Origin of the sequence: Paenibacillus lentus, assembly GCF_042714055.1 — a bacterium.
GTDB classification, from domain to species: Bacteria; Bacillota; Bacilli; order Paenibacillales; family Paenibacillaceae; genus Fontibacillus; species Fontibacillus lentus_A.
Window position 1 is genome coordinate 1 of the sequence record NZ_JBHGVC010000012.1, and the last position, 57,671, is coordinate 57,671.

Here is a 57,671-nt window from a genome sequence, read left to right on the forward strand (position 1 = left end):
TTAAGGTATTTAAAATCATTGCTGAGCGTTAAATTCTGTATTTAAATGAATTTCTAGTATTTAAAAAGAGACCGCACAGATAGAGAGCTGAATAGGCATGAAATAGATACATAAATTCCATTTATTTCACTCGAAATCACTGAACTAACAAAAATAAGTACCTGAAATCCATCTAGTATGTTGTTGAGGAAGTCCAACTTATCTGTTGGCAGCGACTCCCAATCCGCCTGAAATCCACCTAGTATGATGTTGAGGGCATCATTCAGACACATTGACACATTGTGAGACTAAAAATCGACCTCGTCCTGGTGCCATGGCTAATTTGATGTTGGTATGGCTTAGGATGTGTTGGTGGCTAAGGATGCCTTCAAAGGAAAAATTAATTTTTAAAAAAGACCCTTATGCCAAAATGGATCTAGTATTACGAAGAACTTGCCTCATGAAGCTGGAGTCAGCCGGAATGTGATCGATCACTTTAATTTTACGCTTTTTCACGTCTAGACTTTTTAATTGATCCGTAAGCACGACACCCGAGATTTGCAATCCCTCTGGCAATGGAACTTCAAAAGCATAATTTTTGGCTTGACTTGTAATCGGGCAGACAAACGCGAAGCCGGTAATTTCATTAAATTCTACCTCAGATAATACGATGGCAGGACGCCGGCCTTCTTGTTCTCGTCCAGCTTGTGGATCAAAATCCAGCCAAACGAGATCTCCGCGCTTGACTATATTCAAATCAACTCGTCTCCTTCGATGCCAAAATCAACTTCCTCGTGGCGTGGTGATTCGGGTTTGATTGTAGAGAGAAGAGCTTGTAAATGAGCACGTAAATCTTCGTTGGTCTCTTCGGGTTTGGATAAAGGACGGAGTAAAATGTCATTGTCTGCGGTCAGCATAATCTGCATTTCGGCTCCTTCTTCGAGATTAAGCTGCTTAATAAGTTGGTTAGGAATTCGTATAGCGTTACTATTTCCCCATTTACTAAGCGATACAGTTGTCATTGGCATCCGTTCCTTTCGTTCATGATACTTCAATAATACCTAATCCTTTCAGTAGTGTATATACATATAATATACATATAATATACATATGCAAGGGATTTGATACGGAAGAAATCCACAGCGAATTATCGTAAAATATAACATGATAGAGTGCAGAGGGTTAAGAAGGGGCGGATACATGCATGCAAATTGATCTGACAGGTAAAATAGCGCTAATTACTGGCGCGACGGGACAGCTCGGCCGAGTCATGACCCGCACGCTTGCCGAGTGCGGCGCAAGGGTCGCGATTCATTACATGAATAATGAAGCTAAAGCGAAGGAATTACAACAAGAAGTCATTTCGGCTGGCGGATCGGCAATGATTGTACAAGGGGATATTACGAAAGAAAACTCCATCCTCAAGATGAAGGAGCAGGTTTGTGCGGAATTGGGAGACCCTGATATTGTCGTTGCGAATGCGGTTGTCCAGTATGCCTGGGCATCCGTTCTGGAGCAGTCGCCGGAGGATTATGTGAGTCAGTTCGAGTCCTGTGTCATGCAGAGCGTTTTTTTGGCAAAAGCATTCATTCCTGCCATGGTCGCCAAGCGAACGGGACGATTCATCGGGATTAACACGGAATGTGCGATGCAGAACTTCCCAGGGCAGTCCGCTTATACGGCAGGCAAAAGAGGCATGGACGGCGTATACCGCGTATTGGCTAAAGAAGTAGGAGAGCACCAAATTACGGTCAATCAGGTGGCCCCCGGCTGGACGATCAGCGAGAAGGATCGCAGTGAAAACAACCTAAATGATGCGGCTTACGTGGAGCAGGTACCGTTGAAGCGCAGAGGCGAAGATCAGGATATTGCCAATGCCGTCGCTTTTCTGGCTTCGGACTTGGCTGGCTTCATTACCGGAGCATATATCCCGGTCAGCGGCGGAAATGTAATGCCTTCCATCTAAGAAAAGAGAGGCGAGTAACATGCAAAGGTTACATCAGCTAAACGAAATCAAACAAGCAATACAGGAGCATGCCTTGGTGCTGCTGTTGATCAAAACAAGCCAATGCGGCGTATGCGAATCGATCCAAGCGAAGGCAGCCAGCTTGCTGGAATCCCATGCAGCGGTACGGGGGATCTATGTATTTATGGAGGATGCCCCGGACACGGCAGCGGAGTATTTGGCGTTGGCCGCGCCGACATTGCTGCTCTTTTTTCAGGGCAAGGAAGTGTATCGGGAGTCCCGCTTTGTCCGTTTTGAGGAATTGGAGCAGGTGCTGTATAGGTACGAGGAGGCTTCGGAGGAGATTTGAATTCGGTTTGTCTATGCGGTATGGTGTACCATGGCTTGGCATGGCTTATCAAAAGATGACCTGACATGCATACCATGGCGGTGGTCGATCTCGAATTAACTGAACCTTGACGGGCGTGGGCCCTTCAAGGTTTTTTTAACATATTAGCAAATATAAAATTTCTGGCCTATCAGGCTCATATAGTTTATGCATCCAATGAATACGGGGGCGCATTCAGGATGTCCGGATGGGATACGCCGAAATAAGCGAGTAAATCTCAAAAAGCGGTCTGTTGAATGTGACGGGGGATGAAATATACGCCGGATCGGTTAACGGTGCTTTTACTCAGCTAAGTGTACAGGAGCTAGAACGCAGATTAAAGGGGCTTGAGAAGCAGGCAACTCTAAAATGATGAGTTGGAAGCGAGTGATCGTTGAAAGTTCCTGAATTATCAGCGATGCCTCCTGGTAATTGGGAATTTTGATACTTTAAGAAAAATGTAGAATGTTGTATGATTATGTAGAAAAAAAGTACATAAAAAATGTGAGAAAGGAAGTTGACTTTTGAAATTTAAATCTAAAAAGACGGCAATGATCGGAACGGCGCTTATTTTATTATTGACCTTTTCTGCTGGGGTATCTGCGGCTTCGACTTTGGAGCGCATTCAGGCAAACCTGAATCATGGCATTTCTTTTTTGCTTAACGGTCAAGCATGGACGGCAAAGGATGCTAATGGAGCGAAGGCTGTGCCAATCAGTTATAAAGGAACTACCTATGTGCCGCTTCGCGCCGTAGCCGAAGCGACTGGAGCGGATGTTCGCTACGATGCGGCCAAACAGCAAATTTCAATTACGGCAGGAACGGTTGCCGAAACGCCGAGCAAGGGAGAACGAACTCCTTTTAACGTAAATAATGTATCTCATTTTAAGTGGAGTTATTATACGAGCGGCATTACTCGAAATAAAGAGGACCTGCAGTTTGGGGAGACCCAATATGAGGCTGCATTCATGGTTACCGGCGTGAACAGTGCGGGCCAAGGCGTTGCTTTTAAAGTGAAGGAAGGCACGAAAAAAGTTGGCGTGCTGGTTGGATTTAAAGCGCCTAAAACCGATAAAGTTTACTCCGGAACGTATACGATTGCCGATAAGGACGGACAGGCTTTTGCTACGGGGAAAATCGAGAGCGGAACTGTAGTCGAGAACGTCATGGTGCTTCCTAACAATACCACGGAGCTGTATGTCAAATTTGAAGGGCCGGCAGGGGATGATTCCACGGGTTATGTGATCTGGGATGAAAGCTGGCTGGAGAATTAATTTATAGGTTTCACTATATGTTTGCTTGCCATTAAGCCGAAAGACGGTCACCTGTGCGTGGCCGTCTTTCGTTTTTTTATTCCTAAAAGCCCGATATATTATTTAAAATTAGTGACACAGTGACATTAATCACGTATAATCATGAGGAGATCAAGAGTATAACAGGTGTTTGATATTAGTAGTACAATTTGCAGGCTGCTAAAAGGGGGAGAGCCTGATGATTTCACTTCATGAAGTAAGCAAGAGCTATGAACAGCAGCGAAACGAGAGGCTGGCTGCGGTTGAAGCGGTGACTCTCAGAATTGAGGAAGGCTCCATTCACGGAATCATCGGGCCTAGCGGTGCAGGGAAGTCCACACTTCTGCGGCTGATGAATATGCTGGAATCTCCAGATACAGGAAGAGTCGTAGTGGAAGGCAAAGATTTAACGGCGATGAACGAGCCGAAGCTGCGGGAGGCGCGAAGATCGATCGGCATGATTTTTCAGCAATTTAATTTGCTCCAGAATCGTACGGTGGGCGGCAATGTCTCGGTTCCGCTAGAGTTAGCCGGGGTGCCGAAGAAGAAGCGGGCTGAACGGGTTCGCGAATGCTTGCAATTTGTCGGCTTATTGGACAAGGCAGAGGAGTATCCTGCGACGCTCAGCGGGGGACAGAAACAGCGAGTGGCCATAGCCCGCGCCCTGGCGAACAGCCCAAAGGTGCTGCTCTGCGATGAGCCGACCTCATCCCTGGATCCCAAGACGACGAACGATATTCTTACGGTCCTGCAGCATGTAAATAAGACCCTGGGGGTCACGATTGTTATGGTTACCCATGAAATGAATGTTGTGGCACGGATTTGCAATCATGTCTCCGTCATGGAGGATGGGCGGTTAACGGACAGCTTTGCATTGGCTGCAAGAGTTGCTGCTGCCAAGAGCCCTCCTCCGAAAACGTACAGGGAACAATTGCTGGGTACGGAGGAGCTTTGCGATGTTTGATGTTTCTATGATCCTGGACAGCATGGTGCAATATGAAGCCGAGATCAGAAAGGCGATCGGCGAGACCTTCCTCATGGTGGGCATATCCGTGGCAGCTGCCATCCTCTGCGGTCTTCCGGCAGGAACGCTGCTCTTTCTATGCCGCAAAGGTCAATTGTATGAAAATCGCTCGTTATCCTGGGTGCTGAATGGACTCGTGAATATCATTCGCTCTTTCCCGTTTTTACTGCTGGTCGTCTTTATGATTCCGCTCACACGCATGATCGTCGGGACGGCGATCGGGACGCTGGCGGCTTCCATTCCTTTATCAATCGTTGCCATCGCGCTGTATTCCAGGCAGGTGGAGCAAGCCTTATTGGATGTGCCCCGCGGGGTGATGGAAGCGGCTCGCTCGATGGGAGCGTCCAAGCTGGAGATGATTGTGAAGTTTTTGTACGTGGAGGCACGCTCAGGCTTGGTGCTGGGTTTAACGACCTCAACTATTAGCTTTATATCTTACTCGACCGTCATGGGCATTGTCGGAGGCGGCGGGATTGGCGACTTTGCCATTCGTTACGGCTATCAGCGCTTTGAGACGGAACTGATGACCGGGGTCATCATCCTGATGATTGTGTTGGTACAGGGCATACAGTTTGCAGGCACAACGATCTCAAGGATACTGGATAAACGATCATAGCGAGAATTTAGATTTTATTTACTACTTAAAGATATATTTGGAGGGAAACATACGATGAAAAAATGGATACTTATGCTCTCATTACTTATGGTTTTCGTAACAGGCTGCGGCAATCAGGCAGCGAACAGCCCTGCTGACAATTCGTCTTCGCAAAATCAACCGGAGGCTCAAACGGAGTCCCAGGAGCAGGAAGCAGTTACTTTAAAAGTAGCTACCTTGATTCCACCGATGACTGAAATTTTAGAGCTCGTCCAGCCGCTGCTGAAGGAGGAAGGGGTTAATCTGGAACTCGTTGTATTATCAGACAACATCCAGCCGAATGATGCACTCGCGAACAAGGAAGTAGACGTTAACTTCTTTCAGCATGTGCCTTATATGGAGCAATACAACGAGAATAAAAATGCCAGCCTGGTAGCCGTTCAGCCAATCTACCATGCCGTATATGGAGCCTACTCGAAGCGCTACAAATCGATGGAGGAGCTGCCGGAAGGTGCGGTAATTGCCATCGCTAACGACCCGTCTAATATTGGCCGCTCGCTGGATATGCTGGATAAGGCTGGAATCATCAAGCTGAAGGAGGGCGTGGGCATTAACGCGACGCAGGCAGATATTATCGAAAACGAGAAGAACTATAAGTTCGAGGAAGTAGACCTGCTCATGCTGGCGCGGATGCTGGACGATGCAGACCTGGTGCTTATGACGCCAGCTTATGCAAGCCCGCTCGGTTTAACGCCGAAGAAGGATGCGCTGCTGACCGAGACGGCGGAATCCGACTTTGCGATTACGCTAGTAGCGCGTGAGGATAACCGGGACTCCGAAGCCGTTCAGAAGCTGGCCAAGGCGATGTCCGGCCCTGAGGTGAAGCAGTTCCTGCAAGAAAATTATGATGAAATCGCAATACCGGCTTTTGAATAAAAATAGTTGCAAAAAGAATCCGGGTCTTCTCCATACAGGAGGAGTCCCGGATTCTTTGCTAAACTCCGCTACTCGATTTGACGCAGGCGCAAATCCTTGGTGAACCACTGACGGTAGCTGAGCGTGCTCAGCAGGATGCTGGTGATGGCGGCGGAGCTGGTGAAGGCAAACACGATAAGGATTTGATACCGCACCGCTTCGACGGGGTTGGCTCCGGCAATGATCATGCCGGTCATCATGCCGGGAAGCTGAACGAGCCCTACGGTCTTCATTCCGTCAATGGTCGGGATCATACTTGATTTCACGGAACGCTTCATCACCTCCTGAACCGATCTTCGAGCGGTCGATCCGAGAGACAGCAGCGTCTCGATTTCTCCGCGCGAGGCATGAATATCGCGCTTGAATTGGTTCAGGAACAAGCCGGCCACGACCATGGCATTGCCGATCGTCATCCCGCTAATCGGAATAATATACTGGGGGGTAGGGTCGATGATGTTCAGCCCGAGCAGCAGGCCCATCATTAATATTTCCGTCGTCGAAATGGCCACGGCGACCCTCCACCAGATGCCCTTCAGACCTTTCCCCCGTTTAGCTGCATTTCTTGAAGCAACGATAATCATGAACAGGATAATGGCTATAATGAACACGGGATGATTGCTGTTAAACACAAACTGAAGGACATATCCGACCAGCAGCAGCTGCGCAGCGGCACGGATTGTGCCGATCGCGATATCTTTTTCCAGATCAAGCTTCTGCCATACGGAGACCAGCATCGTGACCATGACAAATATTATCGTGAAGCTGAGTGCTAGGAGAGACATAATTCCCCCCTGACCAGCGGCTGATCCAGGAACTGACGGGCGAGTTCTGTTTCGGGCTGCTTAAAAAATTGTCCCGCTGCCGTCTTCTCGAGCAACGTGTTGTTCCCCATAAACCACACATAATCGCTGATCCGGGCGGCCTGCTCTAACTGATGCGTCACCCATATCATGCTAGTGCCTTCCTGGCGATGCCAATCCTGGAGCATCTCTTCAACCCGCTTTGCGTTGCTTAGATCCAGTGAAGCCGTAATTTCGTCCAGCAAAAGTATTTTTGGACGCAATAGCAAGGAACGGATCAGGGCGATGCGCTGCTTCTCTCCGCCGGATAAATCGGCTGCATTCTTATGTAAATCCATAGTGTCCAATCCTAGCTGGGTCAACAGCTTGCTCACAAGCTGAGCGTCATAAGGAATATGGTGAAGATGATGGACGGTCTGCAAATTATCCTGAACGCTGCCGGGCAGCATGACTGCTTGTTGGGCCACATAACAGACGTTCTTGCGCCACGCGATAGGGTCGGTTTGCGTCGAAGATACGCCTTCCAAGCGGATATCTCCCTCATCGGCAACGTCCAGCAGGGATAAAATTCGCAGCAAGGTGCTTTTCCCTTGTCCGGAAATACCGAGCAGCGCGACTCGGTCGTGATGATCTAACGCTGCGCTTACATGGCTAAAGAGAAGAGCCTCGGAAGAATTGGCGTGACTCTTCTTCAATTGTTCGAATTCAAGCAGCTTAGGCAAGATGGAAGGGCACCTCTTTTTTGTAGGTTTTTATACAGTTTATTTTAGCAAACCCTTCGGGTTATTAGAACCGGCGATTATTTGGTTATCCACACAATTCTGGGCTTATGGGCATAGAAAGTAAGGAAGGAATAAAAAAATGGATTACGCATGTTGTGAAAAAATGCTATAATGGATGAAAGTGAAATGAAATTACATGAAACAACTCAATCAAATGTGACTTCCTTCACAGGAACAAACATCAATTTGTAGTATTCTAAATTCAAAGCAATAACACTTTTTCATAAAATACAAAAAATTTGAATATGGATCTTCGGGGTAAGGTGAAATTCCTGACCGGCGGTGATAGTCCGTTCCTTGAACGGTCTTCAGCCCGCGACTCGCTGCCTGAACTAGGCTGCGACTGATCTGGTGCAATTCCAGGGCCGACGGTAAAGTCCGGATGGGAGAAGATCAATAATAAGCATGCCATGGATTTATTGTGTCCAGGCAAGCTTATTTGATCAGCCCCCGTCTGCTCGTCGACGGGGGCTTTCTGCGTGCAAGACTCCGTATTCAAGGTAAGGAGACGCATCATGGAAAATGTATCTGTAGGAGTCAAGATCAAACCTTCGCGGCCGCTGCAAGCCACTCGCTCCAAAAGTGGATTCTGGCTGGTCGTTCTGGGCGCTGCCCTATGGGGCGCCGATCCGTTATTTCGCATCATTCTGCTTAAGTCGCTCACATCCGCACAAATCGTGCTGCTGGAGCATATCATTATCGCGCTAATCGCTATTCCCGTCATGTGGAAGAATCGCCAGGAGCTGCGCGGCTTGGGCTGGAAGCAGGCCGGAGCCCTTCTATTCATATCCTGGGGCGGATCGGCCATCGCTACTATTCTGTTCACGATGGGACTCGTCAACGGCAATCCGAATGCCGTACTTTTGCTGCAGAAGCTCCAGCCGCTGTTTGCCATCGTGCTGGCGAGAATGCTGCTCAAGGAACGGCTGCCGCGTCACTTCTCTTGGCTCGTTATTATAGCCGTGGCAGGTACTTATCTGCTAACCTTTGGCTTTACGCTGCCGCTCGGGCATTGGAGCGAAATTGTGCAAGTCGGCAGCTTGCTGTCGCTGGGCGCTGCTGCCCTGTGGGGCGGTTCTACCGTAATGGGCCGCCTGATGGTAGGTCAAATGAAATACGAAACGGTAACCTCGCTGCGTTTCTTGCTGGCGCTGCCGCTGCTATTCGCGATTACCTGGAACGAAGGCGCGGCTTGGAACATACCTACCGAATCCGGCGCATTCGCGGCCGTATCCTTGAATTTGCTCGGTCAAGCGCTGCTGCCAGGCTTGCTTAGCCTGCTCGTTTACTATAAAGGTCTGACAACGACCAAGGCATCCGTAGCCACACTTGCCGAGCTGAGCTTCCCGATGGTCGGTGTGCTCATTAACTGGATTGCCCTCCAGGAGATGGTTACGCTGGCGCAGGCTTTTGGGTTCATCCTGATTTGGACGACATTGTTCATTATTTCCCGACAATCTCAGGAATCGCCTGATGTGGCGATTAAGTCCTCATAATTATTGAGTGAATCGATCATCATAAGTGTCTAATATGGCAATAAAGATTACAGGGCCAGCGGTTTCATCTTCCTTAAGAGAAGAAGCCTGCTGGCTTTTTTGTCTCTATGTAAGGGAATTTACATAAAGCGTAAAATTTGAAGCGATAGCGTTAACACTTGTTCTATATGATGGGGGCGATAATAATTCGGGGAGGTACTTTATTTTGAGAAATAAAAGCAGCAGGGCTCTATTTTTACTGCTGGCGGTTCAGCTTGCTGCCGGCTCACTATGGACTGGAACTACGGCTTTCGCCAAGGCAAATAGCGTACCTCTTGATATAACGGAGCAGATTCTGCCCCAAACTTATGTTACCGGAGCCGTTGGAGAAGGGACTCCAGTTGACGAAATGCTTGCTCCACAATTACCAGCGGATAAATTACTAAGGAATGAATTAAGTACAGATGAATTAGGAACTGTTGATTTGCAGGAAGATGGATTACAGACAGATGAAATTCAAGATACTTACGATCATGCGGATGAGACATTTGCGGTAACACAAAGCGTTTACGCCGCCGCGTTTGCTTCTACCTTTGTGGACAAGCTCTATATCCGCAAAATAGGTTCATACCGGGTCGGTGCGGCGAATAAAGACGGCGGCGTGGCCGAGATCGTCAAATATAATAAACGGAACGGAAAGTTCTACCTGGTGAACGGATCCTCTAATCCGCCGAGCATTGACATTGTGAAGCTTGATGCAAACGAAGTATTAATGAAGGAGAAGACAATTCAAGTCAAGGAGCTGGCTGAGACGGAGGGCTTTGTATACGGCGATCTAACGAGTGTCGATGTTCATGCGGAAACAAGACGAGTGGCCGTATCGGTTCAGGAAGCGGATGCTGCAAAGTCAGGCAAGATTCTCATCTTGGATGAGGACGGAAGTTTATTAACGTCCTACCAAGCTGGCGTGCAGCCGGACATGGTGCTATTTACGCCGGACGGACGCTACATTTTGACCGCAGATGAAGGAGAGCCCCGTGTATCGGGCATAGATCCGGAAGGCAGCGTTACGATTGTGGATACGCTGACCGAAGATGTGGTGCATGTCAAATTTAATGATCCTTCGGTCATTGATGATTTAGTGCATATTCGCGGAGCTTCTGGTGCAGACGGCAGCATAACGGGCCGTGGATCAAAGACGGACACTGTATTCGATCTGGAGCCCGAGTATATCGCCTTGTCAGCAGATGGGGCGACAGCATATGTGTCGCTTCAGGAGAATAACGCGATCGCTGAGGTGGATATCGGCTCCAAAACGGCAACGTCCGTAAGAGGACTTGGCGCTAAGGACTTCAATGATCCGCCCAATGCTCTGGATTTGCTGAAGGATGGCACGATTAAGCTGGAGAATGTTCCTTTTTACGGCTTGTACCTGCCGGATGGGATAGCCGCTTATGACTTCGGTGGGCAAACCTATCTATTTACGGCCAATGAAGGAGATGTGACCGAGTGGCCGGGCAGGGAAAACGGAACGACGCTGGGGAAGCTGCGAACCCGGCTGAGCCCTGACTCGCCAGCGGCACAGTTTCTTGCTGATAAAGGAACGGCTTACGATAAAGTGGAAGTCGCCGGAGACCTGGGAAGTGACGATGTTTACTTGTACGGAGGGCGTTCTTTTGCCGTCTGGAATGCTTCAGATATGAAGCTTGTCTATGATAGCGGCAGTGATTTCGAGCAAATCACCGCTCAGCGGCTGCCGGATTACTTTAATACGAGCAACAGCAAAACAGAGCCGGATGACCGCAGCAGCAAAAAAGGGCCTGAGCCCGAATACGTCACACTCGGCCAGGTCGGCGACAAGGTGTTCGCTTTCGTCGGGCTGGAGCGGATCGGCGGCGTCATGACCTATGACGTAACGAATCCGGCTGCGCCCGAATTCGTTAATTATACAAATACGCGCGATTTTGGCGCCGGCCTGGAGACCGATACCGGACCGGAAGGATTAGAGTTTATTTCAGCACCGGATAGTCCGACAGGTCGCCCGCTATTGCTCGTGGCTAATGAAGTCGGCGGGACGGTTGCCGTGCTTGAGCTGGAGGTTAGCAAAGTTACCTTAAATAAAACCGAGCTGCAGCTCAGCTTAGGCGGGGACGGGGAAAAGCTGGTTGCAACGGTAGATGCGGTCGGCGTAGGCCAGCCTGGTGTCAGGTGGAGCTCCTCAGATCCAAGTGTGGCTTCCGTAAATGCTGTCGGCCTGGTCACACCCGTTTCTGCCGGAATTGCCCAAATTACAGCAGTGAGCGAGGACGGCTACGGGATGGCCTTGGCAAAGATTACGGTCAGCGAGGCTTCCACTGCAGATTGGAAGCTGACCGTCATGCATACGAACGATACGCATGCTCACTTGGCCGATATCGCAAGACGCGGAACGCTCGTCAGGGAAATACGCGAGGAGACGGCGGGCAATAGCTTGCTGGTGGATGCGGGAGATGTATTTTCAGGGGATCTTTATTTTACGAAATGGCTGGGACTGGCGGATCTAGCGTTTATGAATAGGCTGAATTATGATGCGATGACATTTGGCAATCATGAATTTGATCGAGGGACGGCGGTGCTTGCTGATTTTGTAGGTCAGGCGCAATTTCCGCTCGTGAGCTCGAATATTGATTTTAGCAAGGATAGAAGCATGAGCCCATGGATCAGAGCACCGAAGACGATTGATGCTGGAGCTCTCAAGACGACCGGGGACGCTGGTGTGTATCCATATGTCGTGTTAGATGTGAACGGCAAGCGTGTTGGGATCATGGGCCTGACGACGGAAGATACGAAGGAAACATCGAGTCCGGGCAAGGACGTTGTTTTTCGTCAAGCCACGGAAGCTGCTGCAGAGACGGTAAAGGCTATGGAGCAGGAAGGAATCAACATTATTATCGTATTGTCTCATCTGGGCTATAGCCGGGATAAGCAGTTGGCTAGCGTGGTAGAAGGAATCGACCTTATCGTTGGCGGACATACGCATACCAAGCTGGAAAGGCCTGAAATTGTTGTGAACTCCAGCGGCAGTGAGCCGACCGTGATTGTCCAGGCCAACGAGTGGGGGAAATATTTGGGCCGGGTGGATCTTTATTTCGACCGTAACGGGGTTGTGTTAACGGGATCAGGCCAAACGTCCGGACAGCTGATTGCGGTAGACAGCGAAGTGGAGGAAAACAGCGTACTGTTAGCCATGCTGAAACCATTCAATGCAGCGCTGGATGTGCTCAAAAAACAAGTGATCGGAATTGCCGACGCTGCTCTTGACGGCGAACGTAACCATGTCCGCTCCAGAGAGACGAATCTCGGCAATCTTATCGCTGACGGTATGCTGGCGAAGGGGAAATCATTAAAAAATGCCGACGTGGCTCTGACGAACGGCGGCGGGATTCGTGCCTCTATCGATGAAGGCGAAATTACGATGGGCGAGCTGCGCACGGTAATGCCGTTCGGGAATACCCTTGTTATGCTGGACGTGACGGGGAAGCAGCTTAAGGACGGCCTGGAGAACGGAATCAGCGGAGCCAAGCTCGCCGACCTGCCGGGCAAATTCCCGCAGGTTGCCGGGATGAAATTCAAGTGGGATCCGCATGGTTCTGTGGGCAATAAAGTATATGATGTTCAGATCAAGAGCGGGGATCGATACATTGCGTTAAATGAATCTGCTACGTATCGTTTGGCGACAAACAGCTTTGTGGCGAACGGGGGAGACGGATATGTTTCTTTTGCCGAGGCCATTGCGAGTGGAGCGTATTATGAGGATCTTGGATACCCGGATTATGAGATTTTCATGGACTATGTAGAGCAGCTTGGCGGTAAAGTCTCTCCTAAGGTAGAAGGCCGGATTGTGGAGCAGGCCAAACCCGGGGGGAATCCAGGAGATGGCAACGGCAGCGTTGGCGGGGGGACTGGTAATGGGGGCAGCAGTAGCAGCCCTGATGATGGAGGAAGCCACAGTGACAGTCCTGACTTAAAGCAGGAAAATGGGGTTGGCGCTAATGATGCCAGCGCGAGCCATGGCACAGGAGCCTACATGCTGGCGGGGGAAAAATTGCAAATGACGGAAGCAACCGCTGCAGACGGAACGGAGATGATTCGAATTACAGCTCGATTGTCCGATGTGGAGGCGGCTTTGGCAGCCGCTGAGAAGGGGCAGCGCGAGGTGATTATTCAGACGGGGACACCGATTGCGGCAGGATCGGGTTCATCTCTGCGGCCAATCATAGTTTCGCTTCCGGCAAAGGTACTGGCCTCAGCCTCAGGAAGAGATAAAAACCTAATCTTGGTCATACGCACCGCTTCGGCTAGTTACCATCTCCCTCTGCATGTACTCGGGTTGCAGCCATTGGCGAGCGGAAGCCATCCGCCGGATCTGGATGCGGCATGGGTCAATGTGACCTTAGCGCCGATCTCAGGCAAGAGATTAGAGCAAATTAACGATGAAGCTGTCGCTCTGGGCGCAAGGCTCGTCCCTCAAACAGCGATTGATTTTAAGGTCACTTTATCAGTGAATGATTCGGAGCGTGAAATCGGCTATTTTGGATTGACCTATATCAGTCGAATGATTCGTATCCCTGCAAGGGACGCTGATAAACCATTAACGGCAGTCCAATACGTTGAGGCTGCCCAGGAGCTGCAATTCGTGCCTGCTGTAAAAAAAGTCACCGAAGAAGGAGCCGCGCTGGAAATCAAACGGCCGGGCAACAGCATTTATGCTGTGCTGGAATACAGCAAAACATTTACGGATATTCAAGGACACTGGGCGGAGCAGCAGATCGAAGCATTGGCCTCGCGAATGATCGCTAAGGGCATTGATGAGTCAAGCTTTGCCCCTGGACAAGTCATGAGCAAAGCGGAATTTACAGCTTTGCTGATTAGGAGCTTGGGATTGCTTCCAGCCATGACTCCTGGCAATGACCCATTTGCGGATGTCGGGCCGAATACGCCATTTGCGGCGGAAATCGCCGCTGCAGCGCAATATGGTATCGTTAGCGGCGATGAATCCGGCCGCTTTGCACCGGAGAAAGAGCTGACCCGCGCTGAAATGGCCGTGATGGCAGCACATGCGATTCGGCTTGTCAAAGGGAACGAGAAGCATACGGCAGTGGATTCGGCAGCGCAGGCTAATTCAGCGAATGCCGCCGGAGGGGTTCATTCCTTGTTGAAATTTAAAGATCGGGATACCCTGCCTGCTTGGGCGGCGACGAACGTCGAATTGCTGGCCGATTACGGAATTATCCAAGGAAATAACCTCGGTGAATTCGACTATGGAGGCAAGGTCACGCGCGCCCAGGCTGCGGTAATATTGCTAAAAATGCTGCAGCTGCTGAGGTTTATAGATTAAACCGCTGCGGCTGGTGCCGAATATCAGAAAAATGACTCCTAAACAAACAGCCGTTCTCCAGAGAGAACGGCTGTTACTAATTGCAGCGGTTTGGGCATCAATTATTTGCTGCAGTATGGTCATCCGATGTAATGATTACAATTTCGGCATTCGTGATGCCTGGTAATGAGCGGGTCATAATAGGGGAATGGTAAGCGACAATTTTCATGCCTGCTTTTAATTCGGTTTCCCCGCCAATTAATGGAATCACTGTGGTATCTTCGAGCACATTCAAGATCACGTCGTTGCCTGTAGATTGATCGGAATTCACATCAACGTACACTTGGCCTTTCGCTGTACGATTCGTTTCGACGATGGTGCCCTCGACTTTAATAGCTTCCTCGGTCTTAACAACGATTTTATCTGCATGCGTCTGAGCAGGGTAGATCATCGTCATTACTTCTCCGTAATAAGCATCAACACTTGTATCGGCTTTTAAGGCATCCAATTTTAACGTGTTGCCGTCTTGATCCAAGACTTGGGTATTCTCATCCACGGTTAGAATGACATAATTTACTCCGCCCTGCTCCATCGCTTTTCCGATTACCGTAATCTTGTCCTCGGCTGCATTCGTAATAATTCCACTTGTGCCCGGAGCCTCTTCTTGATCTGTTTCTCCGGATGCCGTGACCAAGACATAATTTGTAGTCGATTGAGGCGGAAGACTCGCCGTAACAGCAGGGCCGTAGAACGCTCTGATGCTCATGCCGGATTGGAGCTCGCTTGCATTGATGGCTTTGCCGTCTTGGCCTAATATTTGGGCATTGTCGGCAAAGTGCAGGACAATCGTATCCTCATACCCGGAGTAGATGTTTGTACCATTTACAACAATACCGTTTTCCTTTACCTCGGAAATGGTACCATTGATTCCGGTAAAGCTCTGATCCTGAACAACCAACGTCAAAGCTGTTCCGCGCGCAGGAAGGCTTTTCGTAATATTAGGGCTATAGAATGCTTTAACAACCATATTTTTATCGATGATCGTTTTTAAGGGAACCGTTTTTCCCCGGGCATCTATGATCTTGGTATCTTTGGTGATAGCTAAAATAATTTCGCTTTGATCTGTCGGAGCAAGCCCGCGACCGGTAACGGTAATGAACTTGCCTGTTTTATCATTCACGAAATCTGTGATCTGGCCCATTGTGCCAGGTATGGTCTTCACTTGATTGACAATCAACCCTTGTCCGTTATGGATCGTTGGAAGCGGAATATCCTGTGCGCTTACTGCTAGCGGCACTGCCGCCACCGCAAGAATAGCCGTAGTTACTAACGCTTTATGCATTTTTCTCATTTTGTCATACCTCCACTTTTTCCATGATGTATTTGTACTGTGCGGTTGTCTACAATTTCATAGACGAAGCATATCTTGGAATGTTGCAATTTTTTTATTAGACCTTTTCCTAACGGAACTTTGTCTACAGGCTGTGAGGGTGTTGGGGGGGCGTCCTTTTTCGTCAGTTGACAAGAATTAGGTAAATGGATACCTTATTATAGAATTGAATATTAAGAATGAAAATGCTTTTGTCATAGGGGGATATCTAACTTGAATAAATGGATGGCGGTTTTATTGGCGGGTCTCATGGCGGCGATTGTCGTTTCAGGCTGCAAAGCCAATTCAACTCCGCATTCAAACCTGCCGGAGGCCGCAGAGCTTATCGAGCGAATTAGCGAGGCCGGAAAGGAATTAAAGAGCTTCTCGATTGAAGAGGATGTATATCAGATTATTGTAGACAGGGTTTCGAATACTGCTTCCACGGAGCAAATCGTCGATACGTTGACGATAAGCGATATTATTAAGGAGCCGTTTCAGATGCATGTGAGCTCTGATACGAAGCTGCCCACCGAGGATATGTCCATGGAAATGGAACAGTACGTAACGAAAGATGCCATATACATGAAGTTAGGCAGTGAATGGATGAAGATGAATGAAGAGTTGAGAGTAAAAGTGATGCCAAGCATGGAGGAAGAAGGCTATCCCTGGCGACAGCTTGAGCCCTATCAATCCGTTCAGGACGTACTGGAAGTCAGCGAAGAAGGGGAACATTATGTAATTAGAGCGAAGCTGAATGAGAGTCAACTGATAAAGTTCACCGAAAGCTATAGAAACCAGACCAATTTTCGAGGCGAGCCGCTGACGGATAATTATTCCGATCTAAAGATCAGAAAGGCCAACATAGTGTACACCGTCCACAAAGACACTTATTACCCCGTTGAAATCAGTCTATCCACGGATATGGATGTGACGCTGGCGTCAGGCAGCACGTTTTCTATAGAAAGCGAATCGAGAAGCAAATATTCCAATTATAATGGAATCAAGGAAATCAGTATACCGAAGGAAGCGCTGGCCGCCAAATAAATACAGGACGCAAAACTCGGAACGCCCCCCGGCAAGGGGGGGCGTTCATTTGCGATTGGGAAGCAGAGGAGGCTTCATCAATGATGCGAAATTTCGCGGGCTGCTTCATAAACGGGCTGGCTGGCTGCGGAAAGGCCCGGCTCGGTTGGGAAAACCCATTTACGCACAACGAAATATATGATCTCAACCAGCACAATTGCTCCCGCAATATCCAGGACAACATGCTGCTTTACGAATACCGTGGAAGCCGTAATCGTCCAGGATGCGATGATAATCGTCCATTTGGCCAAGGCCGACCATTTGCATTCAGACAATCCTTTGAGCATCAAATAACTGGTAAGGACATGAATGCTCGGAAAACAGTTATAAGGGCCATCCGTCTGGTAAATGAAATTGACCAGCCAGTAGGTTAGCCCCGTCTCTGTAATCACCGGACGACCTACGGTCGTCTGGTAGAAAAAGAAGGTGATATAGCTGGCGACGAGTCCCAGGCATAGCGTAAGCAGCGTGCGGTAGTACGTTGTTTTATTTTTTATAAAATAAGCAACGAGCATGGTCAGAATAAAAGGATACCATAGGATATACGGGATAATAAAAGCAGGTATAAAGGGGATGTAGTCATCCCAGGAGATCATCAGGCTTCTGACGGTTGTATTCCCGTGATTCAATACGCCATAAAAAATGTTTAGCACAGGAATGGCTAAAATCCATAACAATGGCTTGTAATCTGCATGCGTCCTCTTCAAACAGTTCTACCCCTTACTTCTTCAAATTCTGTATATATGCTACTCCATAGGTATAGCAGATGTGCAGAAAAATCACCACCTATTTAATGTAAGAACTTTCTTACAGAGTTTTAATATTATAACTTTGATATTGATCTGAACTATGAGTTTAGTTGAATCTAAGTTTGAAGGTGATATATTGTTGTTTACAAAAAACAGGTGTCCGGTTATACTTGAAGAAAATAACTAATATTATTTTCGAATATGGAGATTATATCCACACAAATTCATATTCAGGCATATGAGAATATTTTTTTAAGCTTTTTAGGAGATTATATCCGCTTTATATTAAATAATAAAATAATTTTTTCTTTTTAATGGAGGCTTTCACGATGTTGCATTCAATGATTCAAACGCTTAAAGGCGGACTTATTGTTTCCTGTCAGGCTCTTGAGGATGCTGAATGATTTCGTAGATAGATATTTACGGGAAACTATAGCCCCGGACATTGGTGTTCGCAATGTATCGTTGCCTTGGGAGCGAATGTTTGAAGTGGCCTTTGCTCTTGAAACGGGGAATGGCTAAGGACGGATATACCCCAGTTCGTGATGAACTGTCGCGCCAACTGCTTCCTGTTTTTGAGGAGAGAGCACGGGAAATCGATGTAGCTGCGGCTTCCTTAAAATCATTTGGGGAGTAGTTGGGGCTGTGGCAGGCTTTTTTGTATAAAAATTAATTTTCCCGTAATGCAGCTTGTTGGGACATACAGATTGCCTTTTACAGGAATTTATGTATAACTTAATATAGGTGAGTCTACAGTACCGCTATTGTAGGGCTGCCTGAAAGGGGAATTGATTTGTCCATCGAGCAGGGAATGGGAAAGACATTGTTATCCATAAGAAGTCATTTTAATGGATTGACCAAAACAGAACAGAAAGTAGCAAACTTTATATTAAAGAATGCTCAAGATATTATTTATCATTCGGTAACCGAGCTTGCGGAGAGAGCTGACGTCGGTGAGACGACGGTGATCCGCTTTTGCCGAAAGCTGAAATTCCATGGTTTCCAGGATTTTAAATTAGCTCTGGCGCAAGATTTGGTCAAGCCATCCGATCGACTGTATAACGAGGTGTCTGAAGAGGATGATGCCGAAACTTTAAATCGCAAGGTAATCTCCATGCATATTGAGACGCTGGAACAAACTTCGGAGCTGATTAGTTCGGATCAGCTGGAGAAGACCATTGATTTATTGACTGGAGCTAATCATATTCACTTTTTTGGTGTAGGCTCCTCAGGATTAACGGCATTGCAGGCCGCGCACAGCTTCTCCAGGATCGGCAAGCAAAGCTTCGCAAAGACGGATACGCACTTTCAGGCCATGACAGCTTCGTTAATGCGTCCGGGAGATGTAGCTGTCGGGATATCCATCTCGGGAAGCACTAAGGATACATTAGAGAACTTGAGCCTGGCCAAGAAGGCGGGCGCCAAAATAGTGGTTATTACAAGCAATGCCCGCTCTCCAATCACCAAACTCGCGGATATCGAACTGTTGATGGTTGCCAGAGAAAATCCATTTCAAGGCAGCTCTATGGCCGCAAAGATATCCCAGCTTGCTATTATTGATATCCTGAATGTTGGGGTTTCTTTGAAAATAAAAGATGAAGCTCTGAAGTACCGCAAGATAACGGCAAAAGCAATCTCGGAGAAACTGTACTAACGAGAACACCAATAATCTCAATTATTGTTCATTTCATACAACGTAATCCTATCTGCCAAGAAGCTGTGCAAATTTGGACGCCATGATTTGAGACGGATAGACTGCCCGAATGAGTTGAAACGAAAAGCTCTCCATCGCTTGGAGAGCTTTTTCTGATCCTATGACTTGATTTTTCTTATTTAAAAGCAATTGAAAAAGCACTATATACTATTAAAACAGCCATAATGATATTGAAGGGTTGTCTGCTGCCTGACACTAAGGTCGTATTGAGAAATGAAATACAGGTATTGTCTGAAGACAATGGAAGGTATCGAGTATATCCCTATTTTCCTTATCAAGAGGATCGACGCTTTGAAGTATATACTGTTGAAATTGAGCAAGGAGGGATACTGCGATCTGAGGGTCATAGAGAGGGGACGGAGGAGTATATTACTGTTTTTGATGGGGAGCTCCTGATCGTTGTAAATGAATGCGAATATAAATTAAAGCGTGGAGACTCCATCAGGGTTAGGGCGGACAGGCCCCAACCTACTCTAACCCAGGGGAAGTACTAGCCCGGCTAAGCATGACGATATACTATGCAACCCTAGTTCATGAACTCCCCAGCAAGCCAGGCATTTCCTTCAGGCACAAAAAAGACCCGGTGCAGGTCACGTCATTTTGACTTACACCGGGTCTTCACGTGTCTCAGGCGATATTTTCACACGTTCTCATAAACCTGTTTCAAAAATGCAACGCTCTCCGCCAAATGCGGCTCGGTTGTACTCTCCATGATGCCTTGAATATGAGGGCGCTCATATTTCATGTAGCGTAAAATGGGTTCGAATTTGAGCCAGCCCTGGCCAACGGGCACCATCTGGATTTTTCCGTCCTGCACAATGAAATCCTTCAAATGAATGACAGCTATTCGATTCCCCAATAGCTCAAACGCTTCATCGACGACTTCATCCTGCCGCAAATAATTGTCCGGCGACATTAAATTCGCGCAGTCGAGAATGATTTGCAGGTTATTCGAAGGAATCGCGTCGAGCAGGCGCCGAGCTAAAGGCGCTGTATGGAGGGGATGATTCAAACCCGCCTCAATCCCCACCGTAACGCCAAAGCGCTCAGCTTCGGCGACCATCTTGCTTACAGCAGCAATAACTCTTTGGAAAGCTTCTTCTGTAAAGTTATCGGTCGTGTACCCTTGGCCAACGCTGCCCGTCTCCGTGCCTACGAGGCTGGCGCCGAAATCTCTGGCCAAGCGGAGATGGGTCTTGAAGTCAGCCAGCGCTTGGGCCTCCGTCTGCGGGTCGGGCGCTACGATGTTGACGTAGCAGCCAAGCACAGCAATTTGAATGCCTGCGCGCCGGAAGGCGTTGCCGTAGTATGTCGCCGTGCCCGGACTCAATGCGGACAGGCTCGAAGCGCTTTGCGGGAAAGACTTTTTAATTGCAAATTGAATATGGGAAAACTCGTATTGCTGCAGCTTCCGGGTAAGATCCGCCAATGGAATTTGTCCGAAATCATGGGCGCGAACCCCGAGATGAAGTGGAACAGTCATGTGATCTCTCCTTTTAAATGCTGCTTCAAAGCAGATAGTTCAGCGGATTGCTGGATGGCTTCCGCCACGAGTCTGGCAATTTGCCTTGCTCCTTCGTCCGAGAAATGCGTGTCGTCGACGATGCCTGCCGGATAATTCGGATGTGCATGCTCCGGCAAGTGCATAAATAGCCGTTTCGATCGGTCAGACCCAAGTGCTTCGTAAAGCTGCTGCGAAGCCGCATAAATATCTAGCAGCGGCGTCTCTGTTTCATCCGCAACCTCCCTCATTGCAGCAGGATACTGCCCTAATGCAAGAGGATCTAGCGAGCCGTCTTCAAAAAAACGGCGGCGGCTTACCGAGGTCAGCAGTACAGGAAACCCGCCGCGCTCGCGAGCAGATTCTATGAATCGCAATAAATTCTGGTGGTATTCTAGCTTGGGATCGGCATAGCGGTTCGGGTCTTCCACTTTTCCGTCATTGTGCCCAAACTGGATGAACAGGTAATCGCCCGCTCCAAAATCCTGTTCAATCGCAGCAAGCCGTCCTTCCGCGAGGAACGACTTCGTGCTGCGGCCATTCATCGCACGGTTGTCCACACGCATGGATGGCTGGAAATAGTCCTGCAAATATTCGCCCCAGCCTGTCATCGGCTTCTCGGCAGCTCCTTTTAGAGCCGCAGTGGAGTCGCCGGCGATAAACAAGGTATAGCTCATAATTATCCCTTCTTTATATAGTGATGTTGGCCTAGCCATTTCTCGGCGAGGGTGAGCCATTGCCGGGCATGAGCATGGTCATTCGCGAGCCCGAGCCCGTGGCGTCCCTCCTCGAACACATGCAGCTCAAAAGGGATTTTGTTTCGGGAGAGCGCGGCTGCAAATAGCAGGCTATTCTCTACGGGCACAACGGTATCATCAGCTGTCGTCCAGATGAAAGTGGGAGGCGTCTCGGCGGTAACGCGCTGATCGGATGACCAGGAATCTAACGTTTCCCGCGCAGGGTTTGCCCCCAGAAATTGTCGACGGCTGCCTTCATGGGTGTGTGGTTCATGCAGTGAGACAACAGGGTAGCTGAGCAGCAGAAGATTCGGCTTCTCCGCTCCCGTAGTTGCGGCGATAGAAGCGAGATGACCTCCCGCTGAGAAGCCGATCATCCCGACCTGCTCGGGGATGACCATCCAATCCTTGGGTGCCTCCCGGATCCAGCGAAGGGCGTCCTCTACGTCCTTGATCAGGTCAGCGAACTCGAAATCGCCAATCTGATAATGCAGCACGCCCGCGTGAATGCCCAGGCTGTTCAGCCAGCGGGCGATCGGCTCGCCTTCATGTTGAGCGAGATGGGTGTAACCGCCGCCGGGCAGCACGAGGACGAAGGGACGAGCCTCGCCGTTGTGGCTCATTTCATCCGCCTGAACAGGATAGAGAAAGAGGAGGGAGGTTTCCGCTGGAAACTTCCCTTCCTCTTTCGTCGGCTGCTCATTGTTCGTATTAACTAATAGCATGAGTGCCGTCTCCTTTACTCGGCAGAGCCGAAGCCGAAATAATTCGCCGCGTTGTTATAGGAAATGTCCTCGACCAGTTTCCCGAGCAGCACAGCATCATTCGGCGCTTCTCCGCGCTCCACCCATTCGCCGATCAGCTCGCATAAGACGCGGCGGAAATATTCGTGGCGCGTGTAGGAGAGGAAGCTCCGCGAATCCGTCAGCATCCCGACGAAATTGGCCAGCACGCTGTTGTCGGCAAACATGGTGAGCTGATGGCGCATACCGCTGCGGGTATCGTTATACCACCAGCCCGATCCAAGCTGCAGCTTGCCTGGGGTATCCTTTTGATAGCAGCCCATTAAGGCCAGGATGGCCGGGTAGTCGTTCGGATTCAAGGAATACAGAATCGTCTTCGGCAAACCCTGAGTGCTTTCCGCACGATCCAGCAATTGCGAGAGCGATACGGTCAGCGACAGGTCATTGATTCCGTCATAGCCGGTATCAGGCCCCAGCTTGTTGAACATTGGCGTGTTGTTGTTTCTATAAGCGTGAATGTGGAGCTGCATGGTCCAGTTCATCTCATGGTACATGCCGATCAACGCGGACAGAAGCTCTGTGCGGTACATCGTAATCTCTTCCTGGGAAAGATCGTCCCCGGCCATTTTTTTGGCAAAAATCCGCTCTACCTCAGTCTCATCTCCCGCTTGGTAACGAAGCACATCAAGAGCATGATCCGACAGGCGGCAGCCCTGCTCATGGAAGAACTGCACGCGATTCTTAAGCGCAGCTACCAGCTCGGCATAGGAGGTCACGGAGCTGCCAACGACCTGCTCCAAACGTCCAATCCAGTCTTTGAAGCCCGGAGCGTCAATGTTAAGCGCCTTATCGGGCCGGAAGGTCGGGAATACGTGGAAGTCTTGCTCTTCTTTACGCAGAGCCTGATGATACTCCAGGGAGTCTACAGGATCATCGGTCGTGCAAATGATTTTAACCTTGGACTTCTTGATGAGGCTGCGCCGCCGGAAATCCGGGGAAGCGAGCTTCTCGTTCGCTTTCTCCCAAATACGCGGTGCGGACTCTTCATTCAACAGCTCATCAATGCCGAAGAAACGGCGGAGCTCCAAATGAGTCCAGCTGAACAGCGGGTTGCCGATCGTTTTAGGCACTGTTCTTGCCCAGGCCAGAAATTTATCGTAATCGGACGCATCTCCGGTAATGTGGGATTCGGGCACGCCGTTAGCACGCATCAAGCGCCATTTGTAGTGATCCCCGTAGAGCCAGGCTTCGGTAATATTCTTAAAATTCTTATTCTCGTAAATTTCTTTCGGGTCAAGATGGCAATGATAGTCGATAATAGGCATATTGTCGGCGTAGTCATGGAACAAGGACTCGGCCATATCTGTCGTTAACAGGAAGTTGTCGTTTAGAAACATGCTGCTCAGCTCCTTTATAATTATTCGATATCCTACAGAGTAACCCCGGTCTTAAAGATCGCCAGCTCGCGTACTTCGTTCTGCTCATTGCGGGTTTGCTGGCCACTGGCTACGGAAATAATGTAATCAATAAATTCTTCAAGAACCTGCTCCATCGGCGTATCGAGTAGAGGGCCGGCGTTGAAATCCATCCAATGCTTTTTATTGTTATAAATATCATTGTTTGTAGCTATTTTTACTGTCGGTACGAAGCTGCCGAATGGCGTTCCCCGTCCTGTCGTAAACAGTACAAGCTGGCAATCGGATGCAGCTAACGCAGAGGAAGCTACAAGATCGTTCCCAGGTGCCTGCAGAAGGCTAAGCCCCTTCTTGCGAAGCTTCTCGCCGTATTGCAATACATCGACGACGGGTGAGGTCCCGGCTTTTTGGGTACAGCCTAGCGATTTGTCCTCCAAGGTGCTGATGCCGCCGGCTTTGTTGCCCGGAGAAGGATTCTCATAGACGGATTCCCCGTGGGACAGGAAGTACTGTTTGAAATCGTTGATCAAGTGTACGATGTCCTCGAATACTTCTCGGCTTTCCGCACGAGCCATAAGCATTTTCTCTGCGCCAAACATTTCAGGAACTTCCGTTAGCACGGAGGTTCCGCCTTGAGAGATCAAGAAGTCGGAGAAGGCTCCAAGAAGCGGGTTCGCTGTAATACCCGAGAAGCCGTCAGAGCCGCCGCATTTCAGGCCAACATTAAGCTCAGCAATCGGAATAGGTTCACGACGGTCATTTTCCGCTGCAATGTAGAGTTCTTCCAGCAAGGCCAATCCTGCTTCGACTTCGTTTCCAACTTCCTGTGCTACGAGAAATTTCACGCGATCTTCGTCGTAGTCCCCCAGCATGCTGCGGAATTCAGCGACGATATTGTTCTCGCAGCCCAAACCGAAGACAAGCACGCCACCTGCGTTTGGATGATTGACGGCGTCCATCAGAATACTGCGCGTCATGCGGTGATCGTCCCCGAGCTGTGAACAGCCGTAGGGATGCTTCAGCACGGTAATATTGTCAAAGGTACCGAGATCAGGGTGGATCGCCTTGAATTCCTTAATCATCAGCTCAGCAACCCCATTGACGCATCCTACAGTTGGAACGATGAACAGATCGTTGCGGATGCCGACTTTGCCATTTTTGCGACGGTAGCCCTGAAAGGTCAAATCGCGTTTAGGATACGTGACTGGATGCAGATCCGGCGTGTATTCGTATTGCTCTTCGCCCTCCAGATTCGTCGCCAAATTATGCGTATGCACCCATCCGCCTCTTTGAATGGCGGAAATGGCGTGTCCGATCGGATAGCCGTATTTGGTAACTACATCGTTAGGCTCGAAGTTCGTTAAAGCAATTTTGTGGCCTTGCGGAATATCCTCAAGCGCCTTCAGGATCTGATTATCGAAATTAAGCTCTTCCCCTGCGCTAACGGGCCTTAAGGCCACAGCTACAGTATCGCGGGGATTCATTTTCATTAGTCTTTGCATAGGGATCATCTCTCCTAAATCAATTGTTGTAGAGCAGCGCGGCTGCCCGATGCTTCCAGTTGCTGCAAATATCCTTCAAGGGCTTGAACCAGATTCGGCACCTGGGTCAAATCTTGGCCCCATAAGCTCTCATCCTTCAGGATTGTAGCAATAAAGGAGTTAGGCTGGCTCCAGGCCTCATCAAAGACGGCAATCACTTCAGCGCCATCCTGGCGCTCGATTTTGTCCCCGCGGTAGCTGAGCAGCAGAGCGGCAAAGGCAAGTGTTGCAAGCTTAGGAAGCTCTCCTTTTTCCTGCTGGTAACGAAGCAAAACAGGCAATAATCTGGTTTTGAATTTAGAAATGCTGTTCAAAGAAATCGAAGTCAGCTCATGACGAATGAATGGATTTTTAAAACGCTCCTGAACAGCTTCCGCATAGGATTGCAGTTCTTCCTTTGGCAGATCAAGCATGGGGATTAACTCATCCTCGATCAATTTCTTTACGAATACGGAATAAGCAGCATCGTTCATGACGTCTTCTACCGTTTCCAGGCCGGCTAACAGGGCTAGAGGCACCATCGCGGTATGCGGGCCATTCAAGAGGTGAACCTTGCGCTCCCGATAAGGAGTCATATCTTCCGTTACAACGACGTTTAATCCGGCTTTGGCGAGCGGCAGACGCTCGGACAAGGAGGCCGGCCCTTCAATGACCCAGAACAGGAAAGGCTCCGCCGTCACCATCAAATTATCCTGGTAGCCGAGTTCTTCCGCCAGCGCCTGAGCCTTGTCGCGAGGATAGCCGGGAACGATCCGGTCAACCAAGCTGCAGCAGAAAGTGTTCTCTTGCTCGAGCCATTGCAGGAATTCTTCTCCTAGCTGCCAATCGCTAGCGTATTGCAGGACGATTTCCTTGAGCTTCTCGCCGTTTCGGTCGATCAATTCGCACGGAATGATCGTGAAGCCTTTTTTGCCTAATTGAAAACGTTTATGAAGCAGCGCCGTTAATTTCCCGGGGAAGCTCTTCGGCGGAGCATCGGCGAGACGGTCTTCGGGACGGTAGGCGATTCCTGCCTCCGTGGTGTTGGATGTGATAAATTCAAGCTCATCGTTTTCCGCTAATGCCAAATAGCCTTCATAATCGGAGTAAGGATTGATGACGCGGCTGACGCTGGTAATAATCTCATGATCATTGACCGTTTGCTGCTGCATAATGCCGTTTAACAGCACGGTATACAGGTAATCCTGCTTGGCCAGCATGTCGCCCAAGCCTTGCTCGATCGGCTGTACGAGAACAGCGCTCCCCTGAAACAGTCCTTTTTTATTCATTTGCTGGAGCTGCCAATCCACGAAGGCACGCATGAAGTTGCCTTCGCCGAATTGAATCATTTTTTCAGGGTAAACGGGTAGCTTTGGATAGGTTGTTCTGGAAAGTTGTGCTTGTGTCATAAGTGATCGCTATCTCCTTTTTGTTGCTAACGTATAATGCACACGTTAACATTTTTATTTAAAAAAAAGAGAATTCTCTTTTTTTTAAGATATTGAAAAATATGGGCTGCTTAAATTTTAGCCACCGTTTGGCGAACCATTAAAGCCGTCTTGACGAATAATTGCTCCGGCTTGCTATCCGGCTGCTGCATCAGCTCAATCAGCTTCTGAGTGCCCAGCTTGCTTATATCCGCAATAGGCCTGCGAACCGTCGTCAGAGCAGGGTTAGTGTAGCGGGCAAAAACAATATCATCGAATCCAATCAGGGACAGCTGGGTCGGGATGGTTATCCCTTCGGCAAAGCAAGCATTCATCGCTCCGATCGCCATATCGTCATTGCCGCAAAATACAAGGGTGGGCGGATCAGGCAAAGCCAGCAATTGGGACATCGCCTTATAACCGCTCTCGATGCTGTAGTCCCCGGTAACGAAATAATCTGATGTCAGAGGCAGGCCATGCTCAAGCATGCTGTCCAGAAATCCCTGTTTACGTTCGGTGGAGGACTTGAAGCCCGTCTTGCCTTCAATCATGGCAAGCTTACGGTGACCTTGGGAAATCGCATGATCGATAGCTTCCTTTACCCCTTCGCGGTCATTCGCGATGACATTCATAATTCCTGGATCCTCAAGCTGTCGATTCAGAACGATCAAGGGAATACCCATCTTCTTCACGTGGTAGATAAAAGCATTGTCGGCGTCGCTTTGGCTCATCACCAGAATGCCGTCAAAGCGCTGGGGAATGATATTGTCCAAATTGTGGATGCTATCGATTCCGTTCACAGACAGGTTGTAGTTCTCATCCAGCACATGATTGATTCCCTTGATGACCTCCACAAGAAAACTGGCTGAGGTTCCTTGGTCAATGCTGGAGAAGAACAAGCCGATCGTATAGGACTTCTTCATCACCAGGCTCTTGGCATTGTAATTGGGTACATAATTTAGTTCCGCAGCGATTTTCTCGATGCGATCCCGAGTCTCCTTCTTAATCAGCGGATTACCGTTAAGCGCGCGAGAGACGGTGGTATGGGATACGCCAGCGACTCGTGCAATATCTTTTATCGTTATCATAGAACCTCACTATTTTGAATCGAATAATTGTTAACGATTTCATTTTATATTCTTGAGCCTGATAATTCAAGTGATTTATGTCATGCACACGTGAAAAATTTATTGAATATTACATCGTTTCGTCGATTCCAGAGCTTGTTGTCTTAGATGCAGCGTGGCACTCGCGATATTGTCCCGGCGTCATGCCTTCCTGCTTGCGAAACGACCTGATAAAGTTTTGGGAATTGTTATATCTTAGCTTCGCGGCGATATCCTTAATCGGCATATCCGTCTCTTCCAGCCATTTCTTAGCCATTTTGAAACGATACATCGTCAAGTATTCGCTGAAATTATATTGGGTTTCCTTGCGGAAGATGCTGCTGATGTAGTTCGCATTGTAATGAAGCCTTGAAGCGCATTCCTCCAGCGTAAGATCCGTATCATAATGATGCTGCACCAAATCGATGATCTTCTCCGAAATGTTATGGTATTGCGCATTTTGCCTGCTGTTGAATACTTTGATCATCGGATGAATGACAACGCTCCAGAACCAGTCCTCGATTTCCGCAACCGTATGCAAGTCAAGCATCTCTTCGAACAAGGAACCGTTCGCATGGTAAATCTGGTTCAGGCTTATTCCCGACTCCTGCATCATAATCAGTAAATTATTCAGCAAACGGGTCAGCGGTATTTGATATTCCTGCGGCGTAAGCTCCAGCGAAAAAATCGACTTGAACAGTTGGCGAACGAGCTCCTTTGCTTTATCGGTTTCCGCCAATTTAATGGCGTCCATTAAGTCGTTTTCCTTATGCGTCGGGTAGTTTAAATTCAAATAATGCTTGCCGGAGTTAATATTTTCGTACTGAATAATTACGCCTTTTCCCAGCTTGATCCGATGTTTTAATGCTTCCAGGCTCTCCCGGTAGGCTGTCGATATTTTGTGCACGGAGTGGAAGGGCAGACTTAGGCCGATGCTGACCTGCAGCTTCAAGTAGCTGTTGATCTCCTGCTGAAGCCTTTCCGTTAGCGAATACAGCGTTTTGTGAAAAGACACGTCATCCGCATCAATGCTTCCAATTAGAGTCACCACCGACTGGTCGATCATGACCGGGGCAAGCCGCTGATCAGGAGAGACCAGCTCTTCAATCATATTATGCGCAGCAAATAATAACAGGTTCAGATCCTTTTTCTCGTAATCCGAATCGTCGCAAAAATCGATAGATAAGGTAAATACAGCCATCGTTTTCCACGCTTCAACCTGGGCAAGGTAACCGAACTGCTCCAGCTCTTCGATCAATTCTCTTTTTTTGAGCTGCCCGTTGAAGGCTTTGGTCAGGAAGAAGGTGCGAACCTGCTGAATATGCTGGCGGACTTCTTTTTCAAGCTGGGATTTGGATTGGAAGAGATGGTGGACATGCTCCCCAATCATCTGAAATTCATTGGCATGCTTCGTTTTGATGTCCGCTTTCCGTTGTCCCATTTGATTAAGCAGTCTTTCGATAGGGGTATACATGCGGCGTGAACCGATCCAGGCGATTAAAATGGACAGAAGCAGCATAAATAAACAGACATAAATCGTGTATGTGCCTATTTTATCCGACTCTTTCGTCATGCCTTCTATGGAGGTTACCGACAGATAGACCCAACCATTGAATTGGGACTTTAAATACGTTACCGAATAATCTTTTTTATCGATCAGCGTTACGAATTGCCCAGAAAGCTTTGGAGAATCAGCAATCGCGGAGATTTCGTTGAATCCGCTTTCACTTACAGGTTTGCCAATCATTGAATTATCCGGATGAAGAAGGATACGGTTGTTCTCATCCAGGATCATAATACTGTCAAAAGGCTCTATTTCCGAGTTGATAAAATCTTTCAGGCTGCAGGCAGGTATATTGGCTAGCGCAAGTCCATACTTATGCAGCTTGGAAACCGGAAGTCTTTTGATCAGACTGATGCTGTAATCGCAATTCGTCACGTTCAAGCTCTCTTCGCTGTAGAACCAGGAAGAGGGAGTCAGAATCCACGACGTATTATCCGGTGTATTGATCAGGTTTGTAAGCTGCTGGTAATTTTTATATTGATCCAGGCGATACAATCCGGAATTTTTGATCATCCAGTTCTTTCGCTGATTGATGAGAACGACGTCTTCCAGCTTCGTATCAAAGGACTGCATGTTGCGTATTTCATTCCTTAAGTCATTGTACAACATGAAATCGCTCTCATTTAACGGGTTATCGAGTGCTTTTTTTAATACACTGGAGTTGACAACTTGGTTTAAAGTTTGATTGACTGTTGTTAATTTATGCTCTACATTGGAGTTGATTTGCAGAATAAGTTCCATTTTACTTTTGTTCACATTTTTTTGGATCTCGTTTGAGGACGTTAAATATGAGAATGAACCGATGAACAAGACCGGAAGCGTACTGATCACAAAGGCGAAAATAGTCAGCTTACTCAAAAAACTTAATGGTCTCACAGAAATCAGCACCTCTGCTTGTGTATAAGTAGTCAGTTAACCTGTATTTTGATGAATAATAACAATAATCATCTCATAACGCAATAATCATTTCCTCTAATTATGGCTACGAAGTATAAAATGATCAAGTAATAGGTTGTATTGTATATCTGTGTATGTTGAAAGTAAGAGATAAATTTCACATAACTATTAGGGGGAACCGAAATGCCTAGAGTGGCTACGAGAAGAACAAGGTTACATTATACGTATATGCTAGTACCGCTTTTATTTGCGATACTAATCGGGTGCAGCAACGTTCAGTCTGTTCAAAGTGATTCCCGCGATATTCGTCCTTATGTGTCCATATTGGCGCCTTTGCATTTTCCTCAACAGCCCTCGAAAGAGGTGATCGCCGAGCTCGAGAAATTGACAGGGGTAGAGCTTGATATACGTTGGGTTCCTGAAGGCGTTTACACGGATAAAATGAATACGGCGCTTACAACCAACTCTTTGGCGAAGGTTACCTTCGTGAAGTTTACGGACTACAGCCTGATTAAGAATGCCATTAAATCGGGAGAATTTTGGGAGATAGAGCCTTATCTCAAGGAATTTCCCAACTTAAGTCAACTGAGTCCGTCCATTCTCCGCCAAACGGCCGTAGAGGGAAAAATATACGGATTATACACGGAGCGCCCTTCCTCTAGGCAAGGGGTTATTATCCGCAAGGATTGGCTGGAGAATCTTCATTTAGAGGAGCCCCATTCCTTAGAAGAACTGTATGAAGTATTGCAACAATTTACGCATAATGACCCTGATCAGAACGACAAGCACGACACGATTGGCCTTGTAGACCGCAATGATCTGGTTTACGGCGTGTTCAAGACGTTGAGCTCTTATTTCGGAACACCGAACAACTGGGAGCTGGTGGACAACCAATTTATTCCCGAGTTTGAGACGGAAGAATATATGAACACGATGAATTTCATGAAGCAGTTGTATGACGAGAAATTAATTAATCAGGACTTTGCTCTCACCAGCAAAGAACTGCAGCGCGACAGCTTTATTCGCGGTCTAGCTGGCGTATACATCGGAAGCATGACGGATGTCCAGCGGCTATCCATTGAAGCGCAGGCATTGAATCCCCAGGCCAAGCTGACGCTAATCAATCGGATTAAAGGCCCCAAAGGCTATAGGGTCTGGTCGATACCTAACTATAATGGACTGTATCTCTTCTCGAAGAAAGCCATTGCAACGGAAGAGGAGCTAAAGCAGGTGCTTGCTTTTTTTGATCGAACGATGGATAAAGACGTGGCCAACTTAATGATGTATGGAACCGAGGGGCGGCATTATGAAGTTGCGGACGGGAAAGTTATTTTACCCGAAGAAACCTCAAGGCTGCGAGTCGATGAAGTAAACCCTCTGTATTCCCTTATGATCGCAGACATGAGTAACCGGAACATTATGGAGGTCGTTCAGAAGGAAGAGCTGACTGCGATCGCGGAACGCTTAAGCGAAGATAACGAATCCTTTCTGGTGACTGATCCGACCGTTCATTTAAGCTCCGAAACGTATGATGAGAAGAATGTGGAGCTGTCACAGATTATCGCAGATGCGACGTATAACTATATTTTGGGCAAAATAACGGCTGAGGACTTCAAGCAAGAGACGCTGAAATGGCGGCAAAATGGCGGCAACCTGATTATTCAGGAGTACGGTGAAGCATTAGAAAGAGAACGTTTACGCAATAATCATTAAAATGATCATAGGGAACCACTGCGCTAAAGGCGCAGTGGTTTTTTTCGTCATTTCGTCATTGTGACGGTGATAATCATTTATTCAGATTCCTTGGTATATCAGCGTTTATGAGTAAATGATTGTATTCGTAACTCTACTCAGGCTGTACTGTGGAACATGTAAACACAATAAGTCAAATGGAGGTCAAAATGGTTATGAAGAAAAAATCCTTCTCCATCATGTTGGCGATATTGCTAACGCTAAGTGTAGTTCTGACAGCCTGCTCAGGCGGCAACGAAAAAGCAGCACCGAATGCAGCACCGAATGCAGGGGGCGATACCGCGAAAGGCGCTGAATCAGAAGCGCCGATGGAAATTAAAATCATGCTTCCACTGAACACTTCAGAAACACCGCCAGACACCATTAAAAAAGAATTAGAAAAATTAACGAACACGAAATTAACGTATCAATTTTTCCCGGCAGACACGTATGAAGAGAAGTTGAATTCTTCTTTTGCAACGAGTTCATTGCCGCAAGTGACTTATTTGAAAAATCAGACGACATTCATCCAAATGAAGGATGCGATTAAAGACGGTCAATTCTGGGAGATCGGGCCTTACCTCAGCGAGTTTCCGAACCTGAGCAAGCTGAAGCCGGAAATTCTGAATAATACCAAAGTAGAAGGCAAGCTGTACTCGCTGTACATCGGCAGACCACTGGCTCGCCAAGGGATTATTTATCGTAAGGACTGGGCGGACAAATTGAACCTTGCTGCTCCAGCGAACGTCGATGAATTGTTTGAAATGGCGAAAGCCTTCACGGAACAAGATCCAGATGGCAACAATGTAAAGGATACGATCGGGGTCGTTGACCGTAACGAATTAACCTATGGCGCATTTAAAACCGTTTCCTCCTGGTTCGGGACACCGAACGGCTGGGGAGAGAAGGACGGCCAATTGCAGCCAGAATTTACGTTCCCGCAATATATCGATACGATGGATTTCTTCAAAAAGCTTCGCGATGGCGGTTATATGAACCAGGACTTCGCAGCAACCAGTAAGACGGATGCCGTTAAAATGTTCACTAGCGGCAAAGCGGGCCTGTATATCGGCGGTTCCATGCAGGATATCGATTCCTTGAACAAAGACCTCATTAAAAACGTTCCGGAAGCAGTTCTGGATACGCACAGTATGGTTGCTGGACCGGACGGGAATTTTGCGCAATGGATGATTCCTGGATATAACAACGTTGTTCTATTCCCTAAAGGTGCCGTCAAAGACGAGGCAGAGCTGAAAAAAATCCTCGCTTTCTTCGACAAGATGATGACTCCAGAGGTTTCCAACCTCATGTTCTGGGGAATCGAAGGAGTGCACTATACAGTTGAAGACGGCAAAGCTAAGCCAACTGACGATAAAGAGTTAATCGAAAGAGAAGTAAAAGGCTACAAGGATAGCGTAATCGGCGAGTCCGAGACAAACGGCATGTACCAGCCTTATAACGTGCTGCCAGGCAGAATCCATGCTGAGGAGCTGCTTCTTGAGAACGTTAAGGTAGGGGTTCCGGATCCAACGGCACCACTTGATTCGGCTACGTACACGGAGAAGGGCGTTGAGCTTCAACAAATCATCACTGACGCAACATACAAGTATATGTATGGACAAATCGATAAAGCCGGCTTTGAGAAGGAAGTAGAGAACTGGAAGAAGCGGGGCGGGGATAAAATCATCGAAGAATATAACGCTGCATACAAGAAATAAGAACCTAGCTTGAAGCAAAGTTATAAAGGAAGTAGAAAAGGTTGTTGATGGACTCAACAGCCTCTTCTATTCCCAAGAGCCGAGTAACCTTGCTCCATTATGAAACAGAAAGGAAGAAGATCATGCAGGAAGTCACCGCGCAGCCGAGTCCAGTTCAACCGGCACTAAAGGCTTCGAAAAACAAAGATGAAATGAGAAGGCGTATATGGAGAAATAAATGGCTCTATGTCATGATTGCGCCAGGATTGCTGTATTTCATAATATTTAAGTATTTGCCGATGTACGGGTTGATTATTTCGTTTCAGGATTATAAGCCCTACAATGGCATTCTCGGAAGCAACTGGGTAGGCATGAAGCATTTTACGAGGCTATTCACTGAACCGGATTTCCTTAATATTTTAATGAATACCTTGATTCTATTCGGATTGAATATCTTTATTTACTTCCCGATACCGATCATACTCGCACTGATGTTAAATGAGCTTAGAGGCAACTTCTTTAAAAGAATTTTTCAGTCACTACTCTATGTACCCCACTTTATGTCATGGGTTATCGTCGTCTCCATTTCATTCGTTATGGTCACGATGGATGGTGGGATTATCAATGATTTGCTAGTCTATTTCGGATTTGAAAAAATCAATTTTCTACTAAACCCAAGCTGGTTTAGACCGATGTATATCATTCAGGTCATCTGGAGAGAAGCGGGTTGGGGAACGATTATTTACCTGGCCTCCATTGCTGCAATTGATCCAGGGCTTTATGAAGCAGCACGCATGGACGGTGCCGGAAGGCTCAGACAAATTTGGCATATTACGATCCCGGCTATAAGAGGCGTTATTATTACCCTATTTATTTTGAAAATTGGTTCCGTTCTCGATCTGGGATTCGAACATGTCTACTTGCTGCTGAATTCCATGAACAGAGAGGTTGCGGAGATTATTGATACGTATGTTTACACCGCAGGTTTAAGGCAAGGCCAATTTAGCTACAGTACCGCAATCGGCTTCTTTAAATCCATCATCGGGCTCATTATGGTCATGGCAGTGAACAAAATTGCCAAGAAGCTGGGAGAAGAAGGCGTTTATTGATATGCTACGGGAGGAATTGAAATGGTAGAAGATAGATCTATCACCGGCAGACTTTTTGCTGCTGTGAACTTTACATTGCTAGCGATCATCGCTTTGATTACTGTGCTTCCCTTTATTCACGTTGTAGCAGGATCATTCACTACCAGCGCGGAATTAGCAGCTAATAAGTTTGTGCTGATTCCTAAGGTGTGGAGCCTGGAAGCATATAAATTCATTTTCTCAACGAACACGATCTTCAAAGCTATGGGCGTGTCCATCGGAGTCACAGCAGTCGGGACGCTGGTCAGCATGTTTATGACGGCTTTGATGGCCTATGGGCTGTCACGCCGAGATTTGGATGGCCGCAAGGTCGTAAACTTCATGGTCGTATTCACGATGCTGTTCCATGGCGGAATGATCCCCACGTTCCTGGTTGTTAAAGAGCTGGGGCTGATCGATACTTACGCTGCGTTGATTATTCCGTCAGCAATTAGTGCCTTTAACATGATTATTCTCAAGAACTTCTTTCAGAATATCCCGGAGGGACTGGAGGAATCGGCCAAAATTGATGGCTGTAACGACTTCGGTATTTTGTTTAAAATCGTGCTGCCGTTATCGATGCCGGCAATTGCGACCATTTCCTTGTTCTATGCGGTAACTTATTGGAATACCTACATGACGGCGATCCTGTATCTGGATGACAGTGCGAAATGGCCGATTCAGGTATTGCTCAGACAAATCGTGGTTCTTGCCAGCGGCATGGATCATAGCTCTACGCTGGATGCTGCGGTTCCGCCGCCGGATCAGACGATCAAAATGGCGGTTATCGTCGTAGCTACTCTGCCGATTCTGATGGTGTATCCGTTCCTGCAGAAGCACTTTGCCAAAGGAGCTATGCTCGGTTCGATGAAAGGATAATTCATATTGCGGCTCATCTTGGAGCAAGAGGACTACGGTTAACATGGAGGGAGCTTAGAAATGGCTGTAAATGTATCTGCTGCGCCGCTCGATTGGGCAAGAAAAGCGTGCGATTCCTTAATGGACACTTATAAGGCGGGGGAGCTTCCCCCGGCCCACCGTTGGCACTATCACCAGGGAGTATTTCTTTGCGGGATGGAGCTGCTGTGGGAGACGACCCAGGAAGACCGTTACGTCGATTATATTCAACAATATGTAGATGACCTCGTGGATGCATACGGAAATTTGTATTTCCAACGGGATGAATTGGACGCCATGCAGGCGGGGCTGCTGCTGTTCAATCTTCATGAAAGAACGGGCCAGGAGAAATATCGAATTGCGGCTGAGAAGCTAAGAAACCTGCTCCTGATCATAAACCAAACTTCGGAAGGCGGCTTTTGGCACAAGGATAAATATCCTTACCAAATGTGGCTGGATGGACTTTACATGGCCGGCGTATTCTCCTTGAAGTATGCCAACGCTTATGGGGAGACCGGCTTGCGTGACACGGTACTTCACCAAGAGAAGCTAATGCGCAAACATATGAAGGATGAGGCTACGGGCTTATTGTATCATGCCTGGGACGAGAGCCGCCGCATGCCTTGGGCCGATCCGGAGACGGGCTGTTCGCCGGAGTTTTGGAGTCGTTCGCTAGGATGGTATGGTCTGGCCCTGGCGCAATTCATAGATCTGCTGCCTGCTGATCATCCGGGGCGTGAAGAGCTGTCGTCCGTCCTTGGTGATTTCGTAGATGCCCTGGTTAGATTCCAGGATCAAGAGAGCGGCTTATGGTATCAGGTCGTCGATAAAGGACATATGCCGGATAACTGGCTTGAAACCTCGGGCTCATGCTTATTCGTATATACGATCGCCAAGGCTGTAAAGCTGGGAATCTCCGGTGAGAAGGCCTTGGCTGCCGCTAAAAAGGGCTATACGGGTCTAATTCAAGTGCTGCAGCAGGACGAACAGGGAAGATTGGTTCTACCAGATATCTGTATTGGCACATCGGCCGGGGATTACGATAATTACGTGACTCGCCCGAAAGTAAATAACGATTTGCACGGGGTTGGTGCCCTGGTCATGGCATGTGTTGAGATGCAGTCCTTAATCAACGGCTAATGGCTTTACATCTTCATTGGAACGGGACTTGATTCTCTGGGACTGCAGGGCATCAAGTCCTTATATTTCATTTAGAAGCTCGGTAACCCAGAAGCAAACAGAGAGACGAGCAACGGAGGCTAGTATGATACAAACTGCTTGGTCGATAATTACAGCAGAATCCATTATGGAGCGCATGCCGAGGCTCTATGAGGACAAAGGCTATGATGGTAAATGGTCTTATGACTACGGTGTAGTGCTAAAAGGATTTGAACTGTTATGGAGACAGACGGGCGAGCGCAAGTATTTTCAGTTCATTAAAGAGAATATGGATTACTTCATCCAGGAAGACGGCAGCATTCGCGGCTATCACCTGGGGGAATACAATATCGACCATATTAACAATGGAAAACTGCTGTTTGCGCTTTATAGCGAGACGAAGCAGGAGAAGTACAAGCAAGCGGCAGCTTTATTGAGAAAGCAATTGCAGACTCATCCGCGAACCTCGGAAGGCGCTTTTTGGCATAAGCAGATTTACCCCTATCAGATCTGGCTGGACGGCCTTTATATGGGGGCGCCATTTTATTTGGAGTATTTGCTGACGTTCGAAGAAGGGCATGGCGTAGATGATGTGACGAAGCAATTCATTCTGAGCGAGAAGCATACGAAGGATGCCAGGACAGGCTTGCTCTATCATGCTTGGGATGAGAAGGGCATTCAGCCATGGTGTGATCCGCGGACAGGATTGTCTCCTAACTTCTGGGGACGATCTCTTGGCTGGTATGCGATGGCTCTAGTGGATGTGCTGGAAATCCTGCCGGCAGAGCATGCCGATTACGGACACCTGGCTCGCATTTTAATGGAGCTCTTAAGCGCGATTAAGGAGCAGCAGGATGCGGCAACAGGAGTCTGGTACCAGATCATCGATCAGGGAGACCGTAAAGGCAATTACTTGGAAGCTTCAGCCTCAAGCATGTTCGTCTATGCGATAGCCAAGGGAATCCGCTTAGGTCTGCTGGATAATCATTGGATTACAACGGTGGATCACGCCTACGCAGGGGTTATTGCAGAGTTTGTGCTCCAGACGAAAGAAGGCTGGGTGAATTTGAATAAAAACTGTCAGGTCGCCGGATTAGGCGGAGCGGATCAGCGTGACGGCACTTATGCTTACTATATAAGCGAGCCGATTATTACGAATGACCAAAAGGGAGTTGGCGCGTTTCTGAAAGCCTGCGCCGAATACGAGGAATTAAGACGATAGCACAAGAATGGGAGCGAGAGCAGATGCAAGTATACAATATTGTAGACTTTGGAGCGGTAAAGAATAGTCAGGTTCCCGTGACGGAGGCCATTGCCAAAGCAATCGGCGCGGCAAGCGAGGCTGGGGGCGGTACCGTATATGTACCGGCGGGAACGTTTCTAACCGGTGCTATAATACTGAGAAGCAACATTGAATTACGTTTGAATCCTGGAGCCGTCCTATCATTTAGTACGAACCCGGAGGACTATCCAGCCGTGGAATCGAGATGGGAAGGCGTAAAGCGGCAGGTTCATACTCCTTGTATTTTTGGCAGCGATTTGCATAATGTGTCGATCACCGGAAGCGGAACGATCGAAGGGAACGGGCAGCCGTGGTGGGATAAGCATCGGAACAGGCCGGAGGAGCTGGAATATCCCCGTCCAACGATGATTGGCTTCTATAAATGCCGGCGGGTGACGATAAAGGATGTGAACATCAGGAATTCCCCAAGCTGGACTATAAATCCGATTTGCAGCTATGATGTAACGGTCGACAATGTTTCGATCTTTAATCCGGCGGATTCGCCGAATACGGACGGCATTAATCCTGAGTCATGCACGAACGTGCGCATCAGCAATTGCAATATAGACGTCGGCGACGATTGTATTGCGATTAAGGCCGGAACCGAAGATACGGCGGATCGAGTGCCTTGCGAGAACATTACGATCACGAACTGCACGATGGTTCATGGCCATGGCGCTGTTGTGCTCGGAAGCGAAATGAGCGGCGATATCCGCAATGTAACGATTAGCAATTGCGTATTTAAGCAAACGGATCGGGGGATTCGCCTGAAATCGAGACGCGGGCGCGGTGGCATCGTCGAAGACATTCGCATTAGCAACATTGTGATGGAGGATGTAATCTGTCCAATTAAACTGAACCTCTATTATTTCTGCGGCCCTCGCGGCAAGGATAAGTATGTGTGGGATAAAAATCCGTACCCGATTACAGAGGAAACCCCATGCTTCCGCCGCATTCATTTCGCGAATATTACAGCTCGCAATGTTCATGCCGCAGCCGGATTTTTGTATGGACTTGCTGAGCAATATATTTCAGAAATTACGTTCAGCGACATCGATATTTCCATGGCGAAGGATGCGATTCCCGGCTATCCGGCGATGATGGCAGGCATCGACAAAATGCAGCGCCGCGGCTTTTATCTAGGGAATGTTCGGGATATTCGCTTTAACCGGGTCACGATCGAGAACCATGAAGGCACTGCCTTCTATGTTGAGAACGGCGAGAATGTGGAAATCACGCAATGTGAATCAAGAAATACCGCAAAGCCTGAAAAGCTGGTTGAACAAGTTACTGTCGCACCTTCGAACGATAATATCAATGAATGAGGTGGAGCGTAATGACACGTGAGCGATTAAAAGGATTGTTAGGAGACCTGCCTGTCAATAAGCCGATTACGGCTACGATATTGACCCAGGAGGAGCACGATGGTTATTGGTTGGAATCTTTGGTGCTCGACTTAAACGGAATCGAACAAGTACCCGCTTATGTGGCTAAACCTTTACACGGAGAAGGGCCGTTTCCGCTCGTCGTTGTGAATCACTCTCATGGCGGAGATTATGAGAGGGGACGCAAGGAATTTATCAAGAGCAGCCATTATCTGCAGGAGCCCTCCTTTGCCAAGGTTCTTACGGGAATGGGCTATGCGGCCTGCTGCATTGATATGTGGGGCTTCAACGAGCGCGGCGGCAAGAAGGAGAGCGAACTAGTCAAGGAAATGCTCTGGCGGGGCAGAGTGATGTGGGGCATGATGATCTACGATAATATGCGCATGGTAGATTACATGTGCCAGCGTGAGGATATCGACGGCTCCCGCATCGCGACGATGGGGATGTCAATGGGGGCTATGATGTCATGGTGGATGGCGGCCCTTGATGAACGGATCAAGGTCACGATCGATATTTGCGGGCAAGTCGATGCGGAGACGCTGATTGCCAAGCGGGGGCTGGATCATCATGGATTCTATTCTTATGTCCCCGGCTTGTTGAAGCACTTTCAAACTCTGGACATTCAAAAGCTCATCGTGCCTCGGGCTCGTATGAGCATGGTTGGGCGTAATGACCGAATGACCCCGATCGAAGGCGTAGAAAATTTGGCCGACGGACTTTATGAAGCATACCAATCTGCAGGCAAAGCCGATCATTGGCAGCCCGTAATTTCCAGCGCCGGGCATATGGAAACTCTGGATATGCGGGTAGCCTGGCAGCAATTTTTGACGGAGCATCTGTAGCGGAATGAGCAAAATCACGGAGCCTATTATTGTTGGCAATGAGTCCTTCTGTCATTTTCGCAGTATTCAAGCGGCGATCGATTCGCTGGAGCAGCAAGCTTCAAATGAAGTTCAAACGCTGTTTATATTATCAGGTGTTTATGAAGAGAATGTGCTTATCTACCGTTCACATTTACGAATGATCGGCCTGGGCTGCGTGGAAATTACGGGGAAGCGCTATGCGAAAGAGCGAGACGAGCACGGGGAGCCGATAGAGACGTTTGCGACACCGACCTTATTCCTGGGCGGCAGCGATTTGGTTTTGGAAAATATCGTGGTAGCGAATACGGCGGGGCAGGGACAAGACATCGGTCAGGCTCTAGCGGTATATGCGCACTGCGATTTGACCGTATTCAGGAACTGCTCCTTCAAGGCCCACCAGGATACGTTATTTACAGGCCCTTTGCCGCCGGCCCCGAGAGAACGGGCGGAGTTTGGCGGAATTCCGCTCAAAGAGCACCATGCCCATTACCGCCAATTGTATGAAAATTGCTATATTGAGGGAACGGTGGATTTTATTTTCGGCGGAGCGACCGCTTATTTCGACAGCTGCGAGCTTCGGAGCCTGCGTCATTACGAGAATCAACCGGGATATATCACGGCGGCATCTACACCGGAAGGACAGGAGCACGGCTATGTGTTCCATCGTTGCTTCCTGACAGCGGCTCCCGGAGTTTCAGATGTTTACCTGGGAAGGCCCTGGCGTGAATATGCCAAGACCGCATATGTGAGCTGCACGCTGGGGGATCATATTCACCCGCAGGGCTGGGCTAACTGGAATGATCCCTCCAATGAAGCGAGTGTTTGCTATCAGGAATATAGCCTTACTTACGCCGAAGCCTTACGCTCACAGCGGGTTCGCTGGGCAGGCTGCATTGGGGCAGAGCCGGAGGCACTCCGGAAGGAGCAGGTCTTTGCCGGCACGGATTTTTGGAAGCGATAAGAGGAGTCATACCCTTATTCTGAATGATGCTGTTATGACAGCATGATTCTTAAGGATCAGGGTGTGGCCCTTTTTTTGTTTCTAGGCTTTTTCTGTACGTTTTCGGCGTTAACTCCGTCAGTGCTTTAAATACACGATGGAAATGAGCCGGCGTATCGAAGCCGCATCGTTCCGCAACGACGTTGATCTTGTCCTCCGACTGCAGCAGCATTTCCTTGGCCCGGATAATTCGCTTGGCATTGATATAATCCGTAACGTTCATGGCTGTCAACTGTTTAAATACCCGCGAGAAATGAGGCGGAGAAACGCTGGCTTTGTCAGCGAGCTGCGACAGTCCGATACGATGCTCAGGATGCTCGTCGATCATTCGCAGAGCATCCCTGATCCAGTGGGGGCCAATCATAGAGTTATCACTGACTTCTCGCCAATCCAGCATGGAGAGCCGGTTGATATGCAGCAATAAATGGCAGACAAGCAAGCGTACAGCTTCGCGATAGCCTAGATGCCGCTGAGTCAATTCCCCGTTGATTTGTTCAAGGGCCGTTTCCGTCACCTGCCTGAGCTCGTCGGATAACTCGATTTTGAATATTTTTCTCTTTCGGGCGAGCTCATAGCATAGAAGATGGGAATAGGAAACATCAAGGGAGCTGGCTGTGAAGAGGGCTGGCGCGAAATAAACGGCGGTTGATACGATGGGCTCGTCGCGATCAGGCAAAGCATGATGTATCGTGTTGCCGGGGATGACAAACAAGTCGCCAGGCTTCTTCTCGTATAGTGTATTATTGATAAAAAAGCTGCCTCTCCCTTGATGAATATATACAAGCTCATAGCGGTCGTGCAGATGATCAGGCAGCTCATCCAGCTGTCTTTTTACGGTTTTATAAACGATCTCGAACGGGAACAAAGGGTCGCCAAAGAAGGGCTTGCGAAGCGGATGAATACGTGCTCACTCCTTTCCGTTATATGTATTCATCATATCAAAATAAGTTATAAAAATGCAGGATTGAAGTGTTACATTATCATATTTTATATATAAAATGAGACTATGATAAGATTTTATATCATTTAAAAGGTGTGATGATCGGATGCGGATTGATGCTCATCAGCATTACTGGCGGATAGAACGGGGAGATTACGGCTGGATTACGCCGGATATTCCCGTGTTATATCGGGATTTTCTGCCCGTGGATTTGGATCCTTTATTGAAGGAGCATAGACTTGACGGAAGCATTCTTGTGCAGGCGGCACCAACCGTAGAGGAAACGGAATACATTTTGTCCATTGCCGAGCAGACTCCGTCTGTTCTTGGGGTAGTAGGCTGGCTAGACCTGGGTCAGGACGATCACAGGCAGCACTTTGAACGGTTTCGACGTCATCCGAAGTTCGTCGGCTTCCGGATGATGATTCAAGACATGCCGGACAGCTCGCGGATATTGGATCGAGATTTTGTACGAGCGCTTCAAGGCTATGCCGCCGAGGATGTGCCGGTCGATTTGCTGGTCGTGTCGGAGCAATTGGAGCATGTCTTAGAACTGATTCGTCAGGTTCCCGAACTGCGCGGGGTTATTGATCATATTGCCAAACCACCCGTCAAGACCGGAGAAATCGAGCCATGGCTCACTTATATGGAAGAAATATCGCGGTTTCCCGGCATGTACTGCAAATTATCAGGAATGGTTACCGAAGGAGATCATCAGTGCTGGAAGCCGGAGGATTTCATGCCTTACATTCAACGGATTGCCCGATTATTTGGCTCGAAGAGAGTGATGTTTGGAAGCGATTGGCCCGTCTGCTTGCTGGCAGCCGATTATGGCGAAGTCATGCAGCTGCTGTTACGCTCCCTGCCGGAAACGTGGGGCGAATTGGAGCGTTCGCGTGTATTCGGCGGGAATGCCAAAGATTTTTATAAACTGTGACGAGGTGATCTTGCTATGAAATATCGTAAATTAGGCAACACGGGATTGGATGTATCTGTGCTTAGCTTCGGAGCTTCGTCGCTAGGATCCGTGTTCCGTCAAACGGATGACAAGGAAAGCATTCGCACGGTGCATGCGGCTATAGACACAGGCATCAATCTGATTGATGTCTCGCCGTATTATGGTCTAACGAAGGCAGAGACGGTACTGGGCAAGGCTTTGCAGAGTATTCCGCGGGATAAATACCTTTTATCCACGAAGGCGGGACGTTATGGAGAGGATACGTTCGATTTTAGCGCGAAGCGGATATACAGCAGCGTACAGGAAAGCTTAAATCGGCTTCAGACGGATTATCTCGATATTTTGTTTCTGCATGACATTGAGTTTGCTGCACCTGACATCATCATTGAGGAAGCTGTACCAGCCCTTCACCGCTTAAAAGAACAGGGAATTATTCGCTTCGGAGGCATCAGCGGACTGCCGCTCCAGCTGTTTGAGCGGATATTGCCGCAAATCGATATCGATATGATTCTTTCCTACTGCCATTATTCCTTGAACGATACCTCGCTCTTGGATTTATTGCCATTGCTACAGGAAAGGGAGCTTGGTTTAGTGAATGCATCCCCGCTGTCCATGGGATTGTTCAGCGGACAAGCCACGCCAGACTGGCATCCAGCCAGTGCAAGGTTAAAGGAAGTCTGCCGACAAGCCATCGACTATTGCGCCTCCCAGGGGGAGGACATAGCGAAGCTGGCCGTACAATTTTCTACACAAAATGAGCTTATTCCCACAACCTTGGTCAGCACGGCCAGTGTCAATAACATTGTTAACAATGCAGGTTGGACGGATGAGCCTCTGGATCGGGAGCTGCTGCGAAAGGTGCTTGAAATACTGGCTCCGATTCATAACGAGTCGTGGAGAAGCGGATTAGATGAATACAACGAAACAAGGCCAGTACGGCGACTTAATAAGGCCTAGCCAAAGGGGGCAGAAAGCGTGAAAGGGATCGTTTGCGAAGAGGCCGGAAAATTTATATATCGGGAAGACCTGCCCGAGCCGGCTCTGAAAGAGGGAGAGGCGATCATACGTATCCAGAGAGTCGGGATATGCGGCACCGATTTGCATGCTTATCAAGGCAACCAGCCTTATTTCACCTATCCGCGAGTACTGGGCCACGAGTTGGCAGGAAGAATCGAGGCTATTGGCGAAAATAGTTATAAGCTGCACACAGGCGATCAGGTTAGCATTATCCCCTATATCCATTGCGGGGAATGTATTGCTTGCCGCAATGGAAAAACCAACTGCTGCGTTTCAATGAAGGTCTTTGGCGTGCATGTTGACGGTGGTATGCGCGAGCGGATAGCAGTCCCGATCAGTCATTTGATCAATACAGAGGGACTTACGCTGGATCAGTCCGCCATGCTGGAGCCCTTGGCCATCGGCGCTCATGCCGTTCGCCGTTCCGGCTTACAGCCTGAAGAAACAGCGCTCGTCATCGGGGCGGGGCCGATCGGGCTTGGCATCATGGCGTTGGCCAAGGCATTGGGAGCCAAAGTCATCGCGATGGATGTTAATGAAGAACGCCTTAAGTACTGCCGTTCATGGGCTAAGGTAGATGATACTGTCAACGCTCTCGAGCAACCAAAGGAGCAAATTTCCTTAATAACGAAGGGAGAGTTCCCGACGGTCGTCTTTGACGCTACAGGCAACGTCAAGTCGATGATGGGGGCATTTAACCTGGCCTCCCATGGCGGAAGGATTGTATTCGTTGGCCTGGTGAAGGATGAAATTACGTTTGACGATCCGGAGTTTCACAGCCGCGAGCTGACTTTAATGGGCAGTCGCAATGCGACGAAAGCGGATTTTGATCATGTGCTGAGTGTGATACGAAACGGACATATGGATATTAGCCGATATATTACGCATGGCTCCGCCTTTGGAAATATGATCAATGAGTTTAACGCATGGCTGAAGCCCGAATCGAAGGTGATTAAGGCTGTGGTAAGACTGGAAGACTAATTTGCTTCAAATTTGAGGAGGTACATAAAATATGTTCTTGAAACAAGATGACGTCATTCTATTTCAGGGAGACAGCATAACGGATGCAGGGCGAGACTATAGCGATTATAGCTCGCTCGGCCATGGCTATCCCTTGTTGATCGCTGGACGTTTAGGACATCGCTATCCGGAAAAGAATTTGACGGTTCTGAATCGAGGCATTAGCGGAAATCGGGCAGTGGATTTGCAGGAGCGCTGGAATGAGGATTGCTTAGCTCTCAAGCCTACGGTCGTATCTATTTATATCGGTATCAATGATACTTGGCGCCGTTATGACAATGGTTCAGTAACGACCAGTCAACAATTCGAGTCTTCCTATCGCGATTTGCTGGAGCGAACCACGAAGTCGCTTGATGCTAGGTTAGTTCTGGTAGAGCCGTTCGTGCTTCCGCATCCCGAAGACCGGAAAGGCTGGAGAGAGGACTTAGACCCGAAAATTCAGGTGGTGCGCCAATTGGCACGTGAATTCGGCGCGCTGCTCGTCTCGTTGGATGGACTGTTTGCAGCAGCCTGCAGCAAGGCGGAGCCTTCATACTGGGCCGGGGATGGAGTTCATCCGTCACCCGCTGGCCACGAGCTGATTGCCGATGCCTGGTTACGGACATGCGGACTCTAATTTAGAAGGTTTGAAAAAAGCGTGGATCACTGTAACGTGACCCACGCTTTTTCATTATATCGTTCGTAGGAACATTTTACGTATTGCCCCACATCTATTTCCAATAGTTCAACTGATTAATCGCAGCAAGCAGTTGATGTTCAGCGAACGGGACAAGAAGGTATACAAAATCGCCCAAAGGGGATGGCTTTAACTCATTATCAATAGGACAGCATATTTTTACGATAGGAGGACGGGGTACAGCCGGTTAATTTCTTAAACTGCTGCACGAAGTAATCCGTGTCATTGTAGCCGACGGAAAGGGCGATATCGGCGATTTTGCAGCAGGAGGCTTCAAGTCGCCGCTTGGCTGCTTCAATTCGCACCTGGTGTACGTAATCATTGAAGTACAGCCCCGTTGATTTCCTGAACAGCTGGCCGAGGTAAAAAGGGTGAAGATACATTTTTCCCGCAATATCTTTCATTGTAAGCTGCTCTTGGTAATGCTCTTTAACGTACTGCTTTACGAATAAGACAGGATCCTCGGGAGGCATGGATTCTTCAGGCAGCTCCAGCCTAGTTTCTTTGGATAATCTCTTTTTGACCCGTTGAAGGGCTACGATCAGTTGCTCTTCTTCAATGGGCTTAAGGATATAATCAACGGCTCCGCAGACGAGGGCTGTCTTTACATAGTCAAAATCGTCGTACCCGGAAATCACGATGAAGCAGGTATCGAGCTTGGGAGTCACCTCCTGCATCAGCTCAAGTCCGGTCGCGCCGGGTAGACGAATGTCGGTGATGACTAAGCTCGGTTTTTCTTGCAGGATCATTTGCAGCGCCTGCCGCCCATTCTCAGCGTCTCCGCATAGGCGGAACCCGTGCTGCTCCCAGGAGATGATTTTTTTAAGACCTTCCCGCATTCTAGGCTCGTCTTCCACAATCAAAGTTTTTAGCATGCATGTATTCCTCCTTCTATGTCGTCGTCGCTTGACTGCAGTGAAACCGGTATCTTAATTTCTACAGTTGTCCCCATGCTGTGATCTGAAGTAATAGAAAGCTTAAAATCATCGGCGAAATGCCATTTTAACCGAGCATGGACGTTTTTAAGACCGACATGCTTGCCGTCAGCATAGCTTTCCATGCTTCTTGAGCTCTCCAAGCTGCCCAATAGCTGCACGAGCCTGTTTGGCTCAATCCCGATGCCATTATCTTGCACTTGTATATGAGCTTCGGTGCCGGATTGGACAGCAAGTACAGTGATCGTTCCCTGACACTCCAAATGCTCAATCCCATGTATGCATGCGTTCTCTACTAACGGAAGAATGCTCATTTTCGGAATGGGTATATCAAGCACACGCTCGTCAACCTCCAGGTTGTGCAGCAGGCGCTGCCCGTACCGAAATTGCTGTATTTCAAGATAATCCATTACGAATTCAAGCTCCTCCTGCAGCGGAATCATATCCTGCTCCCAGCTCAGCGATCTGCGGAAGCCGCGGCCGAGCAGCTTGATCATATGGGCGGTCTCTTCTTCACCTTTCGTTACACAGCTCATCCGTACGGCATCCAGCGTGTTATATAAATAATGCGGATTAATTTGGCTTTGCAGGGCATTGAATTGCGCTTGTCTTCTGTTCAGCTCCGCGATATATACGTCATGGATCAATCCGTCAATTCGGGTAGTCATTTTATTGAACTCTTCGGTAAGCTGGCCGATTTCATCGTTGGCACGTTCCGTTTTAAGCAGGTCGAACCGTTGGTTTTGTACCCAGCGGATTCCTTTGAACAAAAGTCCGAGTCGTTTGCTGAGCGAGCGGGTGAAGCCAAGAATAAGCAGGCTTGGAAAAATAAAATTAGCCAATGTCAAATAAACAATAAATTTGCGGGAATCCAGCAGACTCCGTTCAATGACGCTGTTTGGATATACGCCAGCTATTTGCCACCCTTGAAGATAATCCACGCCATCGAATACGCTGAAGATGACAGTCATATCCTGCTGCACGGTATCGCTAAGCCGCTGCGGCAGGTTCTCTTCTGAGGAATAAACAATGTCGCCCTGCGGATTAAGTAAATATAATTTCCCGGGAAAAGTCTGGTCAAACAGAGTGTTTTGCAAATACTCCGGTAATATGTCGATTTTCAGTATTTTGCGATAGGTGGAATACAGCTTGTAAAAATCTAGCTCACGAATGACGCTGATATAAGATGGATCAGGCTGCGAATGCGTATAAATCATCCATTTTCGGCTTCGGCTTGGCGCAACGGTTGCGCGGTACCAATCCTGCTGCTCTGTCTCCCGATCGATGAAATTCAGCATCCCGGAATGAATCAGGGTTGTATTGTCCGTATAGAGGTAGGCGTTATAAAACTGCTTATTCATGGGGACGAAGCGGTTAATCGAAGGGTTCAGCACCTCGCTATAGGCTGTGAGTACTTCGGCTTCACTGCCATAGGTATGATCCAGAGCGCCAACTAACGAGCCGTCCGTATAGATCACGGTGGAGAAGCTGATAATGCTGTCTATCGTTTTGCGAAAATTGTCTTTATTTCCTTCAAGGGAGAGCTTTAAATCTTTGATTTTCTCCGTTCTTACATAGTTAGCGGTCATCGTATAAAAAATCGTATTCGTTAGCGCGATCGGTATAAAAACCGCAACGAAATAAAGGATCATCAGCTTGTTCTTCAGTCTGAGATCGTTCCACCAGGACAAGAGGAGCTTGCTTTTCATCCACGATACCCCTTTGTAAATGGATTGAGACAGATAACGAATGTTGAACTTGTTATGTTATTTGTTTTGTTTAATTCTAACAGTTATTAAGCGTTTTCAATAGCGATAAATACAAATTTTAACTGTGTCATGATGATTCGTTAGTAGAATCGTTCTCGAGCAACCTTGCCATTTGGCGAGGTTTTTTCATGCCAAACTGTTTAGATTTACCGGGTATGATGTTTTGGTTCGTCGGGTTCATGGTGCGTCTGTTGTTTGATACATTTGTTGTACATTAACGAAAGGGTGGTATGAATATTGAATAAAAAAAGAGCGCTTACATTAATTGTGTCAACGATGCTCATTTTATCTATGGCTTTGGCGGGATGCTCCGGCAGCGGCGGTAATGCCGATGGTCATGCAAATGGCACCAACGGCAATGCTAAGCAGGATGCTGTGAAAGACGGCGTCAAAACCTTCCACTATTTCGTGTTTGATCCTGGCGACAACGTTCCAGAGCATACGAAGATCGGAGATATCTTTGAGGAGAAAACCAGCGTCAAAATCAAATATGAACGCCTTGTCGGCGAGAAGGAGCAGAAGGTTGGCGTTATGATCGCTGGCGGCGATTATCCGGATTTGATCAATACGGATCAAACGGTAAAATTCATTGATGCGAATGCGCTGCTGCCGCTGGAGGATTTGATCGAGGAGCATGCCCCAAATATTAAACGGATTTACGGGCCGTACTGGGAACGGCTGAAAGCAAACGATGGACATATTTATGCACTGCCGCAGGTCGCGCCAACAGGAACACCAAGTAAGGGAATCAGTGCGGCATTCTGGATTCAGAAGGAAGTATTAAAGGATGCGGGCTTCCCGAAGATTACTACCTTTGACCAGTACGTTGACGTCCTCAAGGCGTATTACAAGAAATATCCACAAATCGACGGAGCGGACACTATTCCATTCGAGATTCTTACATATGATAACCGCAACTTCACATTGACAACGCCGATGCAATTTCTTGCTGGAGGACCTAACGACTCCCGGGCATTAGTCGATCCCATCAACAATAAGCTCTCCTTCTACCAAACGGATGAGAATATTACGAAACGCTACTACGCAAAGCTGAACGAAATGTACCACGAGGGTATGATCGACAAGGAAGCTTTCGTTGCGAACTATGAGCAGTATTTGGCGAAGCTGTCCAGTGGACGTGTGCTCGGTATGTTCGATCAGAAATGGCAGTTCCAGGCTGCCATGGATTCCTTGAAGCAGCAGGGGAAAACCAATCGGATAATGGTGCCGCTGCAGCTTACTTTTGACGAGAGCTTTAAGCCCGATTATCTGGATGTGCCTTCGCTGAACTATAACCAGGGCTTCTCGATTACAGTGAATTGCAAAGATCCCGTAGGCGCGATTAAATATGCGGATTACATGGCGAGTGATGAAGGACAAATTTTGCGGAATTGGGGAGTAGCCGGCGAGGACTTCACGATTTCCGATGAGGGACGGTTCTATCGTACTGAAGAGCAGCGTGAGTTCTTCTCCGATCCGAAGAACGGCTTGAAGACATTCGGCAACATCCTGTGGTTCTGGCCGGGTTCATCGGGTACGATGCCTGACGGCAATAACTATGAGCAGTACCGGCAGCCGGAGGAAATCGCAGCAGGCTACGATGAGCTGGATAAAGAAATTTTGAATGCTTATAGCGTAACGACATATGAGGAATTATTTGACGGCCCGAATATGGCCCGGAAGTATTTCCCGCTGTGGAGCATCGAGCTCTCGGAAGAGGGCAAAGTCTTTAACCAGAAGCTGGACGACATTAACAAGAAATATCCTCCGCAAATGGTCGTTGCCAAGTCTAAGGCAGAGTTCGAGAAATATTGGAATGAATACGTAGCAACCGTAAATAAATTGGACGTTCAAGGCTGGCTGGATGAGCTGACAGAAAAAGTAATTGATCGCCAGACTAACTGGTAATGTACATTCCCATAGAAATAAAGGGCGCCGGGCTTATGTGCTGAGCCGGTGCCCTTTATAGATATAAGGAAGAGACAGCTCCCGTAGTCATCCAATGAATTTCAACTTGTATCCTAAGGAGGGACAGCGATCATGTCCGCATCATCCGGTTATTCCAATCGTGCTAAATTTACTGGTCATATTAATCATACTAACCCTGCCAATCAAATTGATCAGGGTCTTCATCTCGATCATAGCCAACATAGCCATCATGCAAATAGCACCAATCCCGTTCCGCGCAAGCCAGCACCTAACCATTCATCCTGGTGGAAAAAGCTGAAAAGCCAAAAAATGCTTATGCTGATGTCGGTTCCTTTTCTCATCTATGTCATTATTTTCGCCTATGTTCCTCTCTACGGATGGATGATGGCTTTTCAAAATTACAAGCCTGGCTCCTCGATGCTGAATAACAGCTGGGTGGGCTGGAAAAATTTCGCCGAGTTGTTCCAGGACGACTCTTTTCTCCGTGTCATTCGCAACACGCTGGCTATGAGTGTCATTAACCTTGTCTTCGGCTTCGTTAGTTCGATTACCCTGGCTCTTATGCTGAATGAGGTACGGAAAATGCTGTTCAAGCGCGTCGTGCAAACGATCAGCTATTTGCCTCATTTTATTTCATGGGTCGTCGCAGCCAACCTCATTATGAACATGCTGTCCATTGACGGTATTGTCAATCAAGTGCTGGTAAAGCTGCATATCATCAAAGAACCGATCATGTGGCTGTCCGAGCAGTATTATTTCTGGTGGATTATCGGAGCCTCGAACGTGTGGAAGGAAATCGGCTGGAGCGCCATTATTTATCTTGCCGCCATGGCCATGATCGACCCGTCCCTGTATGAAGCTGCAAGCATTGACGGGGCAGGCCGTTTTCGAAAAATATTCAGCATCACCTTGCCCGGTATTCGCTCGATCATCATTATCTTGCTCATTATGAATATTGGGCATATATTGGACGCTGGATTTGAGCAGCAGTACCTGTTGCAGACACCGATGGTCGTTGACTATTCGGAGACGATCGATATTTTTGTACTCAAATACGGCATCAATTTATCGCGTTTCTCCTTCGCCACGGCTGCAGGGATATTCAAAACAGTAATCAGCGTTATTTTGCTCCTTGCCGCCAACCGGATGGCGAAGCGTATGGGCCAAGAGCGACTATTCTAGGAGGGAACCCAATGACAACAAGGACGTCGGGAAGGATAAAGCAACGATCCAGAGGTGACTTTACCTTTGATTTTATAAACACAGGCTTGCTTATTTTGCTGGTCGTGGTGACCTTATATCCGATTATTAATACGCTTGCCGTATCGTTCAATGAGGCGTCAGATACGGTACGGGACAGCGCATTTTTGTGGCCGCGCAAGTTCACATTGCTTAATTACAGCACCATTTTCGAGGACGGCATGATTTATAATGCCTTTCTTATATCGGTGGCGCGAACGGTGCTGGGAACGACGACCAGCGTTTTCTGCACAGCGATGCTCGCTTATACGATTAGCCGTCAAGAATACGTGCTTCGCAAGCCGATTTCGGTCATCTTCGTTTTTACAATGTATTTTAGTGGCGGTTTGATTCCTACCTACATGCTCATCAAGGGACTGCATCTGTACGGAACTTTCTGGGTGTATATCATCCCCGGCCTCGTTGGCGCGTTTAACCTCATTGTCATGCGTTCATTCATGGAAGGCTTGCCGGAAAGCCTCGTCGAATCCGCACAGATGGATGGGGCAAATCATTTTACGATATTTTTGCGTATTATCCTGCCGTTGAGCTTGCCCGTAATTGCTACGGTTGCACTATTCGTTGCCGTAGGGCAGTGGAACAGCTGGTTTGACACCTTTCTGTACAATTCCTCTAAGCCGAACCTAAGCACCTTGCAATATGAGCTGATGAAGAAACTTCAGTCTGCAAATATGAGCGTTGGAGGCAGCGCGGAGTCCGCCTTTGCGAACAGCAAGAACATTCAGGCGAACATCGTGACGCCGGTATCGATCCGCGCTGCAATCACGGTCGTGGCTACCGTGCCTATTATCGTCGTCTATCCCTTCCTGCAAAAGTACTTCGTCACCGGCCTGACCCTTGGCGGGGTCAAGGAATAGCTTATCCCGTCATCCAGCCGAGGTGACTTGATAGAATGGCTGCTAACAAGATACATTAGAAGCTGACAGGATCAAGGCAGAAGAGTCAGGAGGCTAATGTGATGGAGCGGGGCAGCTTATTTCGAACCGGATTATTAGACGGAGATTATCAGCCGGATATTACAGCCTATTATTTCAAGCAGTGGAGTGAAATGCATATGGAATTTCATCGGCACGATTCCACGGAAATTATGTATATCATATCCGGAGTATGCCGGGTTGAAGTCTGCGGCGGGAATGTCAAGGGCAGCGTCTCTACAGTCGACGGAGTCAGCTTGAAAAAAGGGGAGTTTATCCTCATTGATGCGAATGTTCCCCACAGGCTGATCGTGGAGAAGGAGAGTCCTTGCCGGATGCTGAACATAGAGTTCCGGTTTGCTCCCTGCAAGGGAAGTTTCCCTTCGTTGCGGCGATACCTTGAAGATGGCGGGGATGATGTGGCTATTATGACATCCACTGCGTTTGACTATATCGTCATGCGAGATCCGGAGGACATATATTATACGTTGAAGAGCTTGGTACTAGAGCTAGACAGGATCGGTCACGAAGCCTCGGCTGCCAGAACTGGCACGAGGCAGGAAGGCACCAGCCAAGTGCTTCAAGCCGCACCAGGAGTAGGAGTGACACGGCGTGGTCAGGGACATCTAGGGCACAGTCAAGGCCAGGCAATGGTTCGTCTCCTGTTTGCACAGCTGCTTATTTCGCTCGGCCGTCTTCGTTTGGAGCAAAGCAGCAGCGGACAGCAGGAATACGATCACTATGTGAAGCAATGTATTGGATATCTTCACGAGAACTATGACCGTGACATCCTTGTACAGGATGTTGCAGGCATTGTTAATTTGCACCCCGGTTATTTACAGCGCATTTTCAAGAACCATACAGGAGAGACGATGATGCAGTATTTGACCCGGCTGCGGATGGACAAAGCGTCGATGCTGCTGCTGCATACCGATATTCCAGTTGCGGATATTGCTGATTATGTTGGAGTAGGCAGCCGTCAGTATTTTCATGCTCTCTTTAAGAAGCATACGGGATATACTCCGGTACAATACAGAAATTCACTTCACGCACAGAAGGATGATGTTGTAGAAAAAAGTGAGGATTTCTGACAATGCGAGACGCAGGAAGTCAGAATATTGATAACGCTTCCTATCGGCCCCCTGATAGAATGAAGCTATAGGTTATCACTCGGGAGGTTATTCTATGAAATTTTAAGAATTCTTAAGGAATTCAAGGGAACCTCCGACATACAACGCTTAGGGGGATGGAATAAAATGTCATTCAAAGTTGCATTTATTGGAGCTGGCAGTATCGGATTTACCCGGGGATTGCTTCGGGATCTGTTGTCCGTGAAGGAATTTAGCGAAATTGAGGTTGCTTTTACAGACATCAATGAGCATAACCTGGATATGGTCACTGAGCTGTGTCAGCGTGATATTCAGGAGAACGGCTTGTCTATCCGAATTCATCCAACGACTGACCGTCGTGAGGCGCTTAAAGACGCAAAATATGTTATTTGTACGATCCGGGTCGGTGGACTTGAAGCCTTTGCGACGGATGTAGATATTCCGCTGCAATACGGAGTAGATCAATGCGTCGGCGATACGCTCTGTGCTGGAGGAATTATGTACGGTCAGCGTGGCATTGCAGAAATGCTGAGCATTTGCAAGGATATTCGCGAGGTTGCAGCGCCGGATGCTCTGTTGTTGAACTATGCGAACCCGATGGCGATGTTGACGTGGGCTTGCAACAAATACGGCGGTGTACGGACGATTGGGCTATGCCACGGGGTACAGGGCGGCCACTCGCAAATCGCTGAAGCGTTCGGGCTGAAGAAGGAAGAAGTAGATATCATTTGCGCGGGAATTAACCATCAGACATGGTATATTAGCATCCGTCACAATGGGGAGGATCTGACAGGCAAGCTGTTGGAGGCCTTTGAGCAGCATCCTGATTTCTCAAGAACTGAGAAGGTGAGGATCGATATGCTTCGCCGTTTCGGATATTACAGCACGGAATCGAACGGACACTTAAGCGAGTATGTTCCTTGGTACCGCAAGCGTCCGGATGAGATTATGGACTGGATCGATCTTGGCAGCTGGATTAACGGGGAGACGGGCGGCTATTTACGCGTGTGTACGGAAGGGCGCAATTGGTTTGAGACGGACTTCCCGAACTGGATGAAGGAGCCGGCGCTGGAATACAAGCAGGAGGAACGAAGCGAGGAGCATGGCTCTTACATTATCGAAGGCTTGGAAACGGGGCGAGTATACCGTGGACACTTCAATGTGATCAACAATGGCATTATATCTAATCTGCCGAATGATGCGATCATCGAAGCGCCGGGATATGTTGACGGTAACGGTATCTCGATGCCGCATGTCGGCGATTTACCGCTCGGTCCGGCGGCTGTGTGTAATGTCAGCATCTCTGTGCAGCGACTGGCTGTTGAAGCAGCGGTGCATGGCGACGACAAGCTGCTGCGTCAGGCGTTTATGATGGATCCGCTCGTCGGCGCGGTATGTAATCCGCCGGAAATTTGGCAGATGGTTGATGATATGCTCATCGCTCAAGAAGCATGGCTGCCGCAGTATGAAGGGGCAATTTCCGAGGCGAAAGAGCGTCAGGCTTCCGCACAACGCATCCCGACGCGTGAAGGCTATGCCGGAGCTGCCCGTCAGCACGTCAAGACGGTGGATGAGATGAAGGAAGATCGCGAATCCGCGAACAAAAACGCCCGTGAAGCAGACAAAGGAAAGGATCGCGCATCTGTGGAAAGTAAGTAACGGATCGAGGCGTCTAGTAGAGAGCAGAGATAATATACATGCTAATTATAAAACAGGGACAGCGCACATGCTGTCCCTGTTTTCTTGTCTAATTGTTTTGAGCTTGATTTAAGTTTAGTTCTAAATTCTGTTTTGATATTTATTTGTCCTTTGTTTAGGCCTCTATTTAAGGCTTAGATTTAATATGGATTAATTCTCTTATACTCGTTTGGTGTCACGCCGACAACGCGTTTGAACAGCTTATTGAAATAGGCAGGATCAGCGTAGCCTACCTCACAGCCGATTTCATGGATTTTCATGTCTGCACAGGTTTTGAGCAAGTGCTTTGCTTTTTTAATTCTTACTTCAATCAAGTAATCGGTAATCGTCAGACCCGTCTCGCTCTTGAACAGCTTGCTGAGATAGCTGGGGGTCAAGTATACCATGCTGGCCAGGCTGCTAAGCTCTGTTTGCTGATCGTAATGCTCATGAATCCAGCGCTTTACCGTTTCAACTGAAGGGTCTGCCTTTCTGAGGCGGCTGGTACGGAGCTCCTCGAGTCCTTGGAGAAATTCAGAGCAGAACAAGCTCTTCATCTCTTCGAAAGCCAGGCAGGCCAGCATGCGCTCCTCCAGCTGTTCTGCAGCCGTACAATGATGCTTCGATTTCCATTCCGGCAGCTCCGCTATAGCCGTGTCACGGATAAGCTGGCATAATGCGATGATCGATTGCCGAGATGCCTTGACCTGCCTTGCCTCGCTGAACAGCTTCTCCAGCGCGGTCCTTACTCGGTTAATATCCAATATTTGCAAATGCTCGCTGAGCATTTCTCGTGCGCTTATGAACCGATCCGTAACATGAGGCTCTGGCCGAGGCAAATCATCGTAGTACTGGCTGCTCCAAGTGGAATAATCGTACAATCCATAATCGCATGCACGCACTGCCTCATTAAAGGCTTCGCTTAAATAGGTTGCTTGATGATATCCCCGGCTGGAGCCGACATGAACGATCCCGACGGAAGCGAGGTCAGGGCGCAGCCGGTCTGGAAGCTGCTTGATGAGCTCCGCATGGGGTTCACGGGAGTAGTAGCTAATAAGCGCCAGCATGCCTTCTCCGGTGTCTACGATATCGATCGGACAAGTCCATTCCAAATGCGCTAGACTAAGCTGGGCGTGAAGCGCCTCGATATCGCGACTGCGCAGGACATGTACCGCAAAATAGGGAAGCTGCAAATTCAGCTCGGGCAGCTTGCTGCAAAGGGAGGAGGAGCTTTTCAAGTAAGAAAGCAGAATTCCGGAGCGGTAGCGCTGCTCTTTTCCCAGGCTTGATTCTCTTTCTTCGTTCAGCATATGAAGCAGCTTGAACAGCTGCTTCTTGTTGATCGGCTTAAGCAAGTAATCTATTGCGGAATAGCGAATCGCCTGACGGGCATATTCAAAATCGGTGAATCCGCTCATGATAATGCAGCGGATATCCGGCTGAATGGATTTTGACTGCTTGATCAGCTCTAATCCATCGACAAGGGGCATGCGAATATCTGTAATGATGACATCAATATCCTGTTCCGACGATGCAATAAAATTCAACGCCTCTTGACCATTAGAGAAAATGCCGGCCACGAAAAACCCGTCGCTTTCTTTGCTGATTATTTTGGCTAGTCCTTCACGGATCGAGGCCTCATCGTCGACAATTACGATTCGAAGCATGGGATACCCTCCTTAATAGCGTATGCTTTCATTCCCCTTCAAGGAGACCCGCAATTTTCAAGGTTACCATTGTTCCTTCTCCAAGCTTGCTGTTCACAGACAGGTTCGAGCTGTCTCCATAGTGAAGGCGAATTCTTTCGTTGACATTGCGCAGCCCGATGCCGAATTTGTCTGTCTTGCCATCGGTAAGGCTGCGGTTCAGTTGGGCCAATCTTTCCTCA

48 protein-coding genes, 1 pseudogene and 1 riboswitch (1 of these 50 running past the window's edge) are annotated in these 57,671 nt (G+C 48.3%); of the genes and pseudogenes, 30 read left to right on the forward strand and 19 right to left on the reverse strand.

Going from position 1 to position 57,671, the window contains the following annotated elements; genetic code table 11:
• Positions 1-399 precede the first annotated feature (399 nt).
• Positions 400-735, reverse strand: coding sequence for a type II toxin-antitoxin system PemK/MazF family toxin (locus ACE3MQ_RS21605; protein WP_379396588.1), 336 nt, complete (start codon positions 733-735; stop codon positions 400-402).
• Complete coding sequence (locus ACE3MQ_RS21610; protein ID WP_379396590.1) at positions 732-1,001, reverse strand: AbrB/MazE/SpoVT family DNA-binding domain-containing protein; 270 nt, start codon at positions 999-1,001, stop codon at positions 732-734. Before ACE3MQ_RS21610 ends, ACE3MQ_RS21605 begins: the two co-directional genes overlap by 4 nt.
• A 182-nt stretch (positions 1,002-1,183) precedes the next feature.
• Here ACE3MQ_RS21610 and ACE3MQ_RS21615 point away from each other — a divergent pair, with 182 nt between their 5' ends.
• The 6 genes from ACE3MQ_RS21615 to ACE3MQ_RS21640 all read left to right on the forward strand — a co-directional run bounded on the left by ACE3MQ_RS21615 (position 1,184) and on the right by ACE3MQ_RS21640 (position 6,159).
• Positions 1,184-1,945: an SDR family NAD(P)-dependent oxidoreductase gene (locus ACE3MQ_RS21615; protein ID WP_379396592.1), complete on the forward strand. Its 762-nt coding sequence runs from the start codon at positions 1,184-1,186 to the stop codon at positions 1,943-1,945.
• A gap of 19 nt (positions 1,946-1,964) precedes the next feature.
• On the forward strand, positions 1,965-2,294 hold the full coding sequence (locus ACE3MQ_RS21620; protein WP_379396594.1) for a thioredoxin domain-containing protein: 330 nt from the start codon (positions 1,965-1,967) through the stop codon (positions 2,292-2,294).
• A 542-nt stretch (positions 2,295-2,836) separates the two neighbouring features.
• Positions 2,837-3,586, forward strand: coding sequence for a stalk domain-containing protein (locus tag ACE3MQ_RS21625; RefSeq protein WP_379396596.1), 750 nt, complete (start codon positions 2,837-2,839; stop codon positions 3,584-3,586).
• 217 nt (positions 3,587-3,803) lie between these two features.
• Complete coding sequence (locus ACE3MQ_RS21630) at positions 3,804-4,568, forward strand: methionine ABC transporter ATP-binding protein (RefSeq protein ID WP_379396598.1); 765 nt, start codon at positions 3,804-3,806, stop codon at positions 4,566-4,568.
• Positions 4,561-5,244, forward strand: a complete 684-nt coding sequence (locus ACE3MQ_RS21635; protein ID WP_379396601.1) for a methionine ABC transporter permease — start codon at positions 4,561-4,563, stop codon at positions 5,242-5,244. The genes ACE3MQ_RS21630 and ACE3MQ_RS21635 overlap by 8 nt, the downstream gene beginning before the upstream one ends.
• A gap of 54 nt (positions 5,245-5,298) precedes the next feature.
• Positions 5,299-6,159, forward strand: a complete 861-nt coding sequence (locus tag ACE3MQ_RS21640) for a MetQ/NlpA family ABC transporter substrate-binding protein (RefSeq protein ID WP_379396603.1) — start codon at positions 5,299-5,301, stop codon at positions 6,157-6,159.
• 68 nt (positions 6,160-6,227) lie between these two features.
• On the opposite strand, the gene ACE3MQ_RS21645 is transcribed toward ACE3MQ_RS21640, so the two are convergent.
• Together ACE3MQ_RS21645 and ACE3MQ_RS21650 are read right to left on the reverse strand one after the other, a co-directional pair.
• Positions 6,228-6,980: an ABC transporter permease gene (locus ACE3MQ_RS21645; RefSeq protein ID WP_379396605.1), complete on the reverse strand. Its 753-nt coding sequence runs from the start codon at positions 6,978-6,980 to the stop codon at positions 6,228-6,230.
• Positions 6,968-7,720 (reverse strand): ABC transporter ATP-binding protein, encoded by a 753-nt coding sequence (locus ACE3MQ_RS21650; protein WP_379396607.1) that lies wholly within the window; start codon positions 7,718-7,720, stop codon positions 6,968-6,970. The genes ACE3MQ_RS21645 and ACE3MQ_RS21650 overlap by 13 nt, the downstream gene beginning before the upstream one ends.
• Before the next feature lie 305 nt (positions 7,721-8,025).
• Positions 8,026-8,178, forward strand: a riboswitch (FMN riboswitch).
• 117 nt (positions 8,179-8,295) lie between these two features.
• Here ACE3MQ_RS21650 and ACE3MQ_RS21655 point away from each other — a divergent pair.
• Both ACE3MQ_RS21655 and ACE3MQ_RS21660 read left to right on the forward strand, forming a co-directional pair.
• Complete coding sequence (locus ACE3MQ_RS21655) at positions 8,296-9,276, forward strand: DMT family transporter (RefSeq protein ID WP_379396610.1); 981 nt, start codon at positions 8,296-8,298, stop codon at positions 9,274-9,276.
• A 205-nt stretch (positions 9,277-9,481) separates the two neighbouring features.
• On the forward strand, positions 9,482-14,632 hold the full coding sequence (locus ACE3MQ_RS21660) for a choice-of-anchor I family protein (protein WP_379396612.1): 5,151 nt from the start codon (positions 9,482-9,484) through the stop codon (positions 14,630-14,632).
• A gap of 97 nt (positions 14,633-14,729) precedes the next feature.
• Here ACE3MQ_RS21660 and ACE3MQ_RS21665 read toward each other — a convergent pair whose 3' ends face one another.
• On the reverse strand, positions 14,730-15,962 hold the full coding sequence (locus ACE3MQ_RS21665) for a peptidase (protein WP_379396614.1): 1,233 nt from the start codon (positions 15,960-15,962) through the stop codon (positions 14,730-14,732).
• A 252-nt stretch (positions 15,963-16,214) separates the two neighbouring features.
• Between ACE3MQ_RS21665 and ACE3MQ_RS21670 the strand changes: the two genes are divergently transcribed.
• The gene (locus ACE3MQ_RS21670) at positions 16,215-17,027 is read left to right on the forward strand and encodes a DUF6612 family protein (protein WP_379396616.1); all 813 of its coding nucleotides are present in this window, start codon (positions 16,215-16,217) and stop codon (positions 17,025-17,027) included.
• 77 nt (positions 17,028-17,104) lie between these two features.
• Here the strand turns inward: ACE3MQ_RS21670 and ACE3MQ_RS21675 are convergent, their stop codons facing one another.
• Positions 17,105-17,773, reverse strand: coding sequence for a phosphatase PAP2 family protein (locus ACE3MQ_RS21675; RefSeq protein WP_379396618.1), 669 nt, complete (start codon positions 17,771-17,773; stop codon positions 17,105-17,107).
• Positions 17,774-18,299: 526 nt separating this feature from the next.
• Here ACE3MQ_RS21675 and ACE3MQ_RS21680 point away from each other — a divergent pair.
• From ACE3MQ_RS21680 to ACE3MQ_RS21690, 3 genes and pseudogenes are all read left to right on the forward strand, one after another.
• A complete protein-coding gene (locus tag ACE3MQ_RS21680; protein WP_379396620.1) occupies positions 18,300-18,452 on the forward strand; it encodes a hypothetical protein in 153 nt (50 codons plus the stop codon).
• A 156-nt stretch (positions 18,453-18,608) separates the two neighbouring features.
• The gene (locus ACE3MQ_RS21685; RefSeq protein WP_379396622.1) at positions 18,609-19,469 is read left to right on the forward strand and encodes a MurR/RpiR family transcriptional regulator; all 861 of its coding nucleotides are present in this window, start codon (positions 18,609-18,611) and stop codon (positions 19,467-19,469) included.
• A gap of 245 nt (positions 19,470-19,714) precedes the next feature.
• Positions 19,715-20,049, forward strand: a pseudogene (locus ACE3MQ_RS21690) (cupin domain-containing protein); the annotation flags it as partial.
• 120 nt (positions 20,050-20,169) lie between these two features.
• On the opposite strand, the gene ACE3MQ_RS21695 reads toward ACE3MQ_RS21690, so the two are convergent.
• The 8 genes from ACE3MQ_RS21695 to ACE3MQ_RS21730 all read right to left on the reverse strand — a co-directional run bounded on the left by ACE3MQ_RS21695 (position 20,170) and on the right by ACE3MQ_RS21730 (position 30,418).
• Positions 20,170-21,012 (reverse strand): sugar phosphate isomerase/epimerase family protein, encoded by an 843-nt coding sequence (locus tag ACE3MQ_RS21695; RefSeq protein ID WP_379396624.1) that lies wholly within the window; start codon positions 21,010-21,012, stop codon positions 20,170-20,172.
• Positions 21,009-21,707 carry a rhamnogalacturonan acetylesterase gene (locus ACE3MQ_RS21700; RefSeq protein WP_379396626.1) on the reverse strand — a complete coding sequence of 233 codons (699 nt, stop codon included), beginning with the start codon at positions 21,705-21,707 and terminating at the stop codon, positions 21,009-21,011. The genes ACE3MQ_RS21695 and ACE3MQ_RS21700 overlap by 4 nt, the downstream gene beginning before the upstream one ends.
• Positions 21,708-21,709: 2 nt before the next feature.
• Positions 21,710-22,492 (reverse strand): alpha/beta hydrolase, encoded by a 783-nt coding sequence (locus tag ACE3MQ_RS21705; protein ID WP_379396628.1) that lies wholly within the window; start codon positions 22,490-22,492, stop codon positions 21,710-21,712.
• Between the two features lie 14 nt (positions 22,493-22,506).
• A complete protein-coding gene (uxaC, locus tag ACE3MQ_RS21710) occupies positions 22,507-23,907 on the reverse strand; it encodes a glucuronate isomerase (RefSeq protein WP_379396630.1) in 1,401 nt (466 codons plus the stop codon).
• Positions 23,908-23,939: 32 nt separating this feature from the next.
• Positions 23,940-25,427: a UxaA family hydrolase gene (locus ACE3MQ_RS21715; protein WP_379396632.1), complete on the reverse strand. Its 1,488-nt coding sequence runs from the start codon at positions 25,425-25,427 to the stop codon at positions 23,940-23,942.
• A gap of 14 nt (positions 25,428-25,441) precedes the next feature.
• A complete protein-coding gene (locus ACE3MQ_RS21720) occupies positions 25,442-26,854 on the reverse strand; it encodes a tagaturonate reductase (protein ID WP_379396634.1) in 1,413 nt (470 codons plus the stop codon).
• Positions 26,855-26,964: 110 nt separating this feature from the next.
• Entirely contained in the window at positions 26,965-27,960 is a 996-nt protein-coding gene (locus ACE3MQ_RS21725) for a LacI family DNA-binding transcriptional regulator (RefSeq protein WP_379396636.1), read from the reverse strand.
• Between the two features lie 109 nt (positions 27,961-28,069).
• A complete protein-coding gene (locus ACE3MQ_RS21730) occupies positions 28,070-30,418 on the reverse strand; it encodes a helix-turn-helix domain-containing protein (RefSeq protein ID WP_379396638.1) in 2,349 nt (782 codons plus the stop codon).
• 204 nt (positions 30,419-30,622) lie between these two features.
• Here ACE3MQ_RS21730 and ACE3MQ_RS21735 point away from each other — a divergent pair, with 204 nt between their 5' ends.
• The 9 genes from ACE3MQ_RS21735 to ACE3MQ_RS21775 all read left to right on the forward strand — a co-directional run bounded on the left by ACE3MQ_RS21735 (position 30,623) and on the right by ACE3MQ_RS21775 (position 41,540).
• On the forward strand, positions 30,623-32,152 hold the full coding sequence (locus ACE3MQ_RS21735) for an extracellular solute-binding protein (RefSeq protein WP_379396640.1): 1,530 nt from the start codon (positions 30,623-30,625) through the stop codon (positions 32,150-32,152).
• 194 nt (positions 32,153-32,346) lie between these two features.
• Entirely contained in the window at positions 32,347-33,888 is a 1,542-nt protein-coding gene (locus ACE3MQ_RS21740) for an extracellular solute-binding protein (protein WP_379396642.1), read from the forward strand.
• A 122-nt stretch (positions 33,889-34,010) separates the two neighbouring features.
• Positions 34,011-34,976, forward strand: coding sequence for an ABC transporter permease (locus ACE3MQ_RS21745; protein WP_379396644.1), 966 nt, complete (start codon positions 34,011-34,013; stop codon positions 34,974-34,976).
• A 21-nt stretch (positions 34,977-34,997) separates the two neighbouring features.
• Positions 34,998-35,873: a carbohydrate ABC transporter permease gene (locus ACE3MQ_RS21750; RefSeq protein ID WP_379396646.1), complete on the forward strand. Its 876-nt coding sequence runs from the start codon at positions 34,998-35,000 to the stop codon at positions 35,871-35,873.
• 60 nt (positions 35,874-35,933) lie between these two features.
• Positions 35,934-37,031 carry a glycoside hydrolase family 88/105 protein gene (locus ACE3MQ_RS21755; protein WP_379396648.1) on the forward strand — a complete coding sequence of 366 codons (1,098 nt, stop codon included), beginning with the start codon at positions 35,934-35,936 and terminating at the stop codon, positions 37,029-37,031.
• Between the two features lie 124 nt (positions 37,032-37,155).
• Positions 37,156-38,271, forward strand: a complete 1,116-nt coding sequence (locus ACE3MQ_RS21760) for a glycoside hydrolase family 88/105 protein (protein ID WP_379396650.1) — start codon at positions 37,156-37,158, stop codon at positions 38,269-38,271.
• Positions 38,272-38,294: 23 nt separating this feature from the next.
• Complete coding sequence (locus ACE3MQ_RS21765; RefSeq protein WP_379396652.1) at positions 38,295-39,656, forward strand: glycoside hydrolase family 28 protein; 1,362 nt, start codon at positions 38,295-38,297, stop codon at positions 39,654-39,656.
• A gap of 11 nt (positions 39,657-39,667) precedes the next feature.
• Positions 39,668-40,558, forward strand: coding sequence for a dienelactone hydrolase family protein (locus ACE3MQ_RS21770; RefSeq protein ID WP_379396654.1), 891 nt, complete (start codon positions 39,668-39,670; stop codon positions 40,556-40,558).
• A 25-nt stretch (positions 40,559-40,583) separates the two neighbouring features.
• Positions 40,584-41,540 (forward strand): pectinesterase family protein, encoded by a 957-nt coding sequence (locus tag ACE3MQ_RS21775; RefSeq protein ID WP_379396837.1) that lies wholly within the window; start codon positions 40,584-40,586, stop codon positions 41,538-41,540.
• Positions 41,541-41,589: 49 nt separating this feature from the next.
• On the opposite strand, the gene ACE3MQ_RS21780 is transcribed toward ACE3MQ_RS21775, so the two are convergent.
• Positions 41,590-42,444 carry an AraC family transcriptional regulator gene (locus tag ACE3MQ_RS21780; protein ID WP_379396656.1) on the reverse strand — a complete coding sequence of 285 codons (855 nt, stop codon included), beginning with the start codon at positions 42,442-42,444 and terminating at the stop codon, positions 41,590-41,592.
• Positions 42,445-42,625: 181 nt separating this feature from the next.
• On the opposite strand from ACE3MQ_RS21780, the gene ACE3MQ_RS21785 reads away from it, so the two are divergent.
• The 4 genes from ACE3MQ_RS21785 to ACE3MQ_RS21800 are packed head-to-tail and all read left to right on the forward strand — an operon-like array spanning position 42,626 to position 46,130.
• Positions 42,626-43,456, forward strand: coding sequence for an amidohydrolase family protein (locus tag ACE3MQ_RS21785; protein WP_379396658.1), 831 nt, complete (start codon positions 42,626-42,628; stop codon positions 43,454-43,456).
• 15 nt (positions 43,457-43,471) lie between these two features.
• Positions 43,472-44,434 carry an aldo/keto reductase gene (locus ACE3MQ_RS21790; RefSeq protein WP_379396660.1) on the forward strand — a complete coding sequence of 321 codons (963 nt, stop codon included), beginning with the start codon at positions 43,472-43,474 and terminating at the stop codon, positions 44,432-44,434.
• An 18-nt stretch (positions 44,435-44,452) separates the two neighbouring features.
• A complete protein-coding gene (locus ACE3MQ_RS21795; protein ID WP_379396662.1) occupies positions 44,453-45,475 on the forward strand; it encodes a zinc-binding alcohol dehydrogenase family protein in 1,023 nt (340 codons plus the stop codon).
• 31 nt (positions 45,476-45,506) lie between these two features.
• Positions 45,507-46,130 (forward strand): SGNH/GDSL hydrolase family protein, encoded by a 624-nt coding sequence (locus ACE3MQ_RS21800; RefSeq protein WP_379396664.1) that lies wholly within the window; start codon positions 45,507-45,509, stop codon positions 46,128-46,130.
• A 200-nt stretch (positions 46,131-46,330) separates the two neighbouring features.
• Here ACE3MQ_RS21800 and ACE3MQ_RS21805 read toward each other — a convergent pair whose 3' ends face one another.
• Positions 46,331-47,065 carry a response regulator transcription factor gene (locus tag ACE3MQ_RS21805; RefSeq protein ID WP_379396666.1) on the reverse strand — a complete coding sequence of 245 codons (735 nt, stop codon included), beginning with the start codon at positions 47,063-47,065 and terminating at the stop codon, positions 46,331-46,333.
• Complete coding sequence (locus ACE3MQ_RS21810) at positions 47,059-48,834, reverse strand: cache domain-containing sensor histidine kinase (protein WP_379396668.1); 1,776 nt, start codon at positions 48,832-48,834, stop codon at positions 47,059-47,061. Before ACE3MQ_RS21810 ends, ACE3MQ_RS21805 begins: the two co-directional genes overlap by 7 nt.
• 297 nt (positions 48,835-49,131) lie before the next feature.
• Between ACE3MQ_RS21810 and ACE3MQ_RS21815 the strand changes: the two genes are divergently transcribed.
• From ACE3MQ_RS21815 to melA, 5 genes are all read left to right on the forward strand, one after another.
• Positions 49,132-50,802, forward strand: coding sequence for an extracellular solute-binding protein (locus ACE3MQ_RS21815; protein ID WP_379396670.1), 1,671 nt, complete (start codon positions 49,132-49,134; stop codon positions 50,800-50,802).
• A 132-nt stretch (positions 50,803-50,934) separates the two neighbouring features.
• Entirely contained in the window at positions 50,935-52,005 is a 1,071-nt protein-coding gene (locus ACE3MQ_RS21820; RefSeq protein ID WP_379396672.1) for an ABC transporter permease, read from the forward strand.
• Positions 52,006-52,016: 11 nt separating this feature from the next.
• Complete coding sequence (locus ACE3MQ_RS21825; protein ID WP_379396674.1) at positions 52,017-52,940, forward strand: carbohydrate ABC transporter permease; 924 nt, start codon at positions 52,017-52,019, stop codon at positions 52,938-52,940.
• Between the two features lie 101 nt (positions 52,941-53,041).
• Entirely contained in the window at positions 53,042-54,088 is a 1,047-nt protein-coding gene (locus ACE3MQ_RS21830; RefSeq protein ID WP_379396676.1) for an AraC family transcriptional regulator, read from the forward strand.
• A gap of 165 nt (positions 54,089-54,253) precedes the next feature.
• On the forward strand, positions 54,254-55,765 hold the full coding sequence (gene melA / locus ACE3MQ_RS21835) for an alpha-glucosidase/alpha-galactosidase (RefSeq protein ID WP_379396678.1): 1,512 nt from the start codon (positions 54,254-54,256) through the stop codon (positions 55,763-55,765).
• 179 nt (positions 55,766-55,944) lie between these two features.
• Here melA and ACE3MQ_RS21840 read toward each other — a convergent pair whose 3' ends face one another.
• Complete coding sequence (locus ACE3MQ_RS21840; RefSeq protein WP_379396680.1) at positions 55,945-57,450, reverse strand: response regulator; 1,506 nt, start codon at positions 57,448-57,450, stop codon at positions 55,945-55,947.
• Between the two features lie 28 nt (positions 57,451-57,478).
• On the reverse strand, positions 57,479-57,671 hold the final stretch of the coding sequence (locus ACE3MQ_RS21845) for a cache domain-containing sensor histidine kinase (protein WP_379396682.1). The gene runs 1,601 nt beyond the window's last position; 193 of the gene's 1,794 nt are visible here — the last part of the coding sequence; its start codon lies off the right edge, out of view; it ends in the stop codon at positions 57,479-57,481.

Bases quoted from the DNA above. Each gene is read 5' to 3' on its own strand.
- ACE3MQ_RS21610 (WP_379396590.1), bottom strand. From the start codon at position 1,001: ATGACAACTGTATCGCTTAGTAAATGGGGAAATAGTAACGCTATACGA.
- ACE3MQ_RS21615 (WP_379396592.1), top strand. From the start codon at position 1,184: ATGCAAATTGATCTGACAGGTAAAATAGCGCTAATTACTGGCGCGACG.
- ACE3MQ_RS21620 (WP_379396594.1), top strand. From the start codon at position 1,965: ATGCAAAGGTTACATCAGCTAAACGAAATCAAACAAGCAATACAGGAG.
- ACE3MQ_RS21630 (WP_379396598.1), top strand. From the start codon at position 3,804: ATGATTTCACTTCATGAAGTAAGCAAGAGCTATGAACAGCAGCGAAAC.
- ACE3MQ_RS21635 (WP_379396601.1), top strand. From the start codon at position 4,561: ATGTTTGATGTTTCTATGATCCTGGACAGCATGGTGCAATATGAAGCC.
- ACE3MQ_RS21640 (WP_379396603.1), top strand. From the start codon at position 5,299: ATGAAAAAATGGATACTTATGCTCTCATTACTTATGGTTTTCGTAACA.
- ACE3MQ_RS21645 (WP_379396605.1), bottom strand. From the start codon at position 6,980: ATGTCTCTCCTAGCACTCAGCTTCACGATAATATTTGTCATGGTCACG.
- ACE3MQ_RS21655 (WP_379396610.1), top strand. From the start codon at position 8,296: ATGGAAAATGTATCTGTAGGAGTCAAGATCAAACCTTCGCGGCCGCTG.
- ACE3MQ_RS21665 (WP_379396614.1), bottom strand. From the start codon at position 15,962: ATGAGAAAAATGCATAAAGCGTTAGTAACTACGGCTATTCTTGCGGTG.
- ACE3MQ_RS21695 (WP_379396624.1), bottom strand. From the start codon at position 21,012: ATGACTGTTCCACTTCATCTCGGGGTTCGCGCCCATGATTTCGGACAA.
- ACE3MQ_RS21700 (WP_379396626.1), bottom strand. From the start codon at position 21,707: ATGAGCTATACCTTGTTTATCGCCGGCGACTCCACTGCGGCTCTAAAA.
- ACE3MQ_RS21705 (WP_379396628.1), bottom strand. From the start codon at position 22,492: ATGCTATTAGTTAATACGAACAATGAGCAGCCGACGAAAGAGGAAGGG.
- uxaC (WP_379396630.1), bottom strand. From the start codon at position 23,907: ATGTTTCTAAACGACAACTTCCTGTTAACGACAGATATGGCCGAGTCC.
- ACE3MQ_RS21715 (WP_379396632.1), bottom strand. From the start codon at position 25,427: ATGCAAAGACTAATGAAAATGAATCCCCGCGATACTGTAGCTGTGGCC.
- ACE3MQ_RS21720 (WP_379396634.1), bottom strand. From the start codon at position 26,854: ATGACACAAGCACAACTTTCCAGAACAACCTATCCAAAGCTACCCGTT.
- ACE3MQ_RS21725 (WP_379396636.1), bottom strand. From the start codon at position 27,960: ATGATAACGATAAAAGATATTGCACGAGTCGCTGGCGTATCCCATACC.
- ACE3MQ_RS21735 (WP_379396640.1), top strand. From the start codon at position 30,623: ATGCCTAGAGTGGCTACGAGAAGAACAAGGTTACATTATACGTATATG.
- ACE3MQ_RS21740 (WP_379396642.1), top strand. From the start codon at position 32,347: ATGAAGAAAAAATCCTTCTCCATCATGTTGGCGATATTGCTAACGCTA.
- ACE3MQ_RS21745 (WP_379396644.1), top strand. From the start codon at position 34,011: ATGCAGGAAGTCACCGCGCAGCCGAGTCCAGTTCAACCGGCACTAAAG.
- ACE3MQ_RS21750 (WP_379396646.1), top strand. From the start codon at position 34,998: ATGGTAGAAGATAGATCTATCACCGGCAGACTTTTTGCTGCTGTGAAC.
- ACE3MQ_RS21755 (WP_379396648.1), top strand. From the start codon at position 35,934: ATGGCTGTAAATGTATCTGCTGCGCCGCTCGATTGGGCAAGAAAAGCG.
- ACE3MQ_RS21760 (WP_379396650.1), top strand. From the start codon at position 37,156: ATGATACAAACTGCTTGGTCGATAATTACAGCAGAATCCATTATGGAG.
- ACE3MQ_RS21765 (WP_379396652.1), top strand. From the start codon at position 38,295: ATGCAAGTATACAATATTGTAGACTTTGGAGCGGTAAAGAATAGTCAG.
- ACE3MQ_RS21770 (WP_379396654.1), top strand. From the start codon at position 39,668: ATGACACGTGAGCGATTAAAAGGATTGTTAGGAGACCTGCCTGTCAAT.
- ACE3MQ_RS21785 (WP_379396658.1), top strand. From the start codon at position 42,626: ATGCGGATTGATGCTCATCAGCATTACTGGCGGATAGAACGGGGAGAT.
- ACE3MQ_RS21790 (WP_379396660.1), top strand. From the start codon at position 43,472: ATGAAATATCGTAAATTAGGCAACACGGGATTGGATGTATCTGTGCTT.
- ACE3MQ_RS21800 (WP_379396664.1), top strand. From the start codon at position 45,507: ATGTTCTTGAAACAAGATGACGTCATTCTATTTCAGGGAGACAGCATA.
- ACE3MQ_RS21805 (WP_379396666.1), bottom strand. From the start codon at position 47,065: ATGCTAAAAACTTTGATTGTGGAAGACGAGCCTAGAATGCGGGAAGGT.
- ACE3MQ_RS21810 (WP_379396668.1), bottom strand. From the start codon at position 48,834: ATGAAAAGCAAGCTCCTCTTGTCCTGGTGGAACGATCTCAGACTGAAG.
- ACE3MQ_RS21820 (WP_379396672.1), top strand. From the start codon at position 50,935: ATGTCCGCATCATCCGGTTATTCCAATCGTGCTAAATTTACTGGTCAT.
- ACE3MQ_RS21825 (WP_379396674.1), top strand. From the start codon at position 52,017: ATGACAACAAGGACGTCGGGAAGGATAAAGCAACGATCCAGAGGTGAC.
- ACE3MQ_RS21830 (WP_379396676.1), top strand. From the start codon at position 53,042: ATGGAGCGGGGCAGCTTATTTCGAACCGGATTATTAGACGGAGATTAT.
- melA (WP_379396678.1), top strand. From the start codon at position 54,254: ATGTCATTCAAAGTTGCATTTATTGGAGCTGGCAGTATCGGATTTACC.
- ACE3MQ_RS21840 (WP_379396680.1), bottom strand. From the start codon at position 57,450: ATGCTTCGAATCGTAATTGTCGACGATGAGGCCTCGATCCGTGAAGGA.